This window comes from Acinetobacter sp. YH16031, from assembly GCF_013417335.1.
Classification (GTDB): domain Bacteria; phylum Pseudomonadota; class Gammaproteobacteria; order Pseudomonadales; family Moraxellaceae; genus Acinetobacter.
The window spans coordinates 1-50,682 of record NZ_VPED01000024.1 but is presented as its reverse complement, the minus strand read 5'-3'; the positions used below and the strand labels follow the sequence as shown (position 1 = coordinate 50,682).

Below are 50,682 nucleotides of genomic sequence, written 5' to 3'. Positions count from 1 at the left end.
CATGAAATACGGTATTCTGATGTGACAAAACCTGAATCCTGGTCGTTAAAGTGTTTGTTTGCACTCATATTTTAACTGTTAGGACTCAGGTTTTTTTATTTAAAGCAAACTATGGGACAGCAGTGGCTATGGCACCCTTTTTTATTGATAAAAATTTACCCATTAAAACGCATCGATAGATCAATGGCTTTGACATCTTTGGTCAATACACCCATCGAAATATAGTCTACGCCTGTACTCGCCACTTCACGTAAGTTATCAATAGTGATATTGCCTGAAGCTTCCAGTTTACAGCGACCAGCCACATGTTTGACCGCTTCAATCATTTGCTGCTGACTGAAATTATCCAGCATCACGATATCAGCTTCGGCTTCTAGGGCCTGATTCAGTTCATCCCAGGTTTCAACCTCTACTTCCACCGGTTTACCCGGTGCAATCTGGTGTGCCTTGGCAATCGCCTGGCGAATGCCGCCAGCTGCCATAATATGATTTTCTTTAATCAAAAAGGCATCGAATAGGCCCAGACGGTGATTCTGACCACCACCGACAGCAACAGCATATTTTTGGGCAATACGTAAGCCTGGCAGCGTTTTACGGGTATCTAAGAGCTTGGTATTCAAACCGTCCAGCTCTTTGACATAGTTTGCCGTCTTGGTCGCGACGGCAGACAGCGTCTGTACAAAGTTCAGGGCAGGGCGTTCTACAGTCAGCAGGCTACGTGCAGAACCGGCCAGTTTTAGAAAAGCTTCATTGGCAGCGACATGATCGCCGTCATTTTTTAGCCAGATCACTTCTACACTCGGATCATAGGCCTGAATCAGGGCATTGACCCAAGGCTGACCAGCAAGAACCATTGCTTCACGGCTAATAATCGTGGCAGTCGCCTGTTCATCTTCAGGAGTTAGCAGGGCAGTAATGTCACCATCACCAATATCTTCGGAGAGTGCCTGTTGAATATTGATCTGAATCGACTGTTCTAGCAAAGCCTGAGATATGCTCATGAGTATTTCCGTATCTTTTTTAGCCGTGAAAAATTGTGCATTATCTTAACACCGTTACATTAAAATGAGCGATTTTTCATACAGTCTGCCGGGATGAATTGAGATTTGCCTATGAAAGTTTTAGCATTAAGCCGGCTGCAATCCTGATATTGCAGATTTTATTTTTGTACAGGACAGTTTTATGCAACAGGCAGCTGAGTTTCAAATTCGGGACGGGCAATTGCTCGGGGCGCGCCAGATCCCTTCTCCAAATTTTAATCAGCGGCCTGAACATACCGACATCCAGTTACTGGTGATCCATAACATCAGTCTGCCGCCGTCACAATTTGGTGGTGGCTATATTGAACAGTTTTTTCAGAATCAGCTGGACTGGTCAGTGCATCCGTATTTTCAGACTATTGAAGGCATGCAGGTATCTGCACATCTGCTGATTTTGCGTTCTGGTGAAGTACTGCAGTTTGTGAATTTCAATGACCGAGCCTGGCATGCCGGTCGTTCTAACTATCTGGCCAAAAAAGAATGTAATGATTATTCCATCGGGATTGAACTGGAAGGCAGTGATGACCTGCCGTTTGAACAGGCACAATATGATGCCTTGGTCAAAGTCACCGCCTGTTTGCAAGACTATTATCCAAAAATGCAGCAGCATATTGCCGGACATTCGGATATTGCACCGGGACGTAAAACCGATCCGGGACCATATTTTGACTGGTGTGCTTTTCGTGCCCAGTTACAACATTATAAGAACCCATGACCCTTCAGGAAGTCATGTGATTAAGCAATGAACTTCTTTTGCAAGTTTCATTACAATAGGCCCAAATTAATTATTAGGTGAATAGGATGGCGCTTTGGCGTTCGACCGTAATTGTCAGTGCGATGACCATGTTGTCGCGGGTTCTGGGATTGGTCCGGGATGTGGTTTTACTGAATGTATTCGGTGCCGGTAAAGATTTCGATACCTTCGTGGTGGCATTTCGTATTCCAAACTTTTTCAGACGGCTGTTTGCAGAAGGGGCATTCTCCCAAGCCTTTATTCCGGTACTGACTGAATATAAGACCAGTCGTACTCATGCTGAAGTGCAGATCCTGATCAGCCGGGTATTTGGCTGTTTGGCCACTTTCATGACCACCCTGACCATGATTGCCATCATTGCCGCACCGGTGATCATGTATATCTATGCGCCTGGGTTTCATGGCGATGAAGCAAAGTTTGCGCTGGCCACAGACATGTTCCGTCTGACTATTCCTTATCTGCTGTTTATGTCATTAACGGCTTTTGCCAGCAGTATTCTGAACAGTTATGGCTCTTTTAGTACGCCAGCCTTTGCTCCGGTTTTATTGAATATTGCCATGATTGCCGGTGCGCTCTGGCTCACGCCTTTTATGGCAGAGCCGATTATGGCGCTAGGCTGGGCCGTCGTCATTGCCGGGATTTTGCAGCTGGCAATCCAGATTCCAGAGTTATGGCGTAAAAACCTGCTGATTCCACCGAAAGTAGACTTCAAACATGAAGGGGTGGATCGCATCATGAAACTGATGCTACCCGCTCTGTTTGGTGTATCGGTCACCCAGATCAACCTATTACTGAATACGGTTTGGGCTTCTTTCATGCAGGACGGTTCAGTGTCGTGGTTATATAGTGCTGAACGCATGACCGAGTTGCCATTGGGTCTGATTGGCGTGGCAATCGGTACCGTGATTCTGCCGTCTTTATCCACACAGCATACGGAAAAGAATCCGGAAAAATTCCGCGGTATGATGGATTGGGCAGCAAAAGTCATCGTGCTGGTGGGTCTACCAGCCAGTATTGCCTTGTTCATGCTGTCAACACCGATTATTCAGGCATTATTTGAACGTGGACAGTTCACTTTTGAAGATACACAGATGACTGCCTTGGCACTGCAATGTATGAGTGGTGGTGTGATTGCCTTTATGCTGATTAAAGTCTTTGCTCCCGGCTTTTATGCCCAGCAGGATACTCGTACACCGGTACGCGTCGGTTTAATGGCAGTAGCAGCCAACGCGATTCTGAACGTAATCTTTATTGGTTTCTTTAAACTGATTCATTGGGAAGCGGAGCATATGGCACTGGCACTGGCTTCGACTGGTTCAGCCATGGTCAATGCAGGTCTGCTGTATTTCTATCTGCATCAACGTAATATTTTCCGCTTTGGTGCGCACTGGAAAAAAATCTTTATGCAATTCATGTTTGCCAATGTGGTGATGATTGCAGCCTTGGCCTATGCACTTAGCTGGTACAATGGTGATGTATCACAATGGATGCGTGTACTGGAAGTGCTGATTTTATGTGTGGTAGGAGTCGTGGCGTATTTGGCCGCATTGGTCGCTGCTGGTTTCAGACCACGCCATATCAAACCTTGATCTATTTTTGGCGCATAAAAAAACAAGAGCCAAATGGCTCTTGTTTTTTCTGTAGGAAACTTTTCCTTAAGCAAAACTCAGTCGCTAGACCTTGCCGCGAGAAAGGAAACCAACAATGGCAAGAATAACGGCAATCACTAATAAGATAATTGCGAAATCCTTAGATAAGCCTGCTACTCCACCGAAACCAAGTAGACTGGCAATTAAGGCAATCACAGCAAAAATAATAGCCCAGCGAAACATATCAATTCTCCATGTGTTTTTATTCTCAAATCCAGTATAGGAATATTCGATTTTGGGCACTGTTAGTGTTTTGTTGATGTACTGTCTCTGATTTAACAATAGTTTACGTGATATTAATAAGATTCACGTCCCTACATTTCCTTTGTTGAAACTTAGTATAATAAGCTGATTTTTACCATAGCCGCTTTGATTATGTCTGATGCCTTACGTCCATACTTCTGGAAAAAATATAGTCTTACTGAGCTGACGCCAGAAGAATGGGAAGCGCTTTGTGACGGTTGTGGGCTTTGCTGCCTGATCAAGCTGGAAGATGAAGACACCCACGAAGTCGCCTATACCAAAGTGGCTTGCAAATTACTGGACTGCAAAACTGCCCGCTGTTCGGATTATCCGAACCGGCTGCAGTATGTGCCGGATTGTATCCAGCTGACACCTGAGAAACTGGACACTATTCACTGGTTACCCTCAAGCTGTGCTTATCGCCGAGTTGCTGAAGGGAAAAGCTTACCATCCTGGCATTATCTGAAGACAGGTTCACGACAAAGCGTAATTCAGGCCAAAAAATCTGCTGCTGGTCGCTGCTTAAGTGAAGTTGATATTGATGAAGATGAAATTGATGAATATATCGTGCGCTGGGTGCGCTAACTGTTAGCGCAATCCAACCCCGTCAAATGATTAAATAAAAAAATTAAGCTGCCTGTTGTAGCAGTTGCTGTGCTGAAGACCCTGACATAGGACGATAAAAATAAAAGCCTTGTCCGGTCTGGCAATCACAATTGATCAATGTGTCTAGCTGTTCGGTATTCTCAATGCCTTCGACCAGTACATCCAGAGAAATACTGGAACCAATCTGGGTAATGGCTTTAACAATGGCCAGCGCAGACGGATCATTGTTCATACGTTCTACAAAGTTGCGATCAATCTTGATGCAGTCGACCGGATATTCCTGCAAACGAGTCAGGGAAGAATGACCGGTACCGAAGTCATCCAGAGAAATATGAATCCCATGTTTTTTCAGCAGATTCAGTGCCCGGATCACATAATTGGCTCCGCCTTCAGACAAGCTCTGCTCGGTAATTTCCAGCTCCACCTTGTGCGCAGGAATATCGAATCGGGACAGACGAGCCAGGAATTTCTCAGCATAGTCATCGCGCAGGAATTCAACCGGAGCTGCATTAATTGAAATCGGCAGTATATCTAGACCTTCGGCCTGCCAGCGGCTCATATCCTCAAAGACTTTCAGCTGCATGGTTTCACTGATGCGTGAAGCCAGATCATAGTCCTGGAAAGCTGAAAAAATATGAGAGGGTAACTGGATCTGATGCTGCTGATCCTGCCAGCGTAGCAAGGCCTCAAAACCAATCACTTCACCATCGGAGAGGCGGACCTTAGGCTGATAATAAGGAATAATCTGATCCGCATGAATAATTTTGCGTGCCAGCGTCAGTTGTTTGGTCATGTTTTCCAGTGACCTGAACATCTCCTGATTAAACATGCGAATCCCGCCACGCCCACTATTTTTCAGATCATTCAGGGCAATATCGGCGCATTTCAGCAGGTTGGAACTATTCTGGGCATCTCGCGGATAAACGGTACAACCAATACTCATGCCGATACTCATGCGATGGCCGACATAACTCACTGGTTGTTCCAGCTGGGCATAGGCCAGTTGTGCAGTATTAATCAACTGGGTTTCGTTTTCCAAGTTTTTGACCAGAATGGCAAACTCATCTCCACCAAGACGGGCAACGACTATATTTTTGGAACCAAAACAGGCCTGAAAACGCTTGCCCAAGACATGCAGTAAATGATCTCCGGCAATATGACTCAAAGTGTCATTGATATGCCGGAAATAGTCCAGATCGATCAAGAGCAAGCCAACCATCATTTGCTGCTGCTTAGCTTTTAGCAGTACTTGTTTAAAGGTCTTATAAAAGGCATTGCGGTTATACAGGCCGGTCAGCTCATCACGCTGAATTACGGCTTTTAAACGGCTTTCTGCTATTTTTTGCTGACTGATATTGCGTGAAACGCACAGGATATTTTGGGGAATATTATTTTCGTCTAATACTGGAGTCAATAAATGATCCCAATATTCTGGGTCCTGATTCTCTGTCTGGGCTTTTTCTACAAAACGGCTATTTAAGCCTTGGGCAGCCTGTTTTAAAGCACGTTGTCCGGTTTTCTTAACCTCAGCGGGTAACAGGCTTAACCATGAATGCAGGGCAGGCTGCTGTTCAGGATCAATCCCTAACTTATGACAGGCTGACTGATTGATATGACGGATCTCGCCTTGTGGAGACATGACTTTAATACAGTCGACACTGGCATCCAGCATATTTTTCTGAGCAGAAATCACCTGAGACAGTTGTTGCTGAATCTCAAAATATTCATGTATATCGGTCAGTGATACCGACCATTGCAGCAGATGTTCCGCGGTATGCTGAAACTTGATGGCCAAGGCACACATACGGTAGCTGGAATCGGCCGATTTAATCCGGCACTGGGTATTAAAGCCTTGTTGCTGATTCAGGGCAGCATGCCATTGTTTAGAAAACGCTGGCTGATCATCTGGATGAATCAGGCTTTGCCATTCTTTAGGACCATATTCACTTAAATTTGTGCCTAAATAATCCGAAAGTGCCTGATTAAAATATTCAATATTATCTTTGCCCAGCACCCAGAGTGGATGTGGCACATCATTGATCAGATCCTGTAATAATCTGGATTTTGCATGTTGCTCATTAGAAGATTGTATCGAGGTTGAAATAAGCGACTCAGCGCATTCTGCAGTTGTTCGTCTAGATTTATTATGCTTCATGCATCCCCACCGATACCACCCAAAGAGCATCCAATCAGTTGCTCAAGTCCATTCTAATTAATATGAGACAATGTGAAATTTACAAGGTTATTAACCTGTAATTAATCATGTTCTATTTATCTACTTTTCATAAGATTAATCCATTCATTGTAAAAAAAATAGAGCTTTCTTACATAAATTAAATTTTTCTCATAAATGTTTGAAATATTGGAATCAAAACTACCGGTGTTAGAATGAAAGCAGAATTTAATTTGAGCCAATAATAAGATGTCAGACAGTCATATCCCGCTTCCAGAACGCTTGCGGCCTCGCGACCTTGCAGAAATTATCGGGCAGGATCACTTGCTTGGAGAGAATGCACCTCTACGTCAAATGATTGACCAAGGGCATTTACCATCGATTATCTTCTGGGGTCCACCTGGAGTAGGTAAAACCACAATTGCCTTGCTACTTGCCCAAGCGGTAGACCGGCCATTTATCAGCCTGTCTGCACTCAATACCGGTGTGAAAGAATTGCGTGAAGTCATTGCGGAAAGTGGTGATCTGCTGACGCCTGTAGTGTTTATTGACGAGATTCACCGTTTTAATAAATCCCAGCAGGATGCACTGCTGAATGCCGTCGAAAAAGGCAAAATTACCCTGATTGGCGCGACGACGGAAAATCCATCTTTTGAAGTCAACAGTGCCTTGCTGTCACGTTGTCAGGTCTATACCTTGAATGCGCTGAGTGACGAAGCGATTCAGACCTTACTGACTCAGGCGATTCAGACTGACAAATTCCTGCAGGAACGCTATATCCAGATTGAAGAATTTGACGCCTTATTGCAGTTTGCCGCTGGGGATGCGCGTAAGGCACTCAATTTGCTGGATCTGATTGCCAGCACTTTTGAGGCGGATCAGGAAAATATCATTACCAATGCGATTGTGGTCAAAGTCGCACAGCAGAATATTGCCCGTTATGACAAGTCTGGCGAGCAGCACTATGATCTGGTTTCGGCCTTCATCAAGTCGATTCGTGGCAGTGATCCGGATGCTGCCCTGTACTGGATGGCACGTATGCTCAAAGGTGGTGAAGATCCGGTCTTTATTGCCCGCCGTATGCTAATTGCAGCATCAGAAGATATTGGCAATTCCAATCCGAATGCCTTGTTGCTGGCGGGCGAATGCTTCCGCTCAGTTCAAGCGATTGGCATGCCGGAATGCCGGATTATTCTGGGACAATGTGCGGTTTACTTGGCGACCAGTGCCAAAAGTAATAGTACCTATCTGGCGATTAATAAAGCGATGGATCTGGCTGAAAAAACGGCCAATTTGCCAGTGCCTTTACATCTGCGTAATGCACCGACCAAGTTGATGAAAGAGCAGGGTTATGGAGTGAATTATCTGTATCCGCATAACTATCCGGAACATTTTGTCCTGCAAGATTACCTGCCGCCTGAGCTGAAAGGCACCAAACTGTACGAATCGGCACGTAATAAGCGTGAAGTGGAAGGCGAACGTCTGCAACAACGTCGCTGGCAGCAGGAACAACAACAGCAATAAGCAAAAAAAAGCCCAATTTAAGGAGAATTGGGCTGAAATAGGATGTCTTGGGGAAAATACATCCTAGAGGGTAAGGGTATAAATCTGGTCAGCAACATCAGATGGATTGCGTCTGCTGAGGATGTTGCCGGAATGCAGTAATATTAAGACATGCATTGAATAATGTAAAAACGATCATTTTTATTAATAAAATTCATTTTTTCGATCATAAGATTAGACAATAAAAAACCGGGTTATTAACCCGGTTCTTTGAAGCATTACTAGTGTTTAGATATCTTCAAGATTGATACCTAAACGTGCTGCAACTTCTTCGTACGCTTCAACCACGCCGCCTAGGCCTTGACGGAAACGGTCTTTATCCAGTTTTTTCTTGGTGTCTTTATCCCATAGACGGCAACCGTCTGGAGAGAATTCATCACCCAGTACGATACGGTCGTGGAACACACCAAATTCAAGTTTAAAGTCAACTAGAAGCATATTACCCGCTTCGAATAATGCTTTAAGCACATCGTTCACTTGGTAAGTCAGTTCTTTCATTTTTGCCAGTTGTTCAGCAGTCGCCCAACCTAAAGCAATCGCTTGAGATTCGTTCACCATTGGATCGCCTAGCGCGTCATCCTTGAAGAACAATTCGAATGTAGGAGGAGTTAATTCTTTACCTTCTTCTACACCCAGACGACGGCATAAAGAACCCGCAGCATAGTTACGTACCACACATTCTACTGGAATCATTTTAAGTTTTTTCACCAGCACTTCAGTCGGCGTCAGCAGTTTCTCAAAATGAGTTTCAATACCAGCAGCAGCCAGCTTTTCCATGATGAAGGCGTTAAAACGGTTATTCACCTTACCTTTACGATCCAGTTGTTCGATTTTTTCGCCATTGAATGCGGACGCATCGTCACGAAAAACTAAAATCAGGTGGTCTTCACTGTCCGTGGTATAGACAGATTTCGCTTTACCAGTATAGAGCAAGGTTTGTTTTAACATGAGGGAACCTTCTACAAAAAAAAATGCCTAGAAAATGTCTAGGCTGGCCAATTTTGGTAAATCTGGTTTAACAATTCTGCTGCTTTTTCGCGGTCGGCAAAACTGTTATCGGGATTAAACACAGCCAGGGTGTTACTCGAACCTGCGGGAGAGAGTCTTAAAACATAGGTTTGCTGATCGACCTGAATCGTTACTTCATAACGATCTTTATTTTGACCAACGATAGAATGGTTAAGGCTGCTGAGCGTGGCAAGAGTGTATTGCCATATTGTAGCAGCATTTCCATCAATTTTGAGCAGTGGATTTTGATTTCCGTCAGTGACTAATTGCGGCTTTCCTGAAAAATTTTCTTGAGTTTCATCTGCTTGAGTTGAATTTACTGGCTGTGCAGTAGGGCGTGGCATCGCAAAGCGGTTACCACGCTGATTTTCAAGCTTTGGTGCATTTTCCAGGGCAAGCGGATCCACTGTTGGAGCAGGGTACAAAGGCGTTGCAGGACGAACCATTGACCCTTCAGGATATTGCAATGGTTGCAGCGTGGTTGTTTCTTTATAGTCCAAGGTACCGTTTTTAAAGGCCATTGAACTACAACCTGCTAAACTGAATACTGAAAGTGCCAGGGTAAGTCCTAAACGTAATTGCATAATCGTTGCTCTTTATTTAATGACGCTCGCTTCTACAAGTGCCTCATGAAGCGGAGCGCGATATTGTTCTGCAAGTGGTGTTAATGGAAGGCGAATACCTGTACCAATTAAGCCCATATCATGGAGAGCCCATTTCACAGGAATTGGGTTTGATTCGCAAAATAGAATATTGTGTAAATTTGCAACCTGAGCATTGAGCTCTTCAGCACGTGCAGCATCGCCTGCAATGGCTGCAGCACATACTTCACTCATGACTTTTGGTGCAACGTTGGCAGTCACGGAAATATTGCCTTTGGCACCATGACCCATTAACTCATAGGCAGTTGCATCATCACCTGAGTAAACAGTCATGTTTTTACCTACCAGGCCTTCAATCAGGGCAGCACCACGGGCTACATCACCTGTTGCATCTTTAATGCCTACGATCTGTGGAATATCTGCCAGACGAATCACGGTTTCGTTGGCCATATCTACGCCAGTACGACCTGGAACGTTATAAAGAATTTGAGGTAGGTCAACCGCTTCAGCAATCGCTTTATAATGCTGGTATAGACCTTCCTGAGTCGGTTTGTTGTAGTAAGGAGTAACCAGCAGGGCAGCATCAGCGCCAAGTTCTTTGGCTTCCTGAGTCAGCTCGATTGCTTCACGAGTCGAGTTTGCGCCTGTACCGGCAATGATAGGAATACGTTTGTTGGCAACACGAATGATTTCTTTGATCACTTGAGTGTGCTCGCTCATGCTGAGCGTTGATGCTTCACCAGTAGTACCAACCGCGACAATGCTGTTAGTGCCTTCTGCAATATGCCACTCAACCAGCTTCTCGAGACCCTTCCAATCTACGCTGCCATCTTCAAACATGGGGGTGACGATTGCGACAATGGAACCCTGAATGGTCTGTGCTTGCTGAGTCATTTTAAAAAACTATCCTATTTGTCCATCCGAAGAGAATGAGAAAACATATTTGGGATGGGTTTGTATTTTGATTTGTAGCAAATTCAATAGATTTGCACTGAATTGAATATTGCTTATGCAAATTATGACTGATCAAACGCATAAGAACAATATGCTTTAGTAAAAGCCACTGAATTCTTTATACAAAGCCTCTAGGCAACAATCAAGTTTTAATCGTTATGATTTTTTGCTGTCCAAATCATCCTTTATCCTCCAGCAGTATGAAAGCTAATGAATTCATTTTTTCAGGAAAAAATACACAGAATAAGTCACTTAAATGAATTAAATAGATTTGGAAAACATGCTTTTATGGCGTTTTATGGGAGTATTAATATTTATATTCGATGAATTAAGAGCTAAAATATATCGAATAATAAACCTCATTTATGAGGAATAAAAAGCAAAAATGCCTGAACTAATCTTTTTTTCGTATTAGTGATCGGCCCCGAATTTTTCTCACTGTTGAATTTCCGGGTTTGATGTATAAGTCTAAATCCAAAAATACTGGGATTTTGATACTTCTCATTAATTGCTTTTTTGACTTTATCGAACAGCATCTTAAGATCATCAATTTTCTGGATTTTTTAGTATATCCGAGCAAATTGTTCAACTTATTGGTAGTTAATTCTATTTAGCGGCTCATAGATGATGGCCTCTCTTTTGAACGCTGATTGAACAAGGATATTCCAATGGAAAAATCAGACAATAAGCACGCGATCATCACGGTAGGGATCTGCTTTCTGATCGCTGTGATTGAAGGCCTGGATATTCAGGCTGCCGGGATTGCCGCTGCTGGTATTCGTGAGCACTTTGGTCTGGATAGCTCACAATTGGGTGTGTTTTTTAGTGCAGGGATTCTGGGCTTATTGCCTGGTGCACTGGTCGGTGGTCGATTTGCGGACCGTATTGGCCGTAAGAAAGTTTTAATCTGGTCAACCGCAATTTTTGCACTATTTACCTTATGTACCGTGTGGGTGAACAGTTTCCACAGTTTGCTGGCAGTTCGTTTTCTGGCGGGTGCGGGTCTTGGCGGTGCAATGCCGATTCTGATCACTTTAGCTTCTGAAGCAGTGGCTCCACAAAACCGTGGACGTGCCGTGGGCCTGATGTACTGTGGTATGCCAGTCGGTGCTGCGATCTTGTCTTTAATCGCAGCAACTGAATTCGGTGCAAACTGGAAAAATGTTTTTTACTTAGGTGGCTTATTGCCCATCATTGTGATTCCTCTGATGATGGTGTGTCTGCCTGAATCTAAAGAATACATAAAGGCACAAAACAAGACAGCCGCAGAACGTGCAGCATCTCCTCAGGGTTCATTCAAGGATCTGTTTAACTCTGACAACCTGCTTCGTACGCTGTGTATCTGGGTGAGCTACTTCTTCACCCTGATGGTGGTGTACATTATGTTGAGCTGGTTGCCTTCACTCTTTATGGAACTGGGCTTCACCCGTAAAGATGGTTCAACTGCACAGTTCTACTTTATGGTAACTGCAACGATTGGTACCGTGATTCTGGGTATGCTGACGGATCGTCTGAAAAAAGCCTATGTCATTCTATTGATGTACGGCGGTATCCTGGCGGGTCTATTGGCACTCAACGGTGCAAGCTCGCTTGAACAGATGTACATGGCCGCAGCATTGGCAGGTGCCTTCGTGATTGGCTGCCAGGGCGTACTCTATGCCTTCGGTAGTATCGTTTACCCGACTGAAGTACGTGGTACAGGTGTAGGGGTTGCTTCTGCAGTTGGTCGTATCGGCGCCATGCTTGGACCTGCAATTGCGGGTCAGCTACTGACAGCAGGCTTCGGTGCAGCAGGGGTAATCTCAGCAGCGATTCCATGTATTGTAATCTCTGCAGTATGTATGCTGTTCCTGATTAGCCGTACCAAAGTTTAAAAATAAAAAGATGAATATCCGAAAAGCCTGCACTGACGCAGGCTTTTTATTTTCTAATATCAGTTCAGCTTAAGACAAATTCTTTCTATGTTTTGCAGAGCAATAGCTTTTACAGTTAACTCATTACAGTTAACTCATCATGAGTTTTGTCAGAATGTAGAGTCATTCTATTTTTACCTAAAGGACTAAAAATTTTCTTTAGTTTTAGGCTATGCTTGGATGCAAACTCAGATTTCAAGGGATGAAAATGATGCAGAATGCGGCGCTGATTGTGGTAGATGTACAAAAAGGATTTACCCCGGGTGGAAATCTGGCTGTTACCAATGCCGATCAGATTATTCCGAATATCAACCGATTGGGGCAGTACTTTCAGAATATTGTGCTGACTCAAGATTGGCATCCGGCAGAGCATATCTCCTTTGCAGACAATCATCCTACTCAAGCAGCCTATGACACGATTCAGCTGGATTATGGTCCTCAAGTCCTCTGGCCGAGTCATTGTGTACAAGGGACTGAGGATGCTGAATTTCATCCGGAGCTAAACCTTCCGCAAGCCCAACTGATTATCCGTAAAGGCTTTCATCAAAATATCGACAGTTACTCCGCCTTTATGGAAGCTGATCAAAAAACCAGTACCGGTCTGGCCGGCTATTTACGTGAGCGCGGTATTGATACCGTGTTTATCGTGGGTATCGCGACTGATTTTTGTGTGGCCTGGACTGCGATGGATGCCTGCAAACTTGGTTTTAAGGCCTATGTCATTGCGGATGCTACCAAAGGCATAGACCTGAATGGTTCGCTACAACATGCTTGGCAGAACATGCTGGCACAGGGCGTAAAACGGATTTATCTGAAAGATATTATTAATGCTGCCTAAGCGCTGACTTAAGGCGATTAGGGCCATTTGCCATTATGCAATGGTTTGTTTACTTTGAGGCATCCACAGATGCCTTGATTTCTTTTTCATGACACTTGGATTTTCCCATGTCAGCACTTCTTCAATTTAGCCAGTTTGTCCAAAAGACCTTTGCTCTATGGGTCATTCTGTTTTCAGCCATTGCCTTGATGCTGCCGGATCTTTTTGTCTGGTTACGCGCCTATATTCCCTGGATGCTGGGTCTGATCATGTTCGGCATGGGCATGACCATGACGCCAGGTGATTTTAAAAGTATCTTGCAAAGTCCCAAGGCCGTTGCGATTGGGGTCGTGGCTCAGTTTATGGTGATGCCAGGGTTAGCCTTTTTACTCTGTCAGCTATTCCAGCTTCCGGCTGAAATCGCGATTGGTGTAATTCTGGTGGGCTGCTGTCCAGGTGGCACGGCATCTAATGTGATTACCTATATGGCCAAAGGTAATACTGCTTTATCTGTGGCGTGTACTTCGGTATCAACTTTATTGGCACCGCTTTTGACTCCGGCAATTTTTTATCTGCTGGCCAGCCAATGGATTGAAATTAATGCCTTGTCCATGCTGATTTCGATTCTGCAAGTGGTGCTGTTTCCAATCATTTTAGGCCTGATTGTCCGTGCCCTTCTAAAAACCAAGGTAGAAGGCTATATCCAGGTGATGCCAGTGATTTCGGTGATTGCCATTGTCGCAATTGTGGCGGCAATTATTGCCGGCAGTAAAACCCAGATTCTGGAATCTGGTTTAATGATTTTGGGGCTTGTGGCTTTACACAATGGGATGGGCTACTTATTAGGTTATTGGGCCAGCCGAATATTTAAACTGGCAGAAATCGATTGTCGCGCGGTTTCGATTGAAGTGGGAATGCAGAATTCTGGTTTAGGGGTAGCGTTGGCTGCGACCCATTTTGCCGCGTCTCCCATCACTGCGGTTCCAAGTGCTATTTTCAGCCTATGGCATAACATTTCTGGACCCGCCTTGGCGACGTACTGGGCCGCCAAAAGTAAGACAATTGAATCTGCATCAGCACAAGATACTTCCGCAGATAGATAACATCCTGACTGCTGAAGATTTTATTTCTCTCATATAAAAAGCCCGATATTCAATCGGGCTTTTTGCTTTCTGTGACTTAGGACGCTTTAGACTGTTTCGATTTGAGAATCTCGGTTCTGAAGCTTTGCGCTAGTTCAGCACTTTCCGCATCCATCCCATTGACCACAAAGGCATGACGGGTCAGAACATTGGTCGGATTTGGCATGCTGACCAGCTCAAAGTGGTCCGCGATTTGTTTTAACAGGGCATTAGGAACATGCAGCGCACTTTCTTTAGCCACCAGTTGTTGCACCAGACGTTCTGCAGCCTGAACGGAATTAAGCTGCATTTCTTCAACGGCTGAAGAAATCGCGCTACGTGTTTGCAGCACAAAACGTTTTTCTTCGCGATAACGTTTATACAGGACTTCCGAAAGTAACTGGAATACTGAACTGATCATGGTTAGACAGGCGAGGGCATCTGGCTTGTCTGCCGCAATACTGATACTGGCACCTTTTTCATCAAACTTGTGTACGGTACAAATATCCGTGCTGTTCAGTTTGTAATGCTGGATGCACAGTTCAGTGGCTTTGTTCAGAAAAATCTGGCACAGGTTGAAATAAGGAACCGATACCGTCTTATTCACACTATCCAGCAACTGTTTTGGATCATAGAATTGAATGTTCAAGCTCAGGCTATCGGTATCCAATACCACAGGTTTGCTGTCTTTTTCTTTCGGTTTGTTTTTCAGGGCTTGCTGTGCCTGGGCAATGGCGAGGGCGGCATTATGCTTTTCCTGTTCCAGTGCCTGAGTCAAAGTCTGAATCTCGAATTTCAGTCGCGATTCATTATTGATACGTGCCAGATACTCGGTACGGCTTGGACGCGCTACTGCACGATAACCAACCCAAAGCAGACCATGAATAATGAAAGAGAACAGAATGGCGAGCCATTGAGTCCGGAGAATTTCACCAATACTTGGCTCAATCAGGGTGATTTCAATCACACCGACTTTTTTCTCGTTTTGCAGGGCATCACGGACAAAAACTTCCCCATCACGGGTCTTGGTCAGCCCACCAGTGGCTAAAACCTGACCATTCGCATCCAGGATACGAATTGAAGCAACGCTTGGGTTAGTCGCATAACGGTTGGCCAGAAGTGCCAGAGAAACGCGGTTCGCCGGTTCAAGCTCCGCCAGGCTGTCTGTGACCAGTTGGCTCGTCATGAGCTGTCCCTGGTTGGCACGGTTATCATTCAGTTGGTGAGTCGTTGCCAATACCAGTAAAAAGGTATGCAGAGCAAAACTTACAATCAGTAGGCTAGCAAATAGCCCTTGTCTAGGCGCATTCAACGTAAACTTCCAAGGCAATTCTGTTCAATTTCGATTATGATTCTAACAATAGTTGTAGCTCAGACCCGAGTCAATTCATGCGAGAAATCATTCTTATATCATTCTTAGGACCCGACCAGCCTAATCAATTTACACGATTAATGCAGGTTTTGTCCGCTCATTCCTTACAGATTCTAGATGTGGGGCAAGCGGTCATTCATAATCAACTGACCTTAGGTATTGTTGTATCGTCTGATGACCAAACTGCAACAGCATTAGCCATGAAGGAAATCCTGATTCTAGCACATGATATCGGGTTAACAGTGCGCTTTAAACCAATCTCTGCTGCTGAATATGAACAGTGGGTAAGAGAGGGTGGCCGCACGCGTTATATCGTAACGGCATTGGCCCCGGAATTAAATGCCTCTCATCTGCAAGCCGTGACCCAAATCGTGTCTAGTCAGGGCTTCAATATTGAAACCGTAACCCGTCTTTCTGGTCGTCCTGAGCTGGATGGTTCCAATGCTGGCCCTAAACGTGCCTGTGTACAGTTTGGTCTGAAAGGTCAGATGCTGGATGCAGCAGCCATGCGTGCGGCCTGCTTAAGCCTGTCGAATAACCTGAATGTCGATGTCGCGGTACAGGAAGATAATGCTTACCGCCGTAACCGTCGTCTGGTCTGCTTTGACATGGACTCGACCCTGATCGAGCAGGAAGTGATTGATGAGCTGGCGATCGAAGCGGGTGTCGGTATTCAAGTCTCTGAAATTACTGAACGCGCGATGCAGGGCGAGCTGGACTTCCAGCAAAGTTTCCGTGCCCGTGTTGCTTTATTAAAAGGCATGGATGCATCGGTATTGCCAAAAATTGCAGAACGTCTGACCGTGACTGAAGGTGCAGAACGCCTGATTTCAACTTTGAAAGCACTGGGCTACCGTACCGCGATTCTGTCTGGTGGATTCCAGTATTTTGCAGAATATCTGCAAGCCAAACTGGGAATTGATGAAGTTCATGCCAACGTTCTGGATGTGCAGGATGGCGTGGTGACGGGTGAAGTCAAAGGTCATATTGTAGACGGCGCACGCAAGGCTTTATTACTCCGCGAAATTGCCGACAATATGGGAATTTCTCTGGAACAGACCATTGCTGTAGGTGATGGTGCCAACGACCTGCCAATGCTTTCAATTGCGGGCCTAGGTGTGGCTTTCCGTGCCAAGCCTTTGGTTCGTCAGAATGCCAATCAGGCCATTTCCAGCGTGGGTCTGGATGGTGTGCTCTACCTGCTCGGTGTACATGATAAAGATCTGAGCCGCGCGTAACACATAGCTTTTCGGTGAAATCCAACGCGGCCTTAGGGTCGCGTTTTTTTATATTTTTAGCTTAACTTTTATCGAGGGACGGCGCAGCTTGTCTATAAATACCCCGATCATCTTAAACGGAAAATATTTTTTTTAAGTCGATGAAAGGGCATATGATTTTGTAATGACACGCCAACATCGACGCAGCAATTGATCCACAAATACTGTGAAAATAAAAAATGTAATGACAAAATAATATCGCGACAGAGTATGTCGTAAGGGGAGAAAACAGGACTTTTTTTATGCAAAAAACTCAGCATAATGCATGCATAGAGATACAAATCAACACATTCCATTTTATTGATTTAACGAAATTCAATAGGTAGGACGGTTGCAATATCAAGCATACACACTATCCTTTTGGATGGAGGGGTTTATATGGTAACAGCGAATCTAGCAACTCTCGTAGGCTTTAGTTTAGTCGCCGCGGCTGTGCTTGCTGTTTTCTTCTCGCCTTATCGTCGCTGGTTAAGTTTTATGGCTGCGGGAATGCTAGCCTGGGGCCTGATCGAAGTGATTCGAGTAGGTACTCAAGCCTTGTTTGAGCTCCCGATGACATATAGCTATCTGACAGCTTTAACGGCCGTGATGGTCGTAGTGACCTTACTGTTATTGCGTGAAGATCGACGTGCAGAGCGTGCTTTGGCTAAACGCCGTTATATCGAACATACACCAGTGTATGAAGATGACCAGCAGCAGCTATCTAGCCGTTAAGTTCTCTAATATCAGCGAAATAATGCACCTGCGGGTGCATTTTTCGTTTAGAAATATGATACAAAGTCCTGCATCTGCCTGGCTTTGATCTATGCTAGGATATTTGTCAATTTTCGTACAATTAGAATAGGCATAATTCCATGAAACTGTCCTCCATTCCTGTGCTCAAACTTCCTCTGGTTGACCTCAGTACCGATCCACTTGATTTGCTAGTCGCAGGTCTTGCATTACGTATGAAGCAGTTAGCACGTACCAGCCCGAAATTTATTGAATTGGTACATGAACGCCAGTTCCGTATTCAGATTGGAACAGATGAAGGAATGGCACGTCAGATCGTTGTGAATAATGGTCATATTGATACTGTTTCAGGTGATGCAGAAAAAGCTGATTTTGTACTGCAATTTGCTGACAGTGAACAGGGCGTAAAAACGTTGCTCAAAGGTGATCCGACTGCATTCATGACCGGTATGCAAAGTGGCACGATTAAAATGGAAGGTGATTTTGGTCTGCTGGTCTGGTTTAACCAGGTTGCGAAAATGATTCCGCCTAAACTGCCAAAACCGGTCAAAGAAAAAGTGAAAATGGCACGCCAGTTTATTAAAGAGAAAACTGGTAAATAACTCCTAATCCCCCTGCTTTAATTAAAGGAGGGGCTAGGGAAGGATTATCATAAAAAAGCCCTCATCAAGAGGGCTTTTTTCATTTTGGAACAATGACGGTTTATTCAACTTCCAGATTAAACGTTACCGGCCCATCATTGACCAGATGCACTTTCATATCGGCCGCAAAAATACCGGTTTGTACATTTTCGAACTGGCTCTGCGCATATTCAACCAGCTGTTCATACAAGACCTTGGCATCGCTTGGCGGCATGGCGGGACCAAAATCCGGACGTAAGCCTTTTTGAGTCTGCGCCATCAAGGTAAATTGGGACACTAGCAGTAAACCGCCACCGGCCTGACTGACATTCCAGCCCATCTTGCCCTGCTCATCATCAAAGAAACGGTATTTCAATATCTTATCAATCAGTTTTTTGCCTTTTTCCAGATTGTCTTCTTTACCGAGGCCCAGAAAAACCAGAATACCTTTGCCAATTTCTCCGGTGGTTTCACCATCGACCACGACTTTGGCTTCCAATACCCGTTGTAATAATGCACGCATAATCAATTTCAGTCAGATTCAAAATTGCCGCCATTGTAGCAAGATCAGACTCATCTGATATTAAGCTAATATCTAAAAAATGAGCTTAATTTATTGATTAGCATTGATAATATTTTAAACTATCTAAAAACACGATTATAATCATAAAAATTATCTGTTTTATCTATTTTTTGCTCTCAAGTATCTTAGCTGCATGCAGGAAAGGTATTAAATTGAGAGATTTAGAAATGTTTAAGCGTTCATTACTTGTTGCAATGCTTGCAACGGTGACAGCTGCACAAGCTGCACCATTAACCAAAGATAACGGGGCACCAGTCGGTGATAACCAGAACTCGATCACTGCGGGTCCACAAGGTCCAACTTTGCTACAAGATGTGCAACTGGTTCAAAAACTGCAACGTTTTGGCCGTGAGCGCATTCCTGAACGTGTGGTTCACGCACGTGGTACAGGGGCTTATGGTGAATTCGTTACGACGAAAGATCTGTCTGATTTAACAATTGCTTCTTTATTCAAGGCCGGTACTAAAACTCCAGTTTTTGTGCGAATGTCTACTGTCATTCATGGTAAAGGTTCACCAGAAACCCTACGTGATCCGCACGGTTTTGCCATCAAATTCTATACTCAGGAAGGTAACTGGGATTTGGTCGGTAACCAGACACCAGTCTTCTTTATCCGTGATGCGATCAAATTCCCGGACTTCATCCACGCGATGAAACCAAGCCCGGTCACCAATGTACAAGATGCCAACCGTGTGTTTGACTTCCTGTCTAGCCAGCCTTGGGCAACCAACATGCTGACTTATGTTTATGGCAAGCAAGGTGTCCCAACCAGCTACCGTGAACAGGACGGTTTCGGTGTACATGCCTACAAACTGTATAACGACAAGGGTGAATACAAGTACGTGAAATTCAACTTCCGCTCTAAACAGGGCGTGAAGGGCTTGAATGTCAAAGAAGCGGCTGCACAACAAGGTAAAGATTTCAACCACTTGACCAATGATCTTTATAACAACATCTATGCAGGTAATTTCCCGAAATGGGATCTGTATATTCAGGTGCTTGATCCTAAAGATCTGAACAGCTTCGATTTCGATCCGCTAGACCCAACCAAAATCTGGCCAGCCAATCTGGTTCCAGAAGTGAAAGTCGGTACATTGACACTCAACCGTATGCCGAAGAATTTCTTCAATGAAACTGAACAGGCTGCATTTGCACCAGGTAATCTGGTCCCAGGTATCGAACCATCTGAAGACCGTTTGCTTCAAGGCCGTATCTTCTCTTATTCAGATACACAAATGTATCGTCTAGGTGCGAACCATCAGCAAATTCCGGTAAACCGTCCTGTGGTGAATGTGAACAACAATAACCAGGAAGGTCACATGAATGTGTCTGAACGTGATTCTGATGTGAACTACGAGCCAAGCCGTAAAGAGCCAAAACCGGCGACTGAAAAAGCGCGTGCACTTGAAACACCATTGACTGGTCATGTTCAGCAGATTGGCACCAAAGAGCAAAACTTCAAGCAAGCTGGTGAACTTTACCGCTCATACACTGCCAAAGAGAAAGATGACCTGATCATGAACCTGGCGGCTGATCTGGGCAATGTTAAAGATTCAGAAACCAAGCACATCATGTTGTCTTACTTCTATAAGGCAGATGCGGACTACGGTATGCGTATGACTAAAGCTGTAAATGGTGACATTGCTATCGTTAAAGCCAAAGCTGCAAAATTAAAAGACTAATCCCGATTGGTCTTGAAGAACTGGTGACTAGGGGCCTAGCGCATCACCTCCAAAAAGTCCTGTAATACTCCAAACCTTTCCTGCACCCTAGGGGGAGTTTTACAGGCACTCTGTTTTTCATTCCATCTCAGGTCAATTGAGTCTTTCAAGACTTAAATTTTCCTTTCGATTTCTATTGGAGTTCATCATGAAAGTTCTGCCACACGCATTTCTAGCCAGTATTCTTGCCTTTAGTTCCGCATTCGCAACTGCTGCTGAAGTGAAGAATGTCTCCCCTGCAAAAACTCTGGCAAGTGTTCAGATGACCTCACAACAGGAATTGATCGATCTGTTTTTTGCTGCCGCTAAAATCGGCAATAGAGAAGTGATCAATGAATTTTTAAAACACGACTTTCCAGTCGATGTACGCAATAAAGATGGTTATACCCCGTTGATGATGGCGACCTATTATGGCCATCAGGATATTGTGACCACCTTACTGGCCAACGGGGCAGACCGCTGCGCCCGGGACAACCGTGGCAATACGGCCTTGATGGGTGCCTTGTTCAAAATGGAATTTACCATTGCCAAACAGCTGCGTCAGGTAGACTGTGATGCCCAAGCCAAGAAAACCGGGCAAAAAACCACAGCTGAATTTGCCAAGGTGATCGGTCAGGAAAAGCAGCTACAGAAAATTATCAAGGAACAGGAAAACGGGGTGAAAGCAGTCAAATAACCGAGCAGGAAGCAGTTTATTTTCTTGAACTTTTGTCGATAATTCAGCTAGCTGTACGTAAATCCTGCAATATTGCCTAAACTTTTATGTTTTAATGCGGGATAAGCACAGCGATATTTCCCTTAGTTATGGCTCCAATTATCCACTCTTTGTTAGATACTGACTTGTATAAATTCACCATGCTACAAGTGGTATTACACAAGTTTCCACAAACGCATAGTGTCTATCATTTCCGTTGTCGTAACCTGGAAGATACGGAATATCCGCTGACGGATATTCTGGATGATTTGAATCATCAACTGGATTTGCTGTGTCAGCTCCAATTTAAAGAAGACGAATTACAATATTTACGCAGCCTGCGTTTTATCAAAAGCGATTTTGTGGATTATCTGGAACTATTCCAGCTCAAACGGCGTTTTATTAAGGCCACCGTCGACAATGAAGGCCGCCTGGATATTACTATTGAAGGCCCCATGGTTCAGGCAATGATGTTTGAAATTTTTGTACTGGCCATTGTGAATGAACTCTATTTCAGCCGCATCCGTACACCCGAAGTGCGGGCTGAAGGTGAGCGCCGTCTTAAGGCCAAAATCGAATTGCTGAAACAATACGATGCATCACAAGATCCGAATGATCCACCATTCCTGGTCTCGGACTTTGGTACCCGCCGTCGTTATAGTTTTGACTGGCAAAAGCATGTCGTCGAAGAATTCAATAAAGCTGCACCGCACGTGTTCCGTGGGACCAGTAATGTGTATTTAGCCAAAGAGTTGGGTATTACCCCGATCGGGACGATGGCACATGAATTTCTGCAAGCCTTTCAGGCGTTAGATGTGCGCTTGCGTAATTTCCAGAAAGCCGCCCTGGAAACCTGGGTACAGGAATACCGTGGTGACCTTGGAATTGCCTTGACCGATGTAGTCGGTATGGATGCTTTCCTGCGTGACTTTGACCTGTACTTTGCCAAACTGTTTGATGGTTTGCGCCATGACAGTGGTGATCCCTATGAATGGGGTGACAAAGCTTATGCGCATTATAAAAAGCTGAAAATTGACAGCAAAACCAAAATGCTGACTTTTAGTGATGGCCTGAATCTGGAAAAAGCCTGGAAATTGCATCAATACTTTAAAGATCGCTTTCAGGTCAGCTTCGGGATCGGCACCAATCTGACCAATGACATGGGGCAGACGCCGCTAAATATCGTATTGAAACTGGTGGAATGCAACCGTCAGTCGGTAGCGAAAATCTCCGATAGTCCAGGAAAAACCATGACGGATAATGATACTTTCCTGGCATATTTGCGTCAGGTGTTCAATATCTCAGAACCTGCCTAAAAATCTCTGCTTGATTCAAAAAACCGCTTCAATCATGAGGCGGTTTTTTCTTAAATGATGGTCTTTCTTAAATTAGCTTTAGCTAAAATTATGCTAAGGATCTAGATAAAAACAACATAATTGAAAAAATGAGCTGTGCTAAGATCAAAAGGATTTGACCGCAATGACAACTACTAAGATGACAGCTTCCGCCTTTGACTTTGGTCTGCTGATTGAAGCAGAAGATTTGGTTCCACATTTGGGAAATGAAAAACTTCGAATTGTTGATTTAAGCCGGGCGTCGGTTTATGAACAATTGCATATTCCACATGCCTTACATCTGCAACCCAAGCTGCTGGTTCGTCAGGAAGAAACAGCCATGGGCCTGTTACCGGATGCAGAGGGGCTGGAAGCTTTAATTCGTTATCTGAATATTTCTCCTGAACATCATGTCGTGGCTTATGATGATGAAGGCGGTGCGTGGGCAGGACGTCTGCTCTGGAACCTGCATTGTTTGGGCTTTGAAAATACCAGTTTACTCAATGGCGGCATTCATGCCTGGCTGGGTGCGGGACTACCGACTTCATCGGATCAGGAAACCTTTATACCCGCTGATCATCTGATTCCAGTCAATCTTGAAAGAAAGGCTGAGTTTCAGATCGATTATAATGAACTAAAACAACTCATTGAAAATGAAAATATTCAGGTATGGGATTGTCGTACAGAAGATGAATATACCGGCTTGCGTCTGGCCGCGCGACGCGGTGGTCACATCCCGGGCGCACGTCATTTTGAGTGGAGTACTGCCCTTAACCGGCAAAATCATTTAAAATTACATCCTTTACCACGTACTCAGCAGCGTCTGGAACAACTGGGATTTGATCTGGATCAGCCGGTTGTGGTGTATTGTCAGTCCCATCACCGTTCAGGTCTGGCTTATATTCTGGGTCGCTTATTCGGCTGGAATATTCGAGCCTATGATGGTGCGTGGAGTGAATGGGGCAACCGCCTCGATAGTCCAATCGCTACAGGAGAGGTGCCATCTTGAGCATCACATCGCGTCTAAAACAACAACTGTTTATCCAGGCCCAAAAAGTGGTGCCACAGCATCGCCTGTCCCGTGTGGTGGGAAAAATTGCAGCCAGCGAAAATCCGATTGTAAAAACAGCCGTGATCGCAGCATTCAAGACCAAATACGGGATTGATATGTCGATTGCTGAGCAAACCAATGCCCTGAAATTCAAGTCATTTAATGATTTCTTTACCCGTGGATTAAGAACTGGAGTGCGTGCGGTCGATGCTGATTCAACTGCGATTGTATCTCCGGCAGATGGCGCGATTTCCCAACTGGGTAAAATTGAAAATGGCGATGTGTTTCAGGCCAAAGGCCAGAAGTTTACGGTTGAAAACCTGATTGCTGATCCGCAACTAGCAGAACCATTCAAGAATGGTGAGTTTGCGACGGTGTATCTGTCACCACGTGACTATCACCGTGTTCATATGCCATTCGCCGGAACTCTAACAGAAACCTTATATGTGCCGGGTGAACTGTTCTCGGTCAACCAGACCACGGCCGAAAATATTCCGGGCTTGTTTGCCCGTAATGAACGTATGGTATGTCTGTTTGATACCGAACTTGGTCGTATGGCCGTGGTTCTAGTAGGCGCGATGATTGTGGCTGGTATTGAAACTGTAGCGACTGGCAAAGTAAAACCCTCTGGCCGTATCGAGCTGAATCAGCATAATCTTTTCTTGGAAAAAGGTGCCGAGCTGGGCCGTTTCTACTTAGGTTCAACCGCTGTTATTCTGTTTGAAGAAAACAAGATGCAATGGGATGAGAAGTTTAAAGCCAATTCAACTGTATTGATGGGCGAGGCGTTGGGGCATACCCTATAAAAAGCTTTTAATCTCCTGTTGTGTTGCTTCCCCCTTTGAAAAAGGGGGATTGAGGGGGATTAAATATTCTAATTTCCTCCTCTTGCGCTTCAATTCAAAGCAGTGCTTCAAAGCTTGCTCAGGAAGGAATCTCATGATAACAAATATCCCTTAGATTCTTTCCCTTTGAAAAAGGTGAGAAGTATTGCTTCGCAAGAAGGAGTTAAAAAAATTAAAATCCCTCCCAACCTCCCTTTAAAAAAGGGAGGAGATAAAAGATCCAAAAAAAGCGCCATCTGGCGCTTTTTTATTTTCTAAACTTTATTGTTTGACCACGATCGAATCGATACCACTATGCTGTAAGGTTTGCTGTGCAATAATGGCAGATTCTGCTGAATCATAAGGTCCAGACACGACACGATACCAAACCTTGCCATTTTCCACGCTGCGGACTACATCTGCAGATAAACCATTGAGAATGATTTCTGCACGGCGGGCATCTGCCTGATCCGGGTCATCAAAACTACGGACTTGTAAAATATAGCTTGCAGAAGCAGGAGTTGGGGCTTCGGTTGTATCCAGACCTGGTTCAGTTGCTGTTTCTGATTCATCAACTTCAGGTCTTGGTGCCTCTACAATCACCACTGCTTCCTGATTTTTTGCTTCAGGAACCGCCTCTTCAGGAATCGGTGTCACTTGCTGTTGTGGCAACAGATCATAAAAACGGTAGTCTTTATTGGTATCTTCTTCCTGAGAATGCTCAGCCGTAGCCTGGTTTTTAGGTTTAACAGGTTCCCATGGCTTCCACAGCATGAGTGCCATTAAAAAACTTAACACGATTAAAATGATCACGAGTGTGCCAAGCCAGGTCGGAATAAGTGGCTTTTTAGGCTTATTCGGTCTTTCAGATACACCGCGCTGCGTTTTTCCAAACACTTGGGATTTCCTCTTATTGATCGGGGCAAATAGAAAAGGCATAACAGCAGTTATGCCCCTACTATGACTTCATCCTATGTGATCATGATAGAAAAGTCATTATCTAGATCACAAATCACACATAATTTTAATTTATCTGCATCTTCAAACACATAGCTAAAGTTACAAAATGTTTATTCAGCAGATAAACGGCAATGAATAGCATGCTTACTTCGAGCTTAGCTCTCCGTCTTGCGAGCATGCAAAACAGTGTTTTGCTTACATGCTCACTTCGAGCAGAGCTCTTCGTCTTGCGTCAATGTAAAAGCAGTGCTTTACATTGACTCAGGCGCCGATACACCAAGCAGTTCCAGACCGTTACGCAGCACTTGGCGAACATTTACAGATAACAGTAAACGTGCCTGAGTCAAGTCTGCATCATCGCCCAGAACCTTGTTGTCGTTGTACCAGCCATGGAACAGCGCAGCCAGCTCTTTCAGGTAGTTACCAATCTGATGCGGTTCATAGCTGTTTGCAGCACGAACGACAATCTCTGGATAAGCTGCCAGCTTTGCCAGAATTTCAGTCTCCGCTTCCAGCTCAAGTTTGGCTGCCAGACCACGTGCAGTGGCTGCATCAAAGTTCACACCTGTAGAGGCTGCCTTTTCTAACATACGGCAGATCCGCGCATGCGCATACTGGATGTAATACACGGCATTGTCCTTGCTTTGAGATACGGCAAGGTCAAGGTCGAAGTCAATGTGCTGTTCAGATTTACGCATGACATAGTAGAAACGCGCTGCATCATTACCGACTTCTTTACGCAGGTCACGTAAAGTCACGAACTGGCCTGAACGAGAGGACATCTGTACCATCTCTCCACCACGCCACAGGCTGACAAACTGAACCAGAAGTACAGTCAGTTTTTTCGAGTCATAGCCCAGAGCATCAATCGCTGCTTTTACACGTGCGATATAACCGTGATGGTCTGAACCCCAGATATCAATGATATCGGTATAGCCACGTTGTAATTTGTTTAGGTGATACGCAATATCAGACGCGAAATAAGTGGTTTGACCATTACGGCGTTTCACTACGCGGTCTTTTTCATCACCAAATTCAGTCGACTTGAACCAGATGTTGCCATCTTTTTCATACAGGAAGCCACGCTGATCTAGAGTTTGTAGCGCTTCACCAATTTTTTCAGTCAAAGTTGCTTCGCTAAACCATTGATTGAAAGTCACTCCGAATTCACCGAGGTCATCTTTAATATCATCAAGAATGGCTTTTAATGCAGCCTGATGGAAGACGCGGTAACCTTCATTTAATAAGGTTTGTGAGTTGAAGATCAGGCCATCAATGTGTTTTTCTTTATCGCCTGAAACAACCACTTTATTGCCTTCAGCATCCGGTTCGGCAGCATACTGTACGTCTTCAGGGACATCTTTATAAACGTCTGCAACAGGGCGAACATAGATATCGCCGTCTTTATCAATAATGCTTTGTGCGATTTCTTTAACGTAATCACCTTGATAGGCATTTTTCGGGAACACCAGTTCCTGACCCGTCAATTCTAAATAACGCAGATAAGTTGAAGTCGCCAGAATATCCATCTGACGGCCAGCATCGTTAACATAATATTCACGGTCAACTTTGGCACCTGTCGCTTCAAGCAGATTTGCAACAGTCATACCATAAGCAGCGCCACGACCATGACCTACGTGCAGGCTAGAAGTCGGGTTCGCAGACACAAATTCAACCTGAACGCGTTTTTCCGCATTGGCCTGGGTACGACCATACGTTGCCTGTTGAGCCTGAATCTGATCCAGCACAGCAAAACGCTGGTCTGCATTTAAAAAGAAGTTAATAAAGCCTGGGCCTGCAATTTCTGCCTTGCTGATATCCGCCACTTCAGGCAGGGCAGCAAGGATTTTTTCTGCTAAATCACGCGGTTTCATCCCCGCAGCTTTAGACGCGATCATGGCAATATTTGATGCAAAGTCACCGTGGCTGCGGTCTTTGGTACGCGTCAAATTACTTGTATTGTTCCAGTCAGATGGGAGTACGTTTTGTGCCTGTAAAGTTTGCACTGCATGATCGAGAGCTGCTTGGATTGCCGTATTCATAATCAGTCGAAAATAGATATCGCAGAAAAACAGCAAATATAGCAAATTTCCGACTCTTTAGGTAAAACCATTTATGGGGAATAAAAAATATACGATTAGTAGTCTATAGTTTCTATCCATCGGTCGGTCATCAATGAAGGATCACATGAGAAAGAGGGGAATAAATAAGTTGCAAATTTTGCTATAAAAAATGAATCATCCAGCAATCAAAATGGCCTATATTAGCCTGATTGAAACTATAAAAAGAGTCAGCATGGATTCAAAACAGCGCCCGACTATTATCGGCAATATTCCCAAACTTCCAGCCAAATGGGCCTTGGTCATTGTGCCTTTTATCCTGTCCTGCCTGATGAGTGGAATTATTTCCATGATTAACATGCTGCGCAATCTGGGCTGGATTGAGGGCTTTATGGCCCTCTGGTTTCATAACTGGATGATTTCCTGGGCGATTGCTTTTCCGATTGTGGTGACGCTTTTACCTTTTGTACGCAAATTTGCCGGCTTGCTGGTCGATATGTCAGGAAATCAGCCACCCAAATAATTGTTTTCTATCAATGAGAATTAAGAAAGAAGTTCTAGAAGGTAAAAAGCATTCACTAACAGATGGGCTCTCTAACTAAAAATCAATTAAATCAGATGCTCGACTGCAGCACGGATGATCCCAAGGATCAGACCAATACAGGCCCCGACCACGACACCATTGACCCGGATCATATGCAGGTCACCACCGACTTCGTTTTCAATCTTGTCGATCATCTCAGTCGAATCCCATTCATGAATACGTTCACTGATAAAACGGATCACTTTCTCACTGTACTGGTCACTCAAATCGACAGCGATACCACTGAGACGGTTATTCAGCAACTCACGCACTGAAGTATTTGAAATAATATTTTCACCGACTTGCTGAATGGCGACTCGCAGATTCTCCGCAATCCCCGAATCCGACTTTTGCAAATCTGCTTTGATGGCATCGCATAAAATGACCACTGCACCACTGATAAAATTTAGCACTTGCGGACTGTCAAGCAGGGCATCTTTAGTTTCATTCAGTCGCTGGCTGGCCATACTTTCAGAATCTGCCAATTGCTGCATCAATTCTTGAGCTGTTTCTTCAATTTTAAGCCGCCACGGATGGTCGGGATCTGCCAGCATGGCTTCCACCCGCTGAATCACCGAATCGATACTGCGTTGCTGCACATCAATACCGATCCAGCTGGCGCCTTTGGCCAGACGCCAGACGCCCATTTCCTTGAATAAAGTGCGGGTCAGCTCACGGGTTTGTTCTGGATGTGAAGTCATCCAGGCATGTACCACATCTAGGCCGCGTTGCAGCACATCCTGATGGAAATCATTTTCCAAAACAGCGCGCAGCATTTCGCTGGCCAGGGTATTGATCTGGGTGTTTTTGACCCATTGCACACTGTTGCTCTGGATAAACCCGGCGATCTGTTCCTGCCCGACAAATTCAAATACTTTGGGTACGGTCTGCTGAATCACTTGTGTGACTTGAGCATTATTCTGCGGATTGGCCAGCCAGCGGCCAGCAGCCAGACTTAAATCGGTACTGGCCAGACTGCGCTGCACAATTTGCGGGGAAAGGAAATTTTCCTGCACAAAGCGCCCCATAGATTCGGCAATCCGGGCTTTATTGCGTGGAATAATTTCAGTATGGTCACGTAAAAATTTTGGAATCGGTAGCCGGCCAAAAGGATTGCGGAACAGCACGGTAATTGCATACCAGTCCGCCAGACCACCGACTACACCTGCTTCGGCAGAGAGCATCAGAATATGAATCAGCCAGACATATTCAGGCAGCAGTTTGGCAGTAATCATCAGCGCCAGCCAAGCCAGTACTGCGACGACCAGTGCAATAGTCGCAAAACGTTTACTGCGTTGTAAGCTCGGTGACGGCTGCTCTTTCTGCATAAATCATCCTGTTATTAGGGCGTGGCCGGCTGCGGTTGGAGTACTTGGCCGGATGGACTTACTCCATATTTAGCGCCAAGTGATTGTAAAATCAAGCGGGCATCAAAGGCATCTTTCGGCTCCTGACCGGCTTTAAAGCACTCAATGGTATAAGCCACTTGAGCAGGATCTAAAGTGACAGTATAGGGCTGGTCATAGAATGGATCGGGCCAGAATCCCGGATAGCGACGGGAATAACCATAAGGACGATAATAACCGTATGGATAGACGCTAGGCGCCGGATAGACAATCGCCTGACGCGGTGGTTGCTGGGTACGGTTACTTGGATCGTTCAGTACCCGGAAAAACTGGAAGCCATTTTGTACCGTAGTTTGAGCAGCTTTTAGCAGGGTAATTTCTTCGGCTGTACCGAAACTCATATTAGGTCGCGCCTGAAAACTGATGCGGTAGGTGTTGGCGTTCAGTGGGGTAGTGCTGTACTGGCCGAGCTGGTCAAAGGTGAGCGGCTTGGATGGTGTCGTTGCACAGCCGGAAAGCAGGGCGGTCGTCGCAAGGGTCAGGGCAATGACGGTCTTTTTCATCTTCGTTCTCCTGATAGGATGATCCAGCAAGTTACAGACCTCTAGAAGCTGCTATCTGGCTGGGTCAGGAAACTCAATTCTTCCTCGGTGGATTCACGGCCCAGAATCTGGTTGCGATGTGGGTAGCGTCCGAAACGGTCAATAATGATTTTATGCTTGATTTCATATTCGAGGTTTTCTGGATTGCCGAGGCGCTGAAATAATTTTAGCGCAAATTCATGGATTAATTGAGACTCGCTATGCATGAAAGGCATATAAAGAAAGGAACGTTGCTCCGGACTCAGCTGTTTGTCCAGATCCTGGCTGATGGCTTCCTGAGCCAGTGCCAAAGCCAGACTGTCCTGAGCAAAAGCACGCGGCGTATCCCGAAAAATATTACGTGAAAACTGGTCCAGAACAAGGATTTCTGCTAACCGGCCGTCAGCATTCTTACGCCATGACCATAGTTCAGCTCTACTCGCCTGTTCCAGAATATCGCCAAATTTTTCCTTCAAACTTTGGTCGAACTGGTCACTTTTGGCAAACCAGTTGGGTTGAGTCTCAGGACTAAACCAAAAGTCTAAAATATCTTGATAATTCATATTGTTTACAATTTATTAGCATTTATTTGTCAATAAAATCACAAATTTCACATGTCTTATAGAGAAACTTTGTGTTAAAAATTTGCCCAACTAAAAATCAATGGTTTGCTTGAAAACTAGGCAGGGCAGCATGTGCTGTCTGGAAATCGCGGTATACTAAGCTAAACCGATGATTCTATTTTAATAGTTACCCCCATTAAGCGAGATTGTAATGAGTCAACCTGAATCGACTGCCCATGATGTATTACCGGAATGGGTAGATTCGTCGCTCATCAAAGGAATGCTGCGCGGTATCGAGCGTGAGAGCTTGCGTATGCAAAGCAATGGTTTCCTGTCGCAGGAACCGCATCCTCATGCCTTAGGTTCAGCTCTGACACATCCGCATATTACGACCGATTATTCTGAAGCCTTGATGGAGTTTATTACTCCACCGAAAGAGAGTATTACTGAGGCTCTCCACTATCTGACCGACATTCATGCCTTTGTACATCGTCATCTGAAAAATGATGAAAAGCTCTGGCCGATGTCTATGCCGTGCATGCTCGACAGTAAGGATGAAAATATCCCGCTGGCGCAATATGGCAGCTCCAATATTGGCTTATTTAAAACGCTGTATCGTCATGGTTTAGGCGTGCGTTATGGTCGCCGTATGCAGACCATTTCCGGGGTTCACTATAATCTGTCTTTTCCGGATCATTTCTTTATAGCACTTCAGGAACAGGAAACTGATGAAGAGCTACGCGCTTTAAGCCTGCAGGATTATCGCAGCCATCGCTATATGGGGCTGATCCGTAACTTTATTCGTTTAACGCCACTGGTAATTTTCCTGGTTGGTGCCAGTCCAGCAGTGTGCCAGTGTTTTATGACTGGACGTGATCACCATTTATTTCCGCTGGTACGCGGTACTTTATATACGCCTTATTCGACTGCATTACGGATGGGACGCTTTGGCTACCAGAATTCAGCGCAGAAACAGCTCGGTATTCACTACAATAATCTGCAGGATTATCTGGAAGGTCTGCAAAAAGCGGTCAGAACACCGTACAAACAGTTTACCCGTCTGGGTCTGGATGATGCCAATGGTCAGCCAATTCAGATCAATGACCATGTGCTACAGATTGAAAATGAATACTACAGTCTGGTGCGTCCAAAGCAGGTACCTCAAGAAGGTGAAACTCCATCGCAAGCCTTGCAAAATCGCGGGATCGGCTATGTTGAGCTGCGTGCTGTAGATGTCAATCCGTATAGCGCGATCGGGATCAATGAAGATACTGCCGGCTTCCTGGAAGTAGTGGCACTGTACTGCTTATTGCAAGACAGCCCGGCATTGCTGGATGCCGAACAGGAAATCATTGACCAGAATCAGGCTGAAGTGGTCAATCGTGGCCGCGCCTATAACGCTGCGATTATGGAAAATGGCCAGCGTTATATGATTGAAGACTGGTGTAATCTGCATTTGCAACGTATGCAGCCACTGGCTCAATTGCTCGATCAGGCTTATGAAACTGATCTATATAGCAATGCTATGCAAGCCATGCAGATCCGTGTCGATGAAGTTGATGCGACCTTGTCAGCCCTGATTGTCGGAGATATTCGTAGCCACAGCAGCATGTGGCAGTTTGGTCAGCATTTGGCCCATCAGCATAGCAATCTCTATGAATCACATCGATTAAGCAAAGAAACACTTAAATATTTCAATGAATTGTCACAAAAGTCATTGCAGCAACAACAGCAGCTCGAGCAAGATAACACGATCAGTTTTACTGAATATTTAGCCCAATATCGATAATAAATAAGAGGATTAACCATGCAATGGGGTTATCGCTTCGTGAGTGGTGTGTTGTTTTTGGCATCTGTTGCCGGGATGGCATTTGCTTTATATCTTGAGCATGGACAGGGCCTGAACCCTTGCCCATTGTGTGTGTTTCAACGAATCGGATTGATCGGACTAGGGATTATTTCCCTGATTGCGTTGCTGCATAATCCGAAATCCAATGCCATGAAGCGTGGTTATGCTTTCTTAGGCTCGCTGAGTATCTTATGGTCAGTCGGTGTCGCTGCACGGCATGTCTGGCTACAGAACCTGCCCCCAGATCAAGTGCCGAGCTGTGGCCCAGGTCTGGATTACTGGCTGGAAACTTTGCCGATGAAATCGGTATTACAGCAGGTATTAAACGGTTCAGGTGAATGTGCCGCAATTGACTGGACGTTCCTGGGGCAATCTTTACCGGTCTGGTCATTGATGTTCTTCAGTATTTTATTGCTGATCAGCCTGTGGCAGTTATTTCGCAAATATCAGACTGCGCCCGTCAAACGTTTAAGAGATAAATACTGATTTTCAAAATTGGAATCAAAAAAGCCAGTCTACAGACTGGCTTTTTTTTATCACTCTCTTAGAGGCGAACCAAATTTTTTACCTTCAATCAGGTTAGGGCAATGCCTTCAATACTGTCCAGATCGGTCACGTATTCATGAATTTGCGTATAGGTTTCATCTTCCACACTTGGATAGAACCAGCGCACAATCTGTTCGGCCACCAGTGGATGATACTGAATTTCAAAATGATTCAGTCCATAGAAAATCGCCTTATGTGCGTCGGGTACTTTCAGATCAAAACGCGGATGGGGATGTTCGCCCAAGGCACTTTTGACACTGACCAGATAATCACCGATCACATTAAGCGTTTTGTTGGTATGGTGTTCAAACTCGATCGTACCTGCCACCAGATAGGCATCAATATGCGCAGGAATCGGGGCTGGTTTACGGTTGTCGTCCATAAAGCCAATCCGTACCGGATTGTGTTCCCAGTCATCATCCCGGACGCTGCCATGACGTAAGTCTAGAATTCCGTTACTGCGAATATTCACCACATGTCCCACAATTTTCACTAAAGGAAAATGTCCGAGCTTTTCCTGCAAACTAAAACCAAAACGTTCCAGTACCGCACCATGATGCGGTGAGCCCAGACAGACCAGATTTTCTACCATCGGAATCCAGTCATAGACATTTTGTTTGCCATAGAACAAGGCGCTGCGTGACACCAGACCGCCCATACTGTGTCCGATCAGATCAATACTGGTAATTCCTGGATTACGTTTGACCAGATCCTGCAAGGCATTGGCCAGACTGCGGCCATTGGCTGAAATGCGGCGTCCGGTATTGTAGTTTAGATACAGCATGGTGTTATGGTCACGCTGTGCCAGTAATTTTTCTCCAATGCCCGGATATTTGCGGGTTGACCAGTCCAGATGGTTCATGCACAGACCATGCACAAATAGGGTAATGCGTCCGGTTAGCTCACCTTGTTGCAGAGAACCATAATGATCGTAAATGAGCATCGGCAGGGCGAGAGGATTCTGATATTTCAGCAGATAATCGCCAATAATCCCGTTCAGGGCACTGACCATAAAATGCATGGTCGGGGTCAGAGGTTTATTATGTAATTTTGGAAATCTTTCAATAATACGGCGCAGTCCAGGCGCAATCAGGGTATTGCCATAATGAAAGATCATGTCATAAGACATTTGATACAGACGTACGATATAAGGAATATTCTGGAAAGTTTTGGAATTTTTTTCACTCAGCCCGAATACGCTCATTAAAATTTCACGCTGAATCGATTTAATCAGCTCCTGTACTACATCACTAAAGCGCATGGTGACCAATTGTGCCAGGCCTTCCAGGATATCTGCCTGGCTAAGCGGAGTTCGATCCCATCGACAATAGGTTTCATGCAATGGCGTTAAACTTGGCATTTGATCCTATCCTTTATATGAGCCGTAGACATCTTTCTTTTTTGAGCACTTCGCGGTATAAATTCTTTTTTTCAGTATTCTTGATTCTCAATTTATTCGGAATACTCTTAAAATAGCGAGAATTGCATAACATTAAAGGCTTTTTTGTCAGACAATTTAAGCAATTAAGTGGTTATAAAATGAAGTGTATTTCACACTTTTAAATTAAATTTTGACATTTTGTTTGTTTTTTATTGATTGCCGATGAATATCATTTACCTGCATGGGTTCAAGAGTAGTAGCAGCTCAATTAAAGGCCAGTTATTGGAACAATACTGTGCCAAGTACCCGGATATTCAGGTGCATTTACCCGATTTGAACATGCCGCCCATAGCTGCAATTCAGAAGATTTCTAAATTGATCCAGTCGATGGATCAGGTAGCATTAGTCGGCAGTAGCTTGGGGGGATTTTATGCGACATATCTGGTCGCTCAAGCGCATGTGCCGGCTGTACTGATCAATCCGGCAATGCGACCATGGCAGCTGTTTCGTGAACTGTTTGATGATGAATTGCCCCTGCAGGTTCATCCGAACTGGTGCCTGAATGACGCAGATCTTGGCCAGCTCGAAGCCATGGCCCTACCAACTGCACAAGATGCAGACAAAATATTAGTGCTGTTACAACAAGGCGATGAAGTTTTGGATTATCGTGCAGCACATCGCTATTATAGTTCAGCTCGTCCACCTGCACTGCTGATGACCGAGGCCAATGGCAGCCATGGCATGGATGATTTTGCGGAGAAAATTCCGCTGCTCTTACAGTTTTTATCCGACTGCATAAAAAAGGAAACCGAATAACGTGTCTCAATATACGGCTCAATCTCTTGAAGTTTTATCTGGTCTAGATCCGGTGCGTCGTCGTCCGGGCATGTATACCGATACCTCTCGTCCAAACCACTTGGCGCAGGAAGTGATTGATAACGCGGTCGATGAGGCACTGGCGGGACATGCCAATAAAGTCACGGTCACGGTGTATAAGGATGGTTCATTATCTGTTGAAGACAATGGCCGTGGTATGCCCGTCGATATTCATCCGGAATATGGTCAGAGCGGGATTGAAATTATCCTGACCAAACTGCATGCCGGTGGTAAGTTCAGTACTGATAACTATCAATTTTCTGGCGGTCTGCACGGGGTGGGGATCTCGGTCGTCAACGCGCTTTCTAGCCGCGTAGAAGTTGAAGTTCAGCGTCACGGCAACCTGTATAAAATGGCCTTTGAAAATGGTGAACCGACTGCACCACTAGAAGTGCTAGAAGGCAAGGCACCGAAACGTGCCACAGGGACAACTGTTCATTTCTGGCCGGAAACCAAATATTTTGATTCTCCAAAATTCGCGCTTAAAGCCTTAAAACATAACTTAAAAGCCAAAGCGGTATTGGCTGCTGGTCTGCAAATTAACTATATCGACCAGATCAATGATGAAAAGATCACCTGGCAGTTTGAAAATGGTCTGGTTGACTATTTGATGGACGAGCTGGAAGACCGTGAAATCATTCCGGCTCCTGCTTTTGTGGCGACAGGTGATGCTGAGCGTGCCAGTGCAGAATTTGCCATCTGCTGGAACGTGGAAGGTGGAGAAAGTATTCAGGAATCCTACGTCAACCTGATTCCAACCGCACAAGGCGGTACTCACGTGAATGGCTTACGTTCAGGTGTGACCGATGCCATGCGTGAGTTCTGTGAGCTGCGTAACCTGTTGCCACGGAATATGAAACTGTCTGCAGAAGATGTCTGGGATGGGGTGAACTATATCCTGTCACTGAAATTCCAGGAGCCACAATTCTCTGGTCAGACCAAGGAACGTTTATCTAGTCGTGAAGCCTCAGGCATTGTGCAGAATATTGCCAAAGATGCGTTTGCGCTATGGTTAAACCAGAATTCAGACATCGCTATGCAACTGGCAGAAATGGCGATTTCTAAAGCGGGTCGCCGTCTGAAAGCGGCCAAAAAAGTTGAACGTAAGAAGATTGTCGCTGGTCCGACTTTACCTGGGAAACTGTCAGATTGTGTGGGACATGATCTGGATCAGTCTGAACTGTTTATTGTGGAAGGGGACTCTGCAGGTGGCTCGGCCAAGCAGGCACGTGACAAGAATTTCCAGGCGATCATGCCGATTCGCGGGAAAATTTTAAATACCTGGGAAGTCTCTTCGGATGAAGTGCTGGCCTCTCAGGAAGTGCATAACATTGCAATCGCGATTGGGGTCGATCCAGGTTCAGATGACCTGTCTGAACTGCGTTATGGCAAGATCTGTATTCTTGCCGATGCCGACTCGGATGGCTTGCATATCGCGACTTTGTTATGTGCGCTGTTTGTAAAACACTTCCCGATTCTGGTCGAAGAAGGGCATCTGTTTGTGGCAATGCCACCCCTATTCCGTATCGATGATGCTAAAGATGTGCACTATGCGCTGGATGAAGATGAACTGGAAGGCATCCTGAAAAAATGTAAAACCAAGAACCCGCAGATCACCCGATTCAAAGGTTTAGGTGAGATGAATGCCAGCCAACTTCGTGAGACTACTTTGGATCCAAATACTCGCCGTCTGGTGCAACTGGATCTGGATGATGTGCACCTGACTTCAGGCTTACTGGATAAACTGTTGGCCAAAAAACGCGCCAGTGATCGCAAAGACTGGCTGGAACAGAAAGGTAATCTGGCGGATCTGGCGGTTTAATGCAAACTTATCCTTCACCTGAAGATATTCAAGAGATGAAAAAGCGTGGTTATGATCGTGCGATCATAGCCGATGCTGAAGAAACGCTATGTTTGTGGCAGGCTATGAAGGATATTCAGACTCAGATCGAAACTGCATTTGCTGATGTCGTCTTAGGCGATGGCATTGGCTTGAGAGAAGCGCAAGGGATTGATGATTATCAATCTTTGTCAGAATGTTTTATGTGGCGTAAGAAAGATGAAAAATCCGACTGGTCGAAAATTCCTGTTCAAGATTTAAATGATTGTAATAGCAGCCTATGTTTTTTTGATGCTCAAGGTATGCGTTTCCATTTACCTGCATTTTTGATTGCTGATTTACAAGGTAAGTGGAGATTTGATCTGACTTTTCGTTTATGCAAAATGGATGATGAGATGCAGCAATTTCATCTATTGAACAAAGCACAGCGAGAAGCAGTCCAAGCCTATTTAAGTTGGGTCGTATCAGATCGGGATTTTTCTTTGAATCGCAATCTGATTCTTAAGGTCCTGAAGCAAGGATATTGGTCTCATTAAGTTTATATTTTACTCATAAAAAAGCCCGCAATCGCGGGCTTTTTTATCAATTCACTTTAAGACTCAACTTTTAAATAGTGTCCATCTGCATAGACATTATGTCCAAAGCCACAACCTGAACTGCCATTGTCCTGTTTTAAAATCACCTGTTGTCCCTGTTTAGGATCAAAAGCAAAATTGAGATTAATTTTGCAGTCATCTGATCGGTAGGTCGTTTGGGTTTTATTAACAGGCATTGTGGTTTCAAATTCACCTATATTTGGACCATAAATCATGCTATTTAGTCCCATATATAAGCCATTAAAATGAATCTGATAAGAATTTTTAATCCGTTTGACTTGAATGGTATTCCAGTGACCGAAGCCAGCATGCCGTATATAAATGCCTGCCAAGTTTTGAGTTTTTTGCGGAGGAGGAAGCTGTTTTAAATTAAATTGACTGCTTTTGGCTTGAGGAAAGACTGAAAACCAGGCCCGTGCCCATTGTGGCTTTCCTGATTTAAAATAGCTTAACCCGACATTATTAAAAGCAGTGGTAATGGCATTCTCGGAAAAAGATACACCGCTATTTTCACTATGCATTGCACAAAAGGCAGACCAGGAAGCTTGCTGTTGAAATTGTCCTAGCGCATTTTGATACTGTTTCTGATCATAAAATTTTCTTCCCGAGTTGGCATAGCTTTTCACCTTGGCACATTCGGATCGGAGTTCAGTTTCAAAGTCTGAATTGGCGAAACTAAAACTACTCAGAGGGAGAATACTGATAAAGATAAGCCATTTATTCATAATTTTTACTCAACTGATATTATTCTGGTTTAATAGAAAATTTTATCTCTCCGCAATTTTTCTAACAGATTATTGATCTAATTAGATTAAATTTTACATAAAAAATAAAATATTTTGGTTTAATTCAGGTTGAGTTGCATCAATACCAGATCGCGCCATTGTCCAAATTTCTGTCCAACTTCCGGCATATAACCGGTTTGTTTAAAACCTAATTTCTCATGTAAGGCAATTGATGCATGATTTTCATGGTCAATGGCACCGACCATGACATGGATAGCATTTTGCCGCGCATGTTCAATCAGCTTGAGCATCAGGGCTTTGCCCAGACCTTGCCCTATAAAATCTGCATGAAGAAAGACAGAATGTTCAACAGTCTGTTTAAAACCTTGGATAGGCCGAAAAGTAGAATAATCCGCATAACCTGCAATTTGCCTGGACGCTGAATGCTCAGCTACCAATAGAGGAAATCCCTGAGCATTTAATTCACTTAGCATGTTCTGAAAGTCCTGGATCGTTTTTGGCGTGCTATTCCAGGTTGAGGTTCCGTATAAGATTTCAGCATTGTAGATCGGGAGTAGATGTTCCAGATCTTGAATTTGAGCAGGACGAATAACAAAGCTCATAAGCAAATGCCAAAAAAGAAAGAGAATATCTAACCATAACCTGAATTTAGGCAATAAAAAAGCAGAAACGAGTTCTGCTTTTTTTATTCTAAAAACTTAGAAATGGTATTTCACTAATGCGCTAACATTATGTTCGTCTAAGCCTTTGATCGAATATTTATTATTCCAAACTGAATGCTCGATACCGAAGTATAATTTGGTCTCAGGAGAAATATGTTTACCAGCATTCCATTTGTATTGAGACGTCCAGTTCAATTCACTTGCATGATCGTTTTTCTCAGCTGTTGACCAGTCTAGGAAAGCATCTGCCAGGAATTCTTCACTACCAATTTTAAATGGAACCGCATAAGTAATGGTCATTTGATAATCATCTTCAGAACCTTTTTCATTATCAACTTTATAGAAGTTGATGTTTGCATAACTGGTATAAGGAACATCTAGAGCAAATCCAATACCATATAGGTAATTATTAAAGCCTTCACCACCTTCCCAAGTAGTCGCAATAAGCACGTCTTTAATTGGACCAGCTTCAAGTTTTTGGCCAGTGACCGCACCTAAGCTTAAACGTGGTGAAACTTCAAAGTAAGTTTCATTACCACTGAGATCATTATTAGTACGGTCAGCAAAGGCGAAGATATCACCATATTTTAAACCAGCTGCATATTCAGCCGTAATGGTTGACTGTTCTAAATCATCCACCATACCTACAGGATGTGCATAGTTTTCACCATATAAAGCTGACAAACTAAAATCCTGCCAAACTGCTGCCTGAGTGAAAGCTGCTGTTGAAGCCAATGCACAAAGTGCCGCGATTTGTGTAAATTTCATTTAAATATCTCCCCCGAGAAAGCAGCTTAAGGATACAGATTAATAAGTAAAAATAAAGTCAAAATTGATCGCTGACAGAAATATTTCATCGTCCTGAGCTGATGATAATTTGAGATATTGGGAGAAGAAGGTTTATAGGATATTTGAAGCGAGTTAAATTTTTATATTTAAATTAATTTTAAGAATAGAGACTCAATTTTGAAGCTGAGTAAAGTAAAGACATAGATCTTCTATGAACAGGGCAAAGACTGATTTAATTTTGGGAAGGTCATGTGAATAGTAATTCGATTGTTCCAAATCTGGAAGATCAATCACGATCCGGTAAGCAGTTGTCACGATCGGTTGTCCTTTTGCTAAAAAAATCAAAATATCACTTGCATATTTTCAAGAGAGGACCGATATTCGAAGTATAGGAACACGGTTCTGCAGACTCAAAAATGTGTTCATCATTCAATCTGGAGGGTTTTATCCAAAGCGATTTGAAGATGTGAAATGCAATATAAAACAGCAAGCTATACACGTGCCAAGATAAAAATTCTGCACTAAAAAGTTAAAATGATTTGAGGATGGTATTTTATGAACATTGAACTCCGTACCGATAAAAACATTCGCAATAGTGATCGTCTAATTACTTACGTTCGTACCGAATTAAATCAGGAATTTCAGCGCCACAGTGAGCGTATTACCCATTTCTCAGTGCATCTTAGCGATGAAAATGCCGCCAAAGGAGGCGATGACGATATTCGCTGCATGATCGAAGCACGTCCTGCTGGCTTGAAGCCAATTGTCGTGAACCATCATGGTCATAATGTTGATACTGCCATTCATGGTGCCATTGACCGTTTAAAACGCAGTCTGGAACATGTGATTGAGAAAAAAGATAATGTACGTAGCACTCCGCTAAAACTTGCGGAAGAAGATACAGGTACAGATCTAGAACAATAAATAATTCGCAGATGAAAAAGGCCCTACGGGGCTTTTTTCAATTTTAGATAAAATAAACGAATGAGAACAAAACAAATCCCGCTTTATTCGGCATAATAGTGAAAAACGAATTTGAAGTGAGCTCCATCATGTTAACTGCGCAACAACAGCTTTTTGTGCAAGCACTCGAAGAACTTAATCTGGGTCAGGTCAAACAGCTCTTGGCAGATGGACTTAACCCGAATTTTATTGATCTGGAAAAAGGCCCAGTTATTTCCATCTGGTCGGATGGCCTGTTCAAATGGTGGGAAGAAGTGTGTGAAGCTTATGAAGCGGGTAGCCCATTAACTGCTGAAGAAAAACAGCAACGTCTGGATGTACATTTACAGATTCTGGAAGCGCTGATCCAGGCCAAAGTCAATTTGCATCTCTGGGATGCTGAAGAGGTTTATGGCCCGCTTTGGGATGCAGCCAGTGCAGCCTGTGTACCTGCAGTGCAGCGCCTATTAGAAGAAAAAGTCAATCCAAACAGCAAGGATGAAGAAGGTTTAACCATCCTGTCATCGATTAGTGATTTATTCTTTGATTGTGATTTTGATGAAATTAATTGGGCAGAAGCACTGGAAGAAGAAAAACAGACCCTAGAATTATTGCGTAGTCATGGCGCAAAAATGACCAAGGAATTACATTAAATTTTAAGAAAGAGCTCCAACAAGATGAAGACAACTTTAAGAATATTGGGTTTGATGGCACTGACGGGTGTGAGTGCACAGCTTTGTGCTGCAGTTGAATTTGACCGGCCGGGTGAAGGTCTGGGTACCAGTACAGTTCCAGTGGGTCAGTTAGCTTGGGAACAGGGTTTACCGAGTTTCTCTTATAGCGAAGCGACTGTGGATGGAAGCAAGCTTAAACAAACTACTTTAAATGCTGACGTCTTGTTGCGTACCGGTTTGGCTGATGATCTGGAATTACGTTTAGGTTGGGCTGGTCCGGCTTGGTCACAAACCAAGTTCAATGGTCAGACTGAAGAGGATGATGGTCTAGGCGATGTCAGTATTGGCCTGAAAAAAGCCATTGATCTGGATGATGAAAAACTCAGTATGGCGCTGATGGCTGAAGCCATTATTGCCACAGGTAATGCTAATTTTAGCAATGAAGAAGATATTTATAGCCTGAGCTCAGCAGTTGCTTATCAATATAATGATTTAGTGAATACTGCACTGACCATGCGTTACGAATGGCAAGATAGCAACTGGGCGATTACTGCAATTCCAGCTTTAAGCTATCAGATTGCTGATCGCTGGTCAGGTTATTCAGAATTGATCTATCGCAAAGCTGAAAGTCAGGATAATGAATATGCGCTAGGCACTGGTGTCATGTATGCATTGAATGATCAGGTACAGCTTGATGCCAGTGTTGGGGTGGATATGGAAGGCCAGAATAAAGGTTACTTCTCAGGCTTGGGCGTATCGTTCCTATTCTAAGCTGCTCTTATTTCGATATGACCAAAGCACTTCAGTTTAAGATCGGGAGAAAAGTATTTTCTCCAGTCTTATTGGGCACAGTGTTGCTTAGCAATATTGCTCAGGCAGAAGCGCCTTTGCTTTCGCCTGAGCAGGCTTTTCCTCTGAGTATCAGTTCAGTCACTCAGCAACAGGCTGAACTTAGCTGGGAAATTCCGCAAAACTATTATCTTTATCAGCATAAGGTAGAAGTAAGGCAGGGAAGTCAGCCGATGACCTTGCAACTACCACCCGCTGAAGATCTATATGATGAAAACTACGGTCATACTCAGGTTTATTATCAGCAATTAAAAGTTCAGATTCCGACACAGGCGGGTCAAACTTATCAGGTCAGCTGGCAAGGCTGTGCCAAAGACCGGCTTTGTTACCCACCCCAAACCGTTGAATTCAAAACTGACCTATCTGGTCTGGTGCAATATGAATCTACTGGCTCGGGTAATAAACGGTTACTGGATCTAAGCAGCTCTTCCTCACAACACAACCGGATTCTGGCAAATTCTGCTGATGATCCAGAATCAGGAAATACAGACAGTAAAATCGTCGAAGTCATTTCTACACGATCCAACAGCGACTCGGCACAAGACCAGCAATGGTCTACACGTCTGGCTGAAAGTTCGCTGGCTTATGGATTGCTGTTATTTTTCGGCTTGGGCATTTTGCTGGCATTTACGCCATGCTCTTTGCCGATGCTGCCAATTCTGACTTCATTAATTGTTCGTGACAGCAAAGGCATCAAAGCTTGGATGATTGCCCTAAGCTTTGTAAGCAGTATGGCCGCAGTCTATGCGGTACTGGGCTTGATCGCGTCTTCAGCCGGACTCAACTTTCAACGCTGGTTACAGCAACCTGCCACCCTGATGGCATTTAGTGCATTATTTGTGGTATTTGCCCTCAACCTGTTTGGCCTGTTTGAAATTAAAATACCACAGCGTCTGACGCAGCGTCTGGACCGGGTTCAGGCGATGCAGCAAGGGGGAACCCTGGTCAGCGCTGCGGTCATGGGATCTGTTTCTGCCTTGCTGGTCGGGCCTTGTATGACGGCACCATTAGCCGGTGCATTATTATTTATTTCCCAGACTCAGAACCAATGGCAAGGCGCAGTGCTCCTATTTACTTTAGGTTTCGGTATGGGTACCCCGTTGCTGCTGGCCAGTATTATGGGGGCACGCATCCTGCCCCGAGCCGGGCACTGGATGAATCAGGTAAAAGTACTCTTTGCTTTCATCATGCTGGCTCTAGCATTATATTTTATTCGTCCGTTGATTTCAGAAGCGGCATTGCAGTGGCTGTCGCTAGGGTTGGGCTTAAGCTTTGTTGCTTATGTTCTGGCACGATTATTCTGGAAAAATACCGGACTGCGCTGGCTCTATCTCATTTGTTTGGCTATCGCTGTGCCTTATATTACATATAGTCAGTATCAGCATAGTCAGCGCTTTTTTGTTGAAACTGCCCAACAACAGGCGAATTGGCATATAGCAAAAACAGCCACTGAATTTGAACAGTTGCTGGCTACCGTACCGAAGGGGCAGAAGGTCATTATTGATGTCTATGCTGATTGGTGTGTGGCCTGTCAGCCGATTGAACATAAAGTATTAAAGGCAGCTGCTGCCCAGCAGGCCTTAACCCCTTATTTTCTGATCAAGCTTGATCTTAGTCAGTATGATGCTACGCATCAGACCCTGCTTAACCGATGGGAAATTCTGGGACCACCGACTTATTTATTTCTCGATACTCAGCAGCAGGAGATTCGCAGCTTACGTTTGACCGGCGCATTTAGTGAAGCAGAATTATTGGCACAGCTAAAGCGTTTAGAACGGCTCTAGCATTCACTTTAAAGCTTTTCTGGTACGCGCTTTAAAGTAAATAAGGCCGAAAATATCAGGCCGGTTGAACTTTCAAAGGTTCCAGATAAGATTTCACCTGATTCCGTCCACCGGCTTTGGCCTGATAAAGGGCCTGATCGGCCTGGCTTAAAAGTTGTTGCGGGCGTAATTCAGGTTTTGAAATAGCAATGCCAAAGCTGGCAGTCACTGGGATCAATTGTCCTTCATCACTAAAAATCTGTAGTTGCTGGATCGCGCTTCGGCAACGCTCTGCAACCTGCTGAGCTTTTTCCAGGCTGGAATTATTCAGGACCAGAATAAATTCCTCACCGCCGAACCGTCCCACCACATCACTCTCACGCAATTGCTGATTCAGTACCGCACTGACTTGTACCAGTGTTTCATCGCCCTTGTGATGTCCATAGTAATCATTAATCTTTTTGAAATGATCCAGATCCAGCAGCACCAGGGCATAATTAAAAGTCGCAGTACTATTTAGCTGATCCAGACATTGATTAATGCTACGGCGGTTAAACAGATTGGTCAGAGGATCGATCTGGCTGAGATGGTTAATCAGCTGTTCGCGATAACGCCATTGACTGAGTAAAATCTCAAATAAAATCATGCAGACAGCAAGAATTGGCAGGATAAAATACAGCATTGATAATAGCCAGAAGCTATTATGGAAAAACTGATCCTGAATATTGAAGAGTGGCGAATAAGGCAGTTGCTGGGTAAAGCTTAGATAGGCACAAGTCACCAGAAACAGTGAGGCCGGAATCAGCATGCTATAGACCAGTCTCCGGTGAAACAGGACCAGACCTACCGTCATCAGGCAGACATAGGCAATCGTGGCTACCGGGCTGATCACGCCCACGATATAGGCGTCGCGACATAAGGAAACGACGAAGATACCCACTGCCAGATAGGGAAAATATCGCTCTATCAGTGCATTGCCCTGAAATTTATAACAGGGATAAATCAAAAGAACCAGCGCCAGTAAAAACAGGCCATTCATGTGAACCTGTGAACGAACGACATCAATATGGACATGCTGCCAGTATTGCGGATGTGACAGGACAAAAAGATCCCAACTTAGCCAGCTGATATGTATGCCACAGCCCAGTGCCAGCATCAGGATACACTTTTTCAAAATTCCCCAGTTCATCACCACTTCATCTTCGATCAGATATTTCTTGAGTCGATGATTCTGGAATTTTTGTAATACTGCTGACATTCGCTTCATACAACAGGTCTGACCTTTATTGTTATTGCTAAGTTTTTAAAAGATGGAAAAATATTGCTTTAATTATTTACAGAAATATAACGTAAAATTAATTCATTGATAATCAGTAATATTTATCAAAAATTAAAAAAAAGGAGAAAAATTAAGCTGGAAATTTATTGTTCTAAATACGCAATGAAGTGTTTTATTTAAACCCATTATTTCATTATTTAAAATTTATTAAGCTATGTTCATTCCCGAACAATGAACGGACCAGATTAAGCAATGAAAATTTTACAGATTGATTCCAGTATTTTAGGCGATGCCTCTATTTCCCGTCAGTTGACTCAAGCTATTGTGGGACAGCTTCAACAGAAACATGGTGAGGCAGTTGAGCTTGAATATCTGGACTTGGCTGCACAGCCGATTCCACATTTAACTGCCGAAATTTTGATGGGTCAAAATCTTGAGCAGGCGGCTTTAGGAGAACAGATTTTACAGCAGTACTTACAGGCGGATATCGTGGTGGTTGGGGCCGCTATGTATAACTTCGGTCTACCTTCTACCTTAAAAGCCTGGATTGACCGCATTAGTGTGGCAGGGCGTACTTTTAAATATACAGAAAATGGCCCAGTGGGTCTGGCAGGTGAAAAGAAAGTCTATATTGCCAGTAGCCGCGGTGGTGTTTATGGCGAACAAAGCCCAGTCGATTTCCAGGAAGCTTTCCTGAAAACTGTATTTAACTTTACTGGCGTAACTGATGTGCACGTAATTCGCGCTGAAGGCGTCAATATGGGTGATGTAGCGAAACAGCAGGCAATTGAAACTGCGATGGCACAGGTAAGCCAGATCTAAAATTCGATAGAAAATGAATGAACAAAAAAAGGTCAGCAATCGCTGACCTTTTTTATGGCTTCTTTTAAATTTTTAGTCTTGATCTAGACGATGAGCAAATTCTGAAAGATCCGCTAGCGCTTGTCGAGCCTCTTCAAACCAGGCACTAAACATCTGAAAGTTATGCCACATCCCGGTATATAACTTGAATTCAACTTCGACACCAGCCTGTTCCGCTTTTTCCTTGAAGCGTGTGGCATCATCCAGCAGAATTTCTTTAGATCCCACCTGTATATGCATCGGTGGCAAACCACTGAGATCGGCAAAAAATGGGGAAATTTCCGGATCGCCACGATCCATTGCACTCGGTACATAATACTGAATCCCGGTTTTCAGGGTTTCAATCGACAGCAGGGCATCATGTTTCTGATTATAGCGTAGTGATTCACTGGTCAGGGTCAGATCAAGGAAAGGGGAAAGTAGAATTAGCCCACTCACTTGTGGCAGGCCTTCCTGCTGTAACTTGAGTGCCAATGCCAGCGCCAGATTAGCACCACACGAATCTCCGGACAGAATAATGTCCTTGGCCTGAATGCCCTGATCTAATAACAGGTTATAGACATCAAACACAGCTTCTAAAGGTTCAGGATAAGCAGATTCAGGTGCCAGAGGATAATCAATATGCAGTACTTGCATCTGGGTGCGAGCGGCAATCTGGGTCATAAAGGCACGATGGGTATTCAATGAACCGAGATAAAAAGCACCGCCATGAATATGGAAAATCAGCTGGCTGGATTCCTGCTGTGGTTTGATTTCCTCGGCATGTACACCTGCCAGCCGGAGCGAACGGATTTGTACAGACTTATCTTGCGGAAAGATCTTGCACATCTGCTCCAGCGCAACTCTTAAGGAGCTTGGAGGGAGATTGAACCGACTAGGCGCTCGGATGGTCGCTTTTAAAAGACTTTCTGTAATTAATTGTTTCGTCACGGGGCTCATCTTCATCTTCTTTCCATCTTTTTCTGCTTTTATTGATTATGTGGATTATTTACCAACAATATTTACAAGGTTACACTAAATAGTCACAGGTAAAAATTGCAAAAATGTTGTGACTTTTTAATACTACATCGGTCTATCTCAGACTAGGGAAATGAAGAAAAATGAAAAAAATTACGCTAATGTTAGGACTACTCGGCTTATCTGCGTTGGCCAATGCTGCAGATCCTTTAAATGGTACTGTTTGGAAAACGATTGACGACGAAACCAAACAGCCAAAGGCTATAGTAAAATTTACTGAGCAAAAAAATGGGACATTGTCTGCAAGCATCCAATCGGTATTAACACCGGGTGAAGAAAATGCTTGTACAAAATGCGAAGGTCCATATCACAATAAATCGCTGAAAGGTTTAACGATTGTGAAAGGCCTGAAAAATACAGGTGGAACCAGCTATGATAGTGGTTCGATCCTAGATCCAAAATCTGGTAAAACTTACAAATTGAAAGGCAACCTGACAGATGGCGGCAAGAAACTTGAGCTGCGCGGTTATATCGGTGTGTCTGCTTTAGGTCGTAACCAAACCTGGATTCGTGCCAAATAATAGATCATGATCGTTCTCTAAAAACTACCATAAAAAAAGCCTGACTTCTGTCAGGCTTTTTTTTATTCTTCCAACTTACTTGGAATAATCAGTCTTTTAGCTTCCGATAAGCCGCTTCGTCAAAACCAGCGATAAAACCAGTTGCAGTCTGTAATACCGGACGTTTGATTAAGCTGGTATGAGTAGTTAAGGCGGTAATCAGATGATTTTCATCGGCAAGCGCATTTTCCTGCTCTTCAGTGGTCAGTTTACGCCAGGTGGTGCCTTTCTTATTCAGTACCACATCTTGGCCTAAAGCATCCAGCCAGGTTTTAACAGTATCCGCGTCGATCCCCTGTTTTTTATAATCATGAAATTCGTAAGCCAATCCCAGCTCATCAAGTAAATCAAAAGCTTTTTTCATTGAATTGCAGTTTTTAATGCCATAAATCTTGAGCATGCTCGCTGTATCCCAAACAGTTTATTTATTGATGGCTTAGCTTAGCTGAATTTATGCCGATCGCCTATGTGCTTCCAAGCAGCTTGTTTTTAAGCAATATTTAAAAGACATATCATCCGATTAACATCTCTTAAGATCAGAAGGGGTATTAAAAGTAAGTGTTGAAGTTTAAGAATGAGAAAAAATGAAGGTGCTAAAATGAGAAAACCCGCATCTAATCATCCTGATTATGCGGGTCTCAATACAACGTCCGTTGTCACATCCATGAAAAACAAGCTAAATCTGATAGTTTGTTTTATTTTCTTCCTACGGCGTCCTGTCCTTATAGTGTCATCCTGACATATCCCTGTGCCGTGTGAGTATCATGCGCTGTTAGGACTGGAAGATAAACCTGAAAATACGTCATGTAGTGTAGGTAATAAACCTTAATTGAGTGAACAATTGTTCACTCAATCTTTAGGTTAGTTTTAGATTTTATAGTCAATAATCACGGGTGCATGGTCACTAAACCATTCATCTTTATAGACCCAGGCATTTACGGTACGGTCTTTCCAGTCTGGTGAGCAAGCCTGATAGTCAATCCGCCAGCCCACGTTCTTGGCGCGGGCTTGACCACGATTTGACCACCAGGAATACAGTTCGGCTTCCTTACGAACTTCACGGAATGTATCGACATAACCTAATTCATCATAAATATGGTCTAACCAGGCGCGTTCATGCGGCAAGCAGCCCGATGCTTTCTGGTTGCCGGACCAGTTTTTAATATCGATGCGTTTATGCACGATGTTGTAATCACCGCAGACAATGATAGATTTATCTTCATCCCGCCACTGTTTCAGGAGCTTTTTATACTCTTCCAGAAAGTGATCTTTACGTGCCTGCGCTTCATCGCCCGAAGAACCTGAAGGTAAATACAGGGAACAGATATGTGCTGTTTTTTCCAGACCCAAGTCAAATTCTGCCGAGATAAAGCGGCCTTGAGAATCAGCCAGTTCAAAACCCAGACCATCGGTAATGGAAACAAATGGCAGGCGGCTGTAAATCGCTGTGCCCGCATAACCTGGGCGCTCGGCAGGGAACAGGTGGGTATACCAGCCTTTAGGCTTGAATTTGTCAGTCCACTGCGCATGGGTAATCCGGCTTTCCTGCATGCAGATCACATCGGCATCAGACTGTTCGATCCACTCCAGCAAGCCCTTGCTGACAGAGGAACGTAAACCGTTGACATTAATTGAAACGACACGAAGAATTTTTTGATCACCTGGATAGCTACTCTTTGGTATCATGCGCAAGTCTTACCCTTAATTAATGGATTTAGGAGCACCTCATGTCAACGCCAGCTCAGTTTAACCCGCAAGCTTTTATCGAACTCGCATTATCACGTGGTGTGCTTAAATTTGGTGAGTTTACTTTAAAATCAGGACGTGTGAGTCCTTATTTTTTTAATGCTGGCTTGCTCAATGACGGTGAGGCCTTGTCACTACTGGCTTCTGGCTATGCTGCAAAATTAACTGAATGTGACAATGTTGAAGTGATTTTTGGACCAGCATACAAAGGCATTCCTTTTGTGGCGGCTACAGCAGTGGCGCTGTCTCAAAATCATGGTGTAAGCGTGCCATGGGGCTTTAACCGTAAAGAAGCCAAAGATCACGGTGAAGGTGGTGTGCTGGTCGGTGCTTCAGTCGAAGGGAAAAAAGTCTGGATCATTGATGATGTGATCACAGCTGGTACTGCGATTCGTGAAGTAGTTACTATCCTGAAAAATGCCGGTGCGCAAATTGCAGGTGTACTGGTTGCTCTCGACCGTCAGGAAAAAGGCCAAGGTGAATTATCTGCTATTCAGGAAGTACAAAAAGAACTGGAAATTCCAGTACATGCACTAATCACCATGAAAGATTTAATGAATTACCTAGATGCAAAAGGCGATAGCGAAGCATTGGCGAAAATGGAAGCTTATCGTGTGAAATACGGAATCTAAGACCTGATTCACCAGATAAAAAGTAAAGCCTTAGTAATCTAGGGCTTTACTTTTTATGGGAAGAAAAATTCTATTCAGGCGACTGTATTTAAAAGAAATATAAATAATAAGATAGAAATTTTAAACTAAATAAACTTTGAATCTGATGAATTATATTATCTCTTTATAAATTAATTTTTCTTATATAAATACACTTCTAAATATCTTGGATTCTCAAATGAAGTGCAACAGAGATTAAATTATTGGAAGGAAGCAAGATGAGCTAGCATTTTGCTTCCGACCGACCAAAGTCAAAGTTGCATCATGAACTATACTCATCTTACTCAAGAA

General features: G+C 44.1%; 50 protein-coding genes. 28 read left to right on the top strand and 22 right to left on the bottom strand.

Annotated elements, in window-relative coordinates; translation table 11 throughout:
- Positions 1 to 155: 155 nt before the first annotated feature.
- On the bottom strand, positions 156 to 1,001 hold the full coding sequence (nadC, locus tag FTV31_RS11185) for a carboxylating nicotinate-nucleotide diphosphorylase (protein ID WP_180014887.1): 846 nt from the start codon (positions 999 to 1,001) through the stop codon (positions 156 to 158).
- A gap of 181 nt (positions 1,002 to 1,182) precedes the next feature.
- Here nadC and ampD point away from each other — a divergent pair, with 181 nt between their 5' ends.
- Complete coding sequence (gene ampD, locus FTV31_RS11180; RefSeq protein ID WP_180002562.1) at positions 1,183 to 1,755, top strand: 1,6-anhydro-N-acetylmuramyl-L-alanine amidase AmpD; 573 nt, start codon at positions 1,183 to 1,185, stop codon at positions 1,753 to 1,755.
- A 77-nt stretch (positions 1,756 to 1,832) separates the two neighbouring features.
- On the top strand, positions 1,833 to 3,383 hold the full coding sequence (gene murJ / locus FTV31_RS11175) for a murein biosynthesis integral membrane protein MurJ (RefSeq protein WP_171431246.1): 1,551 nt from the start codon (positions 1,833 to 1,835) through the stop codon (positions 3,381 to 3,383).
- A gap of 84 nt (positions 3,384 to 3,467) precedes the next feature.
- Here the strand turns inward: murJ and FTV31_RS11170 are convergent, their stop codons facing one another.
- On the bottom strand, positions 3,468 to 3,626 hold the full coding sequence (locus FTV31_RS11170) for a DUF1328 domain-containing protein (protein WP_004647174.1): 159 nt from the start codon (positions 3,624 to 3,626) through the stop codon (positions 3,468 to 3,470).
- 192 nt (positions 3,627 to 3,818) lie between these two features.
- On the opposite strand from FTV31_RS11170, the gene FTV31_RS11165 reads away from it, so the two are divergent.
- The gene (locus FTV31_RS11165) at positions 3,819 to 4,271 is read left to right on the top strand and encodes a YcgN family cysteine cluster protein (RefSeq protein ID WP_004781392.1); all 453 of its coding nucleotides are present in this window, start codon (positions 3,819 to 3,821) and stop codon (positions 4,269 to 4,271) included.
- 43 nt (positions 4,272 to 4,314) lie between these two features.
- Here the strand turns inward: FTV31_RS11165 and FTV31_RS11160 are convergent, their stop codons facing one another.
- Positions 4,315 to 6,447, bottom strand: a complete 2,133-nt coding sequence (locus tag FTV31_RS11160; RefSeq protein WP_180014885.1) for a bifunctional diguanylate cyclase/phosphodiesterase — start codon at positions 6,445 to 6,447, stop codon at positions 4,315 to 4,317.
- 267 nt (positions 6,448 to 6,714) lie between these two features.
- Here FTV31_RS11160 and FTV31_RS11155 point away from each other — a divergent pair, with 267 nt between their 5' ends.
- On the top strand, positions 6,715 to 7,989 hold the full coding sequence (locus FTV31_RS11155; RefSeq protein WP_180014883.1) for a replication-associated recombination protein A: 1,275 nt from the start codon (positions 6,715 to 6,717) through the stop codon (positions 7,987 to 7,989).
- Positions 7,990 to 8,256: 267 nt separating this feature from the next.
- Here the strand turns inward: FTV31_RS11155 and purC are convergent, their stop codons facing one another.
- The 3 genes from purC to dapA are packed head-to-tail and all read right to left on the bottom strand — an operon-like array spanning position 8,257 to position 10,532.
- A complete protein-coding gene (gene purC, locus FTV31_RS11150) occupies positions 8,257 to 8,976 on the bottom strand; it encodes a phosphoribosylaminoimidazolesuccinocarboxamide synthase (RefSeq protein WP_004781395.1) in 720 nt (239 codons plus the stop codon).
- Positions 8,977 to 9,014: 38 nt separating this feature from the next.
- Complete coding sequence (locus FTV31_RS11145) at positions 9,015 to 9,620, bottom strand: lipoprotein-34 precursor (NlpB) (RefSeq protein ID WP_034703997.1); 606 nt, start codon at positions 9,618 to 9,620, stop codon at positions 9,015 to 9,017.
- A gap of 12 nt (positions 9,621 to 9,632) precedes the next feature.
- Complete coding sequence (dapA, locus tag FTV31_RS11140; RefSeq protein ID WP_180014881.1) at positions 9,633 to 10,532, bottom strand: 4-hydroxy-tetrahydrodipicolinate synthase; 900 nt, start codon at positions 10,530 to 10,532, stop codon at positions 9,633 to 9,635.
- 728 nt (positions 10,533 to 11,260) lie between these two features.
- Between dapA and mhpT the strand changes: the two genes are divergently transcribed.
- From mhpT to FTV31_RS11125, 3 genes are all read left to right on the top strand, one after another.
- Positions 11,261 to 12,466 carry a 3-(3-hydroxy-phenyl)propionate transporter MhpT gene (mhpT, locus tag FTV31_RS11135; protein ID WP_180014880.1) on the top strand — a complete coding sequence of 402 codons (1,206 nt, stop codon included), beginning with the start codon at positions 11,261 to 11,263 and terminating at the stop codon, positions 12,464 to 12,466.
- 247 nt (positions 12,467 to 12,713) lie between these two features.
- A complete protein-coding gene (gene pncA / locus FTV31_RS11130) occupies positions 12,714 to 13,343 on the top strand; it encodes a bifunctional nicotinamidase/pyrazinamidase (RefSeq protein WP_180014878.1) in 630 nt (209 codons plus the stop codon).
- 107 nt (positions 13,344 to 13,450) lie between these two features.
- Positions 13,451 to 14,425: a bile acid:sodium symporter family protein gene (locus FTV31_RS11125; RefSeq protein ID WP_180014876.1), complete on the top strand. Its 975-nt coding sequence runs from the start codon at positions 13,451 to 13,453 to the stop codon at positions 14,423 to 14,425.
- 76 nt (positions 14,426 to 14,501) lie between these two features.
- Here the strand turns inward: FTV31_RS11125 and FTV31_RS11120 are convergent, their stop codons facing one another.
- Positions 14,502 to 15,755 (bottom strand): hypothetical protein, encoded by a 1,254-nt coding sequence (locus tag FTV31_RS11120; protein ID WP_180014874.1) that lies wholly within the window; start codon positions 15,753 to 15,755, stop codon positions 14,502 to 14,504.
- A gap of 77 nt (positions 15,756 to 15,832) precedes the next feature.
- Between FTV31_RS11120 and serB the strand changes: the two genes are divergently transcribed.
- From serB to FTV31_RS11105, 3 genes are all read left to right on the top strand, one after another.
- Positions 15,833 to 17,053 (top strand): phosphoserine phosphatase SerB, encoded by a 1,221-nt coding sequence (serB, locus tag FTV31_RS11115; RefSeq protein WP_159124188.1) that lies wholly within the window; start codon positions 15,833 to 15,835, stop codon positions 17,051 to 17,053.
- Positions 17,054 to 17,470: 417 nt separating this feature from the next.
- Positions 17,471 to 17,806: a ciprofloxacin tolerance protein AciT gene (gene aciT, locus FTV31_RS11110; RefSeq protein WP_034703185.1), complete on the top strand. Its 336-nt coding sequence runs from the start codon at positions 17,471 to 17,473 to the stop codon at positions 17,804 to 17,806.
- Positions 17,807 to 17,946: 140 nt separating this feature from the next.
- The gene (locus tag FTV31_RS11105) at positions 17,947 to 18,426 is read left to right on the top strand and encodes an SCP2 sterol-binding domain-containing protein (protein ID WP_004281258.1); all 480 of its coding nucleotides are present in this window, start codon (positions 17,947 to 17,949) and stop codon (positions 18,424 to 18,426) included.
- Between the two features lie 100 nt (positions 18,427 to 18,526).
- Here the strand turns inward: FTV31_RS11105 and dtd are convergent, their stop codons facing one another.
- Complete coding sequence (gene dtd, locus FTV31_RS11100) at positions 18,527 to 18,967, bottom strand: D-aminoacyl-tRNA deacylase (RefSeq protein ID WP_004281259.1); 441 nt, start codon at positions 18,965 to 18,967, stop codon at positions 18,527 to 18,529.
- 227 nt (positions 18,968 to 19,194) lie between these two features.
- On the opposite strand from dtd, the gene FTV31_RS11095 reads away from it, so the two are divergent.
- The 5 genes from FTV31_RS11095 to asd all read left to right on the top strand — a co-directional run bounded on the left by FTV31_RS11095 (position 19,195) and on the right by asd (position 24,633).
- On the top strand, positions 19,195 to 20,709 hold the full coding sequence (locus tag FTV31_RS11095; protein WP_180014893.1) for a catalase: 1,515 nt from the start codon (positions 19,195 to 19,197) through the stop codon (positions 20,707 to 20,709).
- Positions 20,710 to 20,896: 187 nt separating this feature from the next.
- Positions 20,897 to 21,424 (top strand): ankyrin repeat domain-containing protein, encoded by a 528-nt coding sequence (locus tag FTV31_RS11090; RefSeq protein ID WP_180014872.1) that lies wholly within the window; start codon positions 20,897 to 20,899, stop codon positions 21,422 to 21,424.
- A 128-nt stretch (positions 21,425 to 21,552) separates the two neighbouring features.
- Positions 21,553 to 22,758, top strand: a complete 1,206-nt coding sequence (pncB, locus tag FTV31_RS11085; RefSeq protein ID WP_180014870.1) for a nicotinate phosphoribosyltransferase — start codon at positions 21,553 to 21,555, stop codon at positions 22,756 to 22,758.
- 178 nt (positions 22,759 to 22,936) lie between these two features.
- Positions 22,937 to 23,785, top strand: coding sequence for a sulfurtransferase (locus tag FTV31_RS11080; RefSeq protein ID WP_180014891.1), 849 nt, complete (start codon positions 22,937 to 22,939; stop codon positions 23,783 to 23,785).
- Entirely contained in the window at positions 23,782 to 24,633 is an 852-nt protein-coding gene (asd, locus tag FTV31_RS11075; RefSeq protein ID WP_166137528.1) for an archaetidylserine decarboxylase, read from the top strand. The genes FTV31_RS11080 and asd overlap by 4 nt, the downstream gene beginning before the upstream one ends.
- Before the next feature lie 300 nt (positions 24,634 to 24,933).
- Here asd and FTV31_RS11070 read toward each other — a convergent pair whose 3' ends face one another.
- Together FTV31_RS11070 and argS are read right to left on the bottom strand one after the other, a co-directional pair.
- On the bottom strand, positions 24,934 to 25,548 hold the full coding sequence (locus tag FTV31_RS11070) for an SPOR domain-containing protein (RefSeq protein ID WP_180014868.1): 615 nt from the start codon (positions 25,546 to 25,548) through the stop codon (positions 24,934 to 24,936).
- A 314-nt stretch (positions 25,549 to 25,862) separates the two neighbouring features.
- Positions 25,863 to 27,653, bottom strand: a complete 1,791-nt coding sequence (gene argS, locus FTV31_RS11065) for an arginine--tRNA ligase (protein WP_180014866.1) — start codon at positions 27,651 to 27,653, stop codon at positions 25,863 to 25,865.
- A gap of 253 nt (positions 27,654 to 27,906) precedes the next feature.
- Here argS and FTV31_RS11060 point away from each other — a divergent pair, with 253 nt between their 5' ends.
- Complete coding sequence (locus FTV31_RS11060) at positions 27,907 to 28,194, top strand: DUF2798 domain-containing protein (RefSeq protein ID WP_125278848.1); 288 nt, start codon at positions 27,907 to 27,909, stop codon at positions 28,192 to 28,194.
- 86 nt (positions 28,195 to 28,280) lie between these two features.
- On the opposite strand, the gene FTV31_RS11055 is transcribed toward FTV31_RS11060, so the two are convergent.
- From FTV31_RS11055 to FTV31_RS11045, 3 genes are read right to left on the bottom strand one after another with little or no spacing between them, the layout of a single operon-like run.
- The gene (locus FTV31_RS11055; RefSeq protein ID WP_159124210.1) at positions 28,281 to 29,582 is read right to left on the bottom strand and encodes a DUF445 domain-containing protein; all 1,302 of its coding nucleotides are present in this window, start codon (positions 29,580 to 29,582) and stop codon (positions 28,281 to 28,283) included.
- A gap of 14 nt (positions 29,583 to 29,596) precedes the next feature.
- On the bottom strand, positions 29,597 to 30,163 hold the full coding sequence (locus FTV31_RS11050; RefSeq protein ID WP_159124209.1) for a hypothetical protein: 567 nt from the start codon (positions 30,161 to 30,163) through the stop codon (positions 29,597 to 29,599).
- A 41-nt stretch (positions 30,164 to 30,204) separates the two neighbouring features.
- A complete protein-coding gene (locus FTV31_RS11045) occupies positions 30,205 to 30,744 on the bottom strand; it encodes a DUF924 family protein (RefSeq protein ID WP_180014864.1) in 540 nt (179 codons plus the stop codon).
- A gap of 211 nt (positions 30,745 to 30,955) precedes the next feature.
- Between FTV31_RS11045 and gshA the strand changes: the two genes are divergently transcribed.
- Together gshA and FTV31_RS11035 are read left to right on the top strand one after the other, a co-directional pair.
- Complete coding sequence (gene gshA, locus FTV31_RS11040) at positions 30,956 to 32,533, top strand: glutamate--cysteine ligase (RefSeq protein ID WP_180014862.1); 1,578 nt, start codon at positions 30,956 to 30,958, stop codon at positions 32,531 to 32,533.
- A gap of 18 nt (positions 32,534 to 32,551) precedes the next feature.
- Positions 32,552 to 33,079, top strand: a complete 528-nt coding sequence (locus FTV31_RS11035) for a disulfide bond formation protein B (protein WP_166137516.1) — start codon at positions 32,552 to 32,554, stop codon at positions 33,077 to 33,079.
- Between the two features lie 88 nt (positions 33,080 to 33,167).
- Here the strand turns inward: FTV31_RS11035 and FTV31_RS11030 are convergent, their stop codons facing one another.
- Positions 33,168 to 34,499, bottom strand: a complete 1,332-nt coding sequence (locus FTV31_RS11030) for an alpha/beta hydrolase (protein ID WP_180014860.1) — start codon at positions 34,497 to 34,499, stop codon at positions 33,168 to 33,170.
- Between the two features lie 243 nt (positions 34,500 to 34,742).
- Between FTV31_RS11030 and FTV31_RS11025 the strand changes: the two genes are divergently transcribed.
- Genes FTV31_RS11025 through FTV31_RS11015 form a run of 3 tightly spaced genes read left to right on the top strand, consistent with a single transcriptional unit; the run spans position 34,743 to position 37,772 of the window.
- Positions 34,743 to 35,336 carry a YqiA/YcfP family alpha/beta fold hydrolase gene (locus FTV31_RS11025; RefSeq protein ID WP_180014858.1) on the top strand — a complete coding sequence of 198 codons (594 nt, stop codon included), beginning with the start codon at positions 34,743 to 34,745 and terminating at the stop codon, positions 35,334 to 35,336.
- Between the two features lies 1 nt (position 35,337).
- A complete protein-coding gene (gene parE / locus FTV31_RS11020) occupies positions 35,338 to 37,218 on the top strand; it encodes a DNA topoisomerase IV subunit B (protein ID WP_180014856.1) in 1,881 nt (626 codons plus the stop codon).
- Positions 37,218 to 37,772, top strand: coding sequence for a DUF6714 family protein (locus tag FTV31_RS11015; protein WP_180014854.1), 555 nt, complete (start codon positions 37,218 to 37,220; stop codon positions 37,770 to 37,772). The genes parE and FTV31_RS11015 overlap by 1 nt, the downstream gene beginning before the upstream one ends.
- 56 nt (positions 37,773 to 37,828) lie before the next feature.
- Here the strand turns inward: FTV31_RS11015 and FTV31_RS11010 are convergent, their stop codons facing one another.
- From FTV31_RS11010 to FTV31_RS10995, 4 genes are all read right to left on the bottom strand, one after another.
- Positions 37,829 to 38,557, bottom strand: a complete 729-nt coding sequence (locus tag FTV31_RS11010) for a hypothetical protein (RefSeq protein ID WP_180014852.1) — start codon at positions 38,555 to 38,557, stop codon at positions 37,829 to 37,831.
- A 119-nt stretch (positions 38,558 to 38,676) separates the two neighbouring features.
- Positions 38,677 to 39,180 (bottom strand): GNAT family N-acetyltransferase, encoded by a 504-nt coding sequence (locus tag FTV31_RS11005; protein WP_180014850.1) that lies wholly within the window; start codon positions 39,178 to 39,180, stop codon positions 38,677 to 38,679.
- A 96-nt stretch (positions 39,181 to 39,276) separates the two neighbouring features.
- A complete protein-coding gene (locus tag FTV31_RS11000; protein ID WP_180014848.1) occupies positions 39,277 to 40,008 on the bottom strand; it encodes an outer membrane protein OmpK in 732 nt (243 codons plus the stop codon).
- A 192-nt stretch (positions 40,009 to 40,200) separates the two neighbouring features.
- Entirely contained in the window at positions 40,201 to 40,344 is a 144-nt protein-coding gene (locus FTV31_RS10995) for a hypothetical protein (protein ID WP_180014846.1), read from the bottom strand.
- A gap of 240 nt (positions 40,345 to 40,584) precedes the next feature.
- Between FTV31_RS10995 and FTV31_RS10990 the strand changes: the two genes are divergently transcribed.
- The 4 genes from FTV31_RS10990 (at position 40,585) to dsbD (ending at position 44,278) form a co-directional block, all read left to right on the top strand.
- Complete coding sequence (locus FTV31_RS10990; RefSeq protein ID WP_005232722.1) at positions 40,585 to 40,953, top strand: HPF/RaiA family ribosome-associated protein; 369 nt, start codon at positions 40,585 to 40,587, stop codon at positions 40,951 to 40,953.
- 128 nt (positions 40,954 to 41,081) lie between these two features.
- Positions 41,082 to 41,624 (top strand): ankyrin repeat domain-containing protein, encoded by a 543-nt coding sequence (locus tag FTV31_RS10985; protein ID WP_004781453.1) that lies wholly within the window; start codon positions 41,082 to 41,084, stop codon positions 41,622 to 41,624.
- Between the two features lie 24 nt (positions 41,625 to 41,648).
- A complete protein-coding gene (locus FTV31_RS10980) occupies positions 41,649 to 42,416 on the top strand; it encodes a transporter (protein WP_180014844.1) in 768 nt (255 codons plus the stop codon).
- A 17-nt stretch (positions 42,417 to 42,433) separates the two neighbouring features.
- Positions 42,434 to 44,278: a protein-disulfide reductase DsbD gene (gene dsbD / locus FTV31_RS10975; RefSeq protein ID WP_180014842.1), complete on the top strand. Its 1,845-nt coding sequence runs from the start codon at positions 42,434 to 42,436 to the stop codon at positions 44,276 to 44,278.
- A gap of 55 nt (positions 44,279 to 44,333) precedes the next feature.
- Here dsbD and FTV31_RS10970 read toward each other — a convergent pair whose 3' ends face one another.
- A complete protein-coding gene (locus tag FTV31_RS10970; RefSeq protein ID WP_180014840.1) occupies positions 44,334 to 45,524 on the bottom strand; it encodes a GGDEF domain-containing protein in 1,191 nt (396 codons plus the stop codon).
- Positions 45,525 to 45,788: 264 nt separating this feature from the next.
- Between FTV31_RS10970 and FTV31_RS10965 the strand changes: the two genes are divergently transcribed.
- Positions 45,789 to 46,358, top strand: a complete 570-nt coding sequence (locus FTV31_RS10965; protein ID WP_159124195.1) for an FMN-dependent NADH-azoreductase — start codon at positions 45,789 to 45,791, stop codon at positions 46,356 to 46,358.
- A gap of 72 nt (positions 46,359 to 46,430) precedes the next feature.
- Here the strand turns inward: FTV31_RS10965 and FTV31_RS10960 are convergent, their stop codons facing one another.
- Positions 46,431 to 47,342: an alpha/beta hydrolase gene (locus FTV31_RS10960; protein ID WP_180014838.1), complete on the bottom strand. Its 912-nt coding sequence runs from the start codon at positions 47,340 to 47,342 to the stop codon at positions 46,431 to 46,433.
- Between the two features lie 155 nt (positions 47,343 to 47,497).
- Here FTV31_RS10960 and FTV31_RS10955 point away from each other — a divergent pair, with 155 nt between their 5' ends.
- The gene (locus FTV31_RS10955) at positions 47,498 to 47,935 is read left to right on the top strand and encodes a DUF2147 domain-containing protein (protein WP_004781465.1); all 438 of its coding nucleotides are present in this window, start codon (positions 47,498 to 47,500) and stop codon (positions 47,933 to 47,935) included.
- Between the two features lie 88 nt (positions 47,936 to 48,023).
- On the opposite strand, the gene FTV31_RS10950 is transcribed toward FTV31_RS10955, so the two are convergent.
- Together FTV31_RS10950 and FTV31_RS10945 are read right to left on the bottom strand one after the other, a co-directional pair.
- Positions 48,024 to 48,374: a Spx/MgsR family RNA polymerase-binding regulatory protein gene (locus FTV31_RS10950; RefSeq protein ID WP_180014836.1), complete on the bottom strand. Its 351-nt coding sequence runs from the start codon at positions 48,372 to 48,374 to the stop codon at positions 48,024 to 48,026.
- Between the two features lie 467 nt (positions 48,375 to 48,841).
- Entirely contained in the window at positions 48,842 to 49,660 is an 819-nt protein-coding gene (locus FTV31_RS10945) for an exodeoxyribonuclease III (protein ID WP_180014889.1), read from the bottom strand.
- A 41-nt stretch (positions 49,661 to 49,701) separates the two neighbouring features.
- On the opposite strand from FTV31_RS10945, the gene pyrE reads away from it, so the two are divergent.
- Positions 49,702 to 50,352: an orotate phosphoribosyltransferase gene (pyrE, locus tag FTV31_RS10940; protein ID WP_125279724.1), complete on the top strand. Its 651-nt coding sequence runs from the start codon at positions 49,702 to 49,704 to the stop codon at positions 50,350 to 50,352.
- The last annotated feature ends 330 nt before the right edge of the window (positions 50,353 to 50,682 follow it).

Bases quoted from the DNA above. Each gene is read 5' to 3' on its own strand.
- nadC (WP_180014887.1), bottom strand. From the start codon at position 1,001: ATGAGCATATCTCAGGCTTTGCTAGAACAGTCGATTCAGATCAATATT.
- ampD (WP_180002562.1), top strand. From the start codon at position 1,183: ATGCAACAGGCAGCTGAGTTTCAAATTCGGGACGGGCAATTGCTCGGG.
- FTV31_RS11170 (WP_004647174.1), bottom strand. From the start codon at position 3,626: ATGTTTCGCTGGGCTATTATTTTTGCTGTGATTGCCTTAATTGCCAGT.
- FTV31_RS11165 (WP_004781392.1), top strand. From the start codon at position 3,819: ATGTCTGATGCCTTACGTCCATACTTCTGGAAAAAATATAGTCTTACT.
- FTV31_RS11160 (WP_180014885.1), bottom strand. From the start codon at position 6,447: ATGAAGCATAATAAATCTAGACGAACAACTGCAGAATGCGCTGAGTCG.
- FTV31_RS11155 (WP_180014883.1), top strand. From the start codon at position 6,715: ATGTCAGACAGTCATATCCCGCTTCCAGAACGCTTGCGGCCTCGCGAC.
- purC (WP_004781395.1), bottom strand. From the start codon at position 8,976: ATGTTAAAACAAACCTTGCTCTATACTGGTAAAGCGAAATCTGTCTAT.
- FTV31_RS11145 (WP_034703997.1), bottom strand. From the start codon at position 9,620: ATGCAATTACGTTTAGGACTTACCCTGGCACTTTCAGTATTCAGTTTA.
- dapA (WP_180014881.1), bottom strand. From the start codon at position 10,532: ATGACTCAGCAAGCACAGACCATTCAGGGTTCCATTGTCGCAATCGTC.
- mhpT (WP_180014880.1), top strand. From the start codon at position 11,261: ATGGAAAAATCAGACAATAAGCACGCGATCATCACGGTAGGGATCTGC.
- pncA (WP_180014878.1), top strand. From the start codon at position 12,714: ATGATGCAGAATGCGGCGCTGATTGTGGTAGATGTACAAAAAGGATTT.
- FTV31_RS11125 (WP_180014876.1), top strand. From the start codon at position 13,451: ATGTCAGCACTTCTTCAATTTAGCCAGTTTGTCCAAAAGACCTTTGCT.
- serB (WP_159124188.1), top strand. From the start codon at position 15,833: ATGCGAGAAATCATTCTTATATCATTCTTAGGACCCGACCAGCCTAAT.
- aciT (WP_034703185.1), top strand. From the start codon at position 17,471: ATGGTAACAGCGAATCTAGCAACTCTCGTAGGCTTTAGTTTAGTCGCC.
- FTV31_RS11105 (WP_004281258.1), top strand. From the start codon at position 17,947: ATGAAACTGTCCTCCATTCCTGTGCTCAAACTTCCTCTGGTTGACCTC.
- dtd (WP_004281259.1), bottom strand. From the start codon at position 18,967: ATGCGTGCATTATTACAACGGGTATTGGAAGCCAAAGTCGTGGTCGAT.
- FTV31_RS11095 (WP_180014893.1), top strand. From the start codon at position 19,195: ATGTTTAAGCGTTCATTACTTGTTGCAATGCTTGCAACGGTGACAGCT.
- FTV31_RS11090 (WP_180014872.1), top strand. From the start codon at position 20,897: ATGAAAGTTCTGCCACACGCATTTCTAGCCAGTATTCTTGCCTTTAGT.
- pncB (WP_180014870.1), top strand. From the start codon at position 21,553: ATGGCTCCAATTATCCACTCTTTGTTAGATACTGACTTGTATAAATTC.
- FTV31_RS11080 (WP_180014891.1), top strand. From the start codon at position 22,937: ATGACAGCTTCCGCCTTTGACTTTGGTCTGCTGATTGAAGCAGAAGAT.
- argS (WP_180014866.1), bottom strand. From the start codon at position 27,653: ATGAATACGGCAATCCAAGCAGCTCTCGATCATGCAGTGCAAACTTTA.
- FTV31_RS11060 (WP_125278848.1), top strand. From the start codon at position 27,907: ATGGATTCAAAACAGCGCCCGACTATTATCGGCAATATTCCCAAACTT.
- FTV31_RS11055 (WP_159124210.1), bottom strand. From the start codon at position 29,582: ATGCAGAAAGAGCAGCCGTCACCGAGCTTACAACGCAGTAAACGTTTT.
- FTV31_RS11050 (WP_159124209.1), bottom strand. From the start codon at position 30,163: ATGAAAAAGACCGTCATTGCCCTGACCCTTGCGACGACCGCCCTGCTT.
- FTV31_RS11045 (WP_180014864.1), bottom strand. From the start codon at position 30,744: ATGAATTATCAAGATATTTTAGACTTTTGGTTTAGTCCTGAGACTCAA.
- gshA (WP_180014862.1), top strand. From the start codon at position 30,956: ATGAGTCAACCTGAATCGACTGCCCATGATGTATTACCGGAATGGGTA.
- FTV31_RS11035 (WP_166137516.1), top strand. From the start codon at position 32,552: ATGCAATGGGGTTATCGCTTCGTGAGTGGTGTGTTGTTTTTGGCATCT.
- FTV31_RS11030 (WP_180014860.1), bottom strand. From the start codon at position 34,499: ATGCCAAGTTTAACGCCATTGCATGAAACCTATTGTCGATGGGATCGA.
- FTV31_RS11025 (WP_180014858.1), top strand. From the start codon at position 34,743: ATGAATATCATTTACCTGCATGGGTTCAAGAGTAGTAGCAGCTCAATT.
- FTV31_RS11015 (WP_180014854.1), top strand. From the start codon at position 37,218: ATGCAAACTTATCCTTCACCTGAAGATATTCAAGAGATGAAAAAGCGT.
- FTV31_RS11010 (WP_180014852.1), bottom strand. From the start codon at position 38,557: ATGAATAAATGGCTTATCTTTATCAGTATTCTCCCTCTGAGTAGTTTT.
- FTV31_RS11005 (WP_180014850.1), bottom strand. From the start codon at position 39,180: ATGAGCTTTGTTATTCGTCCTGCTCAAATTCAAGATCTGGAACATCTA.
- FTV31_RS11000 (WP_180014848.1), bottom strand. From the start codon at position 40,008: ATGAAATTTACACAAATCGCGGCACTTTGTGCATTGGCTTCAACAGCA.
- FTV31_RS10990 (WP_005232722.1), top strand. From the start codon at position 40,585: ATGAACATTGAACTCCGTACCGATAAAAACATTCGCAATAGTGATCGT.
- FTV31_RS10985 (WP_004781453.1), top strand. From the start codon at position 41,082: ATGTTAACTGCGCAACAACAGCTTTTTGTGCAAGCACTCGAAGAACTT.
- FTV31_RS10980 (WP_180014844.1), top strand. From the start codon at position 41,649: ATGAAGACAACTTTAAGAATATTGGGTTTGATGGCACTGACGGGTGTG.
- dsbD (WP_180014842.1), top strand. From the start codon at position 42,434: ATGACCAAAGCACTTCAGTTTAAGATCGGGAGAAAAGTATTTTCTCCA.
- FTV31_RS10970 (WP_180014840.1), bottom strand. From the start codon at position 45,524: ATGAAGCGAATGTCAGCAGTATTACAAAAATTCCAGAATCATCGACTC.
- FTV31_RS10965 (WP_159124195.1), top strand. From the start codon at position 45,789: ATGAAAATTTTACAGATTGATTCCAGTATTTTAGGCGATGCCTCTATT.
- FTV31_RS10960 (WP_180014838.1), bottom strand. From the start codon at position 47,342: ATGAAGATGAGCCCCGTGACGAAACAATTAATTACAGAAAGTCTTTTA.
- FTV31_RS10955 (WP_004781465.1), top strand. From the start codon at position 47,498: ATGAAAAAAATTACGCTAATGTTAGGACTACTCGGCTTATCTGCGTTG.
- FTV31_RS10950 (WP_180014836.1), bottom strand. From the start codon at position 48,374: ATGCTCAAGATTTATGGCATTAAAAACTGCAATTCAATGAAAAAAGCT.
- FTV31_RS10945 (WP_180014889.1), bottom strand. From the start codon at position 49,660: ATGATACCAAAGAGTAGCTATCCAGGTGATCAAAAAATTCTTCGTGTC.
- pyrE (WP_125279724.1), top strand. From the start codon at position 49,702: ATGTCAACGCCAGCTCAGTTTAACCCGCAAGCTTTTATCGAACTCGCA.